General features: G+C 62.4%; 42 protein-coding genes and 1 pseudogene (1 of these 43 cut by a window edge). 17 read left to right on the forward strand and 26 right to left on the reverse strand.

Translation table 11 applies throughout. The features are described from left to right. From ctaD to AC1DF8_RS30260, 4 genes are all read right to left on the reverse strand, one after another. A protein-coding gene (gene ctaD / locus AC1DF8_RS30245) for a cytochrome c oxidase subunit I (RefSeq protein ID WP_112547577.1) crosses the window boundary here: on the reverse strand, positions 1 to 900 show its 5' portion. The gene continues 870 nt to the left of window position 1, outside the view; 900 of the gene's 1,770 nt are visible here — the first part of the coding sequence; its start codon is at positions 898 to 900; the stop codon falls past the left edge of the window. Positions 901 to 952: 52 nt separating this feature from the next. Further along, positions 953 to 1,771, reverse strand: coding sequence for a cytochrome c oxidase subunit II (locus tag AC1DF8_RS30250; RefSeq protein ID WP_112547578.1), 819 nt, complete (start codon positions 1,769 to 1,771; stop codon positions 953 to 955). Between the two features lie 143 nt (positions 1,772 to 1,914). Next, positions 1,915 to 2,304, reverse strand: a complete 390-nt coding sequence (locus AC1DF8_RS30255; protein ID WP_183846112.1) for a c-type cytochrome — start codon at positions 2,302 to 2,304, stop codon at positions 1,915 to 1,917. Positions 2,305 to 2,511: 207 nt separating this feature from the next. Next, entirely contained in the window at positions 2,512 to 2,766 is a 255-nt protein-coding gene (locus tag AC1DF8_RS30260; protein ID WP_478156243.1) for a DUF982 domain-containing protein, read from the reverse strand. 228 nt (positions 2,767 to 2,994) lie between these two features. Between AC1DF8_RS30260 and AC1DF8_RS30265 the strand changes: the two genes are divergently transcribed. Further along, positions 2,995 to 3,759: a Crp/Fnr family transcriptional regulator gene (locus AC1DF8_RS30265; RefSeq protein WP_113015681.1), complete on the forward strand. Its 765-nt coding sequence runs from the start codon at positions 2,995 to 2,997 to the stop codon at positions 3,757 to 3,759. Here AC1DF8_RS30265 and AC1DF8_RS30270 read toward each other — a convergent pair. Then, positions 3,753 to 4,247: a sigma-70 family RNA polymerase sigma factor gene (locus AC1DF8_RS30270; protein ID WP_112968355.1), complete on the reverse strand. Its 495-nt coding sequence runs from the start codon at positions 4,245 to 4,247 to the stop codon at positions 3,753 to 3,755. The two genes, AC1DF8_RS30265 and AC1DF8_RS30270, sit on opposite strands and share 7 nt — an antisense overlap. Positions 4,248 to 4,384: 137 nt before the next feature. Beyond that, positions 4,385 to 4,768, reverse strand: a complete 384-nt coding sequence (locus tag AC1DF8_RS30275) for a response regulator (protein ID WP_112968356.1) — start codon at positions 4,766 to 4,768, stop codon at positions 4,385 to 4,387. A 266-nt stretch (positions 4,769 to 5,034) separates the two neighbouring features. On the opposite strand from AC1DF8_RS30275, the gene AC1DF8_RS30280 reads away from it, so the two are divergent. After that, positions 5,035 to 5,988, forward strand: coding sequence for a cobaltochelatase CobT-related protein (locus tag AC1DF8_RS30280; RefSeq protein ID WP_478156244.1), 954 nt, complete (start codon positions 5,035 to 5,037; stop codon positions 5,986 to 5,988). Further along, positions 5,985 to 6,338: an ADP-ribosylation/crystallin J1 gene (locus AC1DF8_RS30285; RefSeq protein ID WP_478156246.1), complete on the forward strand. Its 354-nt coding sequence runs from the start codon at positions 5,985 to 5,987 to the stop codon at positions 6,336 to 6,338. Before AC1DF8_RS30280 ends, AC1DF8_RS30285 begins: the two co-directional genes overlap by 4 nt. Positions 6,339 to 6,345: 7 nt before the next feature. Here the strand turns inward: AC1DF8_RS30285 and AC1DF8_RS30290 are convergent, their stop codons facing one another. Beyond that, positions 6,346 to 7,704: an extensin-like domain-containing protein gene (locus tag AC1DF8_RS30290; RefSeq protein WP_478156248.1), complete on the reverse strand. Its 1,359-nt coding sequence runs from the start codon at positions 7,702 to 7,704 to the stop codon at positions 6,346 to 6,348. 268 nt (positions 7,705 to 7,972) lie between these two features. On the opposite strand from AC1DF8_RS30290, the gene AC1DF8_RS30295 reads away from it, so the two are divergent. Then, a complete protein-coding gene (locus tag AC1DF8_RS30295; RefSeq protein WP_478156250.1) occupies positions 7,973 to 8,404 on the forward strand; it encodes a nuclear transport factor 2 family protein in 432 nt (143 codons plus the stop codon). An 81-nt stretch (positions 8,405 to 8,485) separates the two neighbouring features. On the opposite strand, the gene AC1DF8_RS30300 is transcribed toward AC1DF8_RS30295, so the two are convergent. Next, positions 8,486 to 10,306 carry a methyl-accepting chemotaxis protein gene (locus AC1DF8_RS30300; protein WP_478156252.1) on the reverse strand — a complete coding sequence of 607 codons (1,821 nt, stop codon included), beginning with the start codon at positions 10,304 to 10,306 and terminating at the stop codon, positions 8,486 to 8,488. A 300-nt stretch (positions 10,307 to 10,606) separates the two neighbouring features. Between AC1DF8_RS30300 and AC1DF8_RS30305 the strand changes: the two genes are divergently transcribed. After that, positions 10,607 to 10,990, forward strand: a complete 384-nt coding sequence (locus AC1DF8_RS30305; protein ID WP_112547587.1) for an acyl-CoA thioesterase — start codon at positions 10,607 to 10,609, stop codon at positions 10,988 to 10,990. A 4-nt stretch (positions 10,991 to 10,994) separates the two neighbouring features. Further along, positions 10,995 to 11,579, forward strand: a complete 585-nt coding sequence (locus tag AC1DF8_RS30310) for a hypothetical protein (protein WP_112968400.1) — start codon at positions 10,995 to 10,997, stop codon at positions 11,577 to 11,579. A gap of 60 nt (positions 11,580 to 11,639) precedes the next feature. Here the strand turns inward: AC1DF8_RS30310 and AC1DF8_RS30315 are convergent, their stop codons facing one another. The 7 genes and pseudogenes from AC1DF8_RS30315 to AC1DF8_RS30345 form a co-directional block, all read right to left on the reverse strand. Then, complete coding sequence (locus tag AC1DF8_RS30315) at positions 11,640 to 12,812, reverse strand: DUF1501 domain-containing protein (protein ID WP_478156254.1); 1,173 nt, start codon at positions 12,810 to 12,812, stop codon at positions 11,640 to 11,642. A 9-nt stretch (positions 12,813 to 12,821) separates the two neighbouring features. After that, positions 12,822 to 14,351 carry a DUF1800 domain-containing protein gene (locus AC1DF8_RS30320; protein ID WP_478156256.1) on the reverse strand — a complete coding sequence of 510 codons (1,530 nt, stop codon included), beginning with the start codon at positions 14,349 to 14,351 and terminating at the stop codon, positions 12,822 to 12,824. A gap of 127 nt (positions 14,352 to 14,478) precedes the next feature. Next, positions 14,479 to 15,654 (reverse strand): GGDEF domain-containing protein, encoded by a 1,176-nt coding sequence (locus tag AC1DF8_RS30325; protein ID WP_478156258.1) that lies wholly within the window; start codon positions 15,652 to 15,654, stop codon positions 14,479 to 14,481. A gap of 191 nt (positions 15,655 to 15,845) precedes the next feature. Beyond that, positions 15,846 to 17,096: an MFS transporter gene (locus AC1DF8_RS30330; protein ID WP_478156260.1), complete on the reverse strand. Its 1,251-nt coding sequence runs from the start codon at positions 17,094 to 17,096 to the stop codon at positions 15,846 to 15,848. Between the two features lie 185 nt (positions 17,097 to 17,281). Next, a complete protein-coding gene (locus tag AC1DF8_RS30335; RefSeq protein ID WP_478156261.1) occupies positions 17,282 to 18,193 on the reverse strand; it encodes an ankyrin repeat domain-containing protein in 912 nt (303 codons plus the stop codon). Between the two features lie 224 nt (positions 18,194 to 18,417). Beyond that, the gene (locus AC1DF8_RS30340; RefSeq protein ID WP_113015672.1) at positions 18,418 to 18,702 is read right to left on the reverse strand and encodes a hypothetical protein; all 285 of its coding nucleotides are present in this window, start codon (positions 18,700 to 18,702) and stop codon (positions 18,418 to 18,420) included. Further along, positions 18,702 to 19,483 (reverse strand): annotated as a pseudogene (locus tag AC1DF8_RS30345) (DUF899 domain-containing protein). The gene AC1DF8_RS30340 and the pseudogene AC1DF8_RS30345 overlap by 1 nt, the downstream one beginning before the upstream one ends. Before the next feature lie 117 nt (positions 19,484 to 19,600). Between AC1DF8_RS30345 and AC1DF8_RS30350 the strand changes: the two are divergent. Together AC1DF8_RS30350 and AC1DF8_RS30355 are read left to right on the forward strand one after the other, a co-directional pair. After that, positions 19,601 to 20,821, forward strand: a complete 1,221-nt coding sequence (locus AC1DF8_RS30350) for a helix-turn-helix domain-containing protein (RefSeq protein WP_478156262.1) — start codon at positions 19,601 to 19,603, stop codon at positions 20,819 to 20,821. Positions 20,822 to 20,905: 84 nt separating this feature from the next. Further along, positions 20,906 to 21,538 (forward strand): Vgb family protein, encoded by a 633-nt coding sequence (locus AC1DF8_RS30355; protein ID WP_478156263.1) that lies wholly within the window; start codon positions 20,906 to 20,908, stop codon positions 21,536 to 21,538. A gap of 76 nt (positions 21,539 to 21,614) precedes the next feature. Here the strand turns inward: AC1DF8_RS30355 and AC1DF8_RS30360 are convergent, their stop codons facing one another. The 4 genes from AC1DF8_RS30360 to AC1DF8_RS30375 all read right to left on the reverse strand — a co-directional run bounded on the left by AC1DF8_RS30360 (position 21,615) and on the right by AC1DF8_RS30375 (position 24,696). Beyond that, positions 21,615 to 22,034, reverse strand: coding sequence for an organic hydroperoxide resistance protein (locus tag AC1DF8_RS30360; RefSeq protein ID WP_478156264.1), 420 nt, complete (start codon positions 22,032 to 22,034; stop codon positions 21,615 to 21,617). Between the two features lie 68 nt (positions 22,035 to 22,102). Then, positions 22,103 to 22,747 carry a cysteine hydrolase family protein gene (locus AC1DF8_RS30365; protein ID WP_478156265.1) on the reverse strand — a complete coding sequence of 215 codons (645 nt, stop codon included), beginning with the start codon at positions 22,745 to 22,747 and terminating at the stop codon, positions 22,103 to 22,105. Between the two features lie 16 nt (positions 22,748 to 22,763). Then, entirely contained in the window at positions 22,764 to 23,306 is a 543-nt protein-coding gene (locus AC1DF8_RS30370; RefSeq protein ID WP_478156267.1) for a hypothetical protein, read from the reverse strand. Between the two features lie 73 nt (positions 23,307 to 23,379). After that, positions 23,380 to 24,696: an epoxide hydrolase family protein gene (locus tag AC1DF8_RS30375; protein WP_478156269.1), complete on the reverse strand. Its 1,317-nt coding sequence runs from the start codon at positions 24,694 to 24,696 to the stop codon at positions 23,380 to 23,382. 279 nt (positions 24,697 to 24,975) lie between these two features. On the opposite strand from AC1DF8_RS30375, the gene AC1DF8_RS30380 reads away from it, so the two are divergent. The 3 genes from AC1DF8_RS30380 (at position 24,976) to AC1DF8_RS30390 (ending at position 29,074) form a co-directional block, all read left to right on the forward strand. Then, the gene (locus AC1DF8_RS30380) at positions 24,976 to 27,828 is read left to right on the forward strand and encodes an ATP-binding protein (protein WP_478156270.1); all 2,853 of its coding nucleotides are present in this window, start codon (positions 24,976 to 24,978) and stop codon (positions 27,826 to 27,828) included. Between the two features lie 115 nt (positions 27,829 to 27,943). Beyond that, on the forward strand, positions 27,944 to 28,633 hold the full coding sequence (locus AC1DF8_RS30385) for a type 1 glutamine amidotransferase domain-containing protein (RefSeq protein ID WP_478156272.1): 690 nt from the start codon (positions 27,944 to 27,946) through the stop codon (positions 28,631 to 28,633). Between the two features lie 153 nt (positions 28,634 to 28,786). After that, positions 28,787 to 29,074, forward strand: a complete 288-nt coding sequence (locus AC1DF8_RS30390; RefSeq protein WP_478156273.1) for a hypothetical protein — start codon at positions 28,787 to 28,789, stop codon at positions 29,072 to 29,074. A gap of 51 nt (positions 29,075 to 29,125) precedes the next feature. On the opposite strand, the gene AC1DF8_RS30395 is transcribed toward AC1DF8_RS30390, so the two are convergent. The 3 genes from AC1DF8_RS30395 to AC1DF8_RS30405 form a co-directional block, all read right to left on the reverse strand. Further along, positions 29,126 to 29,929: a class I SAM-dependent methyltransferase gene (locus tag AC1DF8_RS30395; RefSeq protein WP_478156275.1), complete on the reverse strand. Its 804-nt coding sequence runs from the start codon at positions 29,927 to 29,929 to the stop codon at positions 29,126 to 29,128. Positions 29,930 to 30,204: 275 nt separating this feature from the next. After that, a complete protein-coding gene (locus tag AC1DF8_RS30400; protein WP_478156277.1) occupies positions 30,205 to 31,062 on the reverse strand; it encodes a peptidoglycan recognition protein family protein in 858 nt (285 codons plus the stop codon). A 31-nt stretch (positions 31,063 to 31,093) separates the two neighbouring features. Next, the gene (locus AC1DF8_RS30405) at positions 31,094 to 31,999 is read right to left on the reverse strand and encodes a hypothetical protein (protein WP_478156279.1); all 906 of its coding nucleotides are present in this window, start codon (positions 31,997 to 31,999) and stop codon (positions 31,094 to 31,096) included. 173 nt (positions 32,000 to 32,172) lie between these two features. Between AC1DF8_RS30405 and AC1DF8_RS30410 the strand changes: the two genes are divergently transcribed. Continuing rightward, the gene (locus AC1DF8_RS30410) at positions 32,173 to 32,919 is read left to right on the forward strand and encodes a hypothetical protein (RefSeq protein WP_478156281.1); all 747 of its coding nucleotides are present in this window, start codon (positions 32,173 to 32,175) and stop codon (positions 32,917 to 32,919) included. A gap of 20 nt (positions 32,920 to 32,939) precedes the next feature. On the opposite strand, the gene AC1DF8_RS30415 is transcribed toward AC1DF8_RS30410, so the two are convergent. Further along, complete coding sequence (locus tag AC1DF8_RS30415; RefSeq protein ID WP_113015944.1) at positions 32,940 to 33,392, reverse strand: TspO/MBR family protein; 453 nt, start codon at positions 33,390 to 33,392, stop codon at positions 32,940 to 32,942. Between the two features lie 391 nt (positions 33,393 to 33,783). On the opposite strand from AC1DF8_RS30415, the gene AC1DF8_RS30420 reads away from it, so the two are divergent. Then, a complete protein-coding gene (locus AC1DF8_RS30420) occupies positions 33,784 to 36,657 on the forward strand; it encodes a hypothetical protein (protein ID WP_478156283.1) in 2,874 nt (957 codons plus the stop codon). Then, the gene (locus AC1DF8_RS30425) at positions 36,654 to 38,717 is read left to right on the forward strand and encodes a hypothetical protein (RefSeq protein WP_478156285.1); all 2,064 of its coding nucleotides are present in this window, start codon (positions 36,654 to 36,656) and stop codon (positions 38,715 to 38,717) included. The genes AC1DF8_RS30420 and AC1DF8_RS30425 overlap by 4 nt, the downstream gene beginning before the upstream one ends. Before the next feature lie 57 nt (positions 38,718 to 38,774). Here the strand turns inward: AC1DF8_RS30425 and AC1DF8_RS30430 are convergent, their stop codons facing one another. Next, entirely contained in the window at positions 38,775 to 39,677 is a 903-nt protein-coding gene (locus AC1DF8_RS30430; RefSeq protein WP_478156287.1) for an AraC family transcriptional regulator, read from the reverse strand. Between the two features lie 96 nt (positions 39,678 to 39,773). Here AC1DF8_RS30430 and AC1DF8_RS30435 point away from each other — a divergent pair, with 96 nt between their 5' ends. Then, the gene (locus tag AC1DF8_RS30435) at positions 39,774 to 40,511 is read left to right on the forward strand and encodes an SDR family oxidoreductase (protein WP_478156289.1); all 738 of its coding nucleotides are present in this window, start codon (positions 39,774 to 39,776) and stop codon (positions 40,509 to 40,511) included. A 61-nt stretch (positions 40,512 to 40,572) separates the two neighbouring features. On the opposite strand, the gene AC1DF8_RS30440 is transcribed toward AC1DF8_RS30435, so the two are convergent. Continuing rightward, a complete protein-coding gene (locus AC1DF8_RS30440) occupies positions 40,573 to 41,448 on the reverse strand; it encodes an NmrA/HSCARG family protein (protein WP_478156291.1) in 876 nt (291 codons plus the stop codon). 127 nt (positions 41,449 to 41,575) lie between these two features. Between AC1DF8_RS30440 and AC1DF8_RS30445 the strand changes: the two genes are divergently transcribed. Both AC1DF8_RS30445 and AC1DF8_RS30450 read left to right on the forward strand, forming a co-directional pair. After that, positions 41,576 to 42,490 carry a LysR family transcriptional regulator gene (locus AC1DF8_RS30445; RefSeq protein WP_478156293.1) on the forward strand — a complete coding sequence of 305 codons (915 nt, stop codon included), beginning with the start codon at positions 41,576 to 41,578 and terminating at the stop codon, positions 42,488 to 42,490. A gap of 72 nt (positions 42,491 to 42,562) precedes the next feature. Further along, positions 42,563 to 43,321, forward strand: coding sequence for an adenylate/guanylate cyclase domain-containing protein (locus tag AC1DF8_RS30450; RefSeq protein WP_112545986.1), 759 nt, complete (start codon positions 42,563 to 42,565; stop codon positions 43,319 to 43,321). Positions 43,322 to 43,418: 97 nt separating this feature from the next. Here the strand turns inward: AC1DF8_RS30450 and AC1DF8_RS30455 are convergent. Next, the coding region (locus tag AC1DF8_RS30455; RefSeq protein WP_478156296.1) for a sodium:solute symporter family protein at positions 43,419 to 44,621 on the reverse strand (1,203 nt) is incomplete at its 5' end.

A 44,621-nucleotide genomic window follows, 5' to 3' on the forward strand; every position in this document is an offset into this window, starting at 1 on the left:
CGCATGCGTGCTGATCAGGTCCGAAACGATGCCGAAGGCCGGCAGCGCGACGATATAGACCTCCGGATGCCCGAAGAACCAGAACAGGTGCTGGAACAGGATCGGGCTTCCGCCGCCATGTTTCAGCTGCTCGCCCATCTCGACGATGGCGGGCATGAAGAAGCTGGTGCCGAGCACGCGGTCGAACATCATCATCACGCAGGCGACGAAGAGGGCCGGAAAGGCCAGGAGCGCCATGACGGTCGCGGTGAAGATGCCCCAGACGGTGAGCGGCATGCGCATCAGCGTCATGCCGCGTGCCCGCCCCTGCAGCACCGTCACCACATAGTTCAGGCCGCCCATGGTGAAGCCGATGATGAAGACGATCAGCGAGCTGAGCATCAAGAGGATGCCCCAATCCTTGCCGCCGGGCGTGCCCGACAGGACGGATTGCGGCGGATAAAGCGTCCAGCCCGCCCCCGTCGGGCCGCCGGGCGCGAAGAAGCCGGCGACCAGGATCAGCACCGCAAGCAGATAGATCCAGTAGCTCAGCATGTTCGCGTATGGAAATACCATGTCGCGCGCGCCGACCATCAGCGGAATGAGGTAATTGCCGAAACCGCCGAGGAAGAGCGCGGTGAGCAGATAGATCACCATGATCATGCCGTGCATGGTGATGAACTGGTAATAATGATCGGCATCGATGAAAGAGAGAGCGCCGGGAAAGGCGAGCTGGATCCGCATCAGCCAGGAGAGCACCAGCGCCACCATGCCGATCGAGATGGCGGTGATCGAATATTGCACGGCGATGATCTTCGCATCCTGGCTGAACACATATTTCGTCCACCAGCTGTGCGGATGATAAAGCTCGACATCCTCGACTTCGGCGGATGGGATGCTGCCGGATGGAATCTCGACCATGATCTCTCTTCCCTTCCTTTCCCGATGCGGCCTCCGGCCGTCATCCGCCGCCTCAGTTTGATGGCGGCGGTTCTCCCGACGATGCGGTAAGCTGGGTGAACGTCTGCTGCTGACCAAGCCAGGTCTGGTAGTCCGCGTCACTGTCGACGATGACGGTTCCGCGCATCTGCGGATGGCCGACGCCGCAGAGTTCGGCACAGAGAATCTCGAAGGTTCCCGTGCGTGTCGGCGTGAGCCAGAAATAGGTGACCATGCCGGGGATCATGTCCATCTTGGCGCGGAATTCCGGCACATAGAAATCGTGGAGCACATCGACCGAGCGCAGCAATATGTGCACCGGCTTGCCGATGGGCAGGTGCAGCTCGCCGCCCTCGATGATGATGTCGTCGAGGCCGCTTGCATCGTTCTTGTCGAGGCCGAGCGGGTTTTCGGGGGTCACGTCACGCGTCTCGGCGCGCCCGAGTTTCCCGTCCGCGCCAGGCAGGCGGAAGCTCCACAGCCATTGCTGGCTGACCACTTCCACCGATGCGGCATCGGGCGGCACGGTGATGAACTGTTTCCAGACGATCAGGCCGGGCGCCAGCATGGCGGCGACCCCGACAGCCGTTCCCGAGGCAAGCAGCACTTCCAGCCTGCGGTTCTCGGGCTCGTAATGCGCCCGGTTGCCTGGCTTGTGCCGGAAGCGGAAGACGCAATAGGCCATGAAGGAAATCACCGCGACGAAGACGATGCCGGTGATCCAGAAGGTGATGACGAGCGTGCTGTCGATATAGCTCCAGTTGGACGCGATCGGCGTCCACCACCACGGGCTCAGCACATGGAACAGCACGGAGCCGACGACAACAAGGACAAGGATCAGCACAACAGCCATTTCCGCTCCTCCCTGAGCAGTCGACCGTGAAACCGTATTCCGCAAAAGTCCGTTTTTATTATCGCATAACTGGAAAATATCTGCAATTACGGCAATTTAGGCATGTGCCGTCAGCCACCACCCGGCATTTGGATTATGATCCGTCACTGGGAATATTGCTTGAGATAAGCGATGAGATTGGTGATCTCCTGGTCGTCCTTGACGCCGACGAAGGCCATTTTCGTGCCCTTCACCTTTGCTTTCGGATTGTGCAGGTAGTCGCGTAGGGTCGCCTCGTCCCAGACGAGACCGCCCTCACCGGCGGCCTTCATCGAAGGCGAATAGGCGAAATTGGGATGCGTTCCGGCCGGTCGGCCGAACAATTTGTTGAGCGACGGGCCGACCTTGTTCGTATCGGAATCGACGATATGACAGGTCGCGCATTTCTTGAAAACAACGGCACCCGCTGTCGCATCGCCCTCCTGCGCCCCGGCGCTGCCGGGCGAAAGGGCAATCACGGATGCACAGATCAGCAGAATAACACGGTAATCCACGGCAAACCTCATCCTCCTCAAGGTTGCCCCGCCACTCGCACCCTCCGCTGGCATTCGCGCGGATGGTGGTTGCGATGCCTCAAAGCTTAATCCTTCGCGGGAACAAGTCAATCGGCGCCGCAGTTCCGGCGCGGGCGACGGATGGACGCGGCGGACGGGAACCTGCTGCCGGCTCGGATGTTCGATAGCTGCCGGGGAAGGAAAGGTTCAGGCCTCGTGATAGCTCAGCCAGCCGACGCCAGCAGCATCCGCCGCGTCGACGAAGGCTTCCCGCGCCTCGTCGGGCAAGAGATGGCCTTCCGAGACCGCCGCGAAGGAGGCCAGCGCGTGCTCGAAGGCCGGGCCGTGGGTGACAGGCCATTTGTCGGCAAGAAGCGCTGCTGCATGCCCCGTCCCGCGAACGGTGATAAGGCTCTCCTGGTCCGGAAGCCGGATATAAAGGGGTGTGGTCCAGTCTGACATGTGAATAGCGGCGCTGCCCCGGATCGATCGTTCGCGCCCAACACGGGGACCCGAATAAAGTTCCCGCCCCGGCATTCCAGGAAAGATCACCATTTGGTGACAAGCCTGAAACATCGGTGCGCATAGGCTGCATGGAGCTCGACTGCCGACACAACTCCTGCGAAAATCGGCGCTAATCGGGAACTTCGGCCGTCGTATCGAGTCTGGTGCACGACGAAGGGGAAGATCATGGACAGGGCCATCTATGCAGCCGGCGATAATATATTGCGCGGAAGAATGGACGAGGAGGCGACACGGCATCTCACACCTTACCTGGAACCGCTTGCCCTGCCGCGTGGCTATGCGCTTTCGACCTCGGGCCATCAGCTGAAACATTGTTATTTCATCGAGGACGGCATCGCGTCGATCGTCGCGCGATCGGTGGCCGAACGATCAAGCGAGGTCGGCATCGTCGGGCGCGAAGGCATCGTGCCGCTGGCGCCGATCCTCGACAGCACGCACGCGACCTTCGACATTTTCGTGCAGGTGGAAGGCCATGGTTCGCGCATCGCCGTAGAGCCGCTGCAGGAGGCCCTGAGGGCCGTGCCATCTCTGCGCAGGCTCCTGAACCGTTATGTCCAGACATTCATAGTACAGGCGGCTTTCACTTCGCTTGCCAACGCCAATCACTCCATCGAGGCACGGCTGGCGCGCTGGATACTGATGTGCCACGACCGTATCGACGGCGACCACATCGGCCTGACGCACGAATTCCTGGCTCTCATGCTGTCCGTCAGGCGCGCCAGCATAACCACCGCCCTGCATGATCTGGAAGGCAGGCAGCTGATCTGGTCGGAGCGCAGCTTAGTCACCGTCCGCGACCGGGCAGGCCTCGAGGAATTCGCCGGCGATTCCTACGGTCGCGCCGAGCAGGAATATCGCCGGCTGATCGGCGAGCTCAGACAGCCGCAGGCTCTCGCGAAAGTCCAGGCCGGCGATAATCAGGCCTATTGATAATAGCCGATATCATGCGCAATGCGTCGGCGGGCGCGGTTCACCCGGCTCTTGATAGTGCCGATCGGGCAATGGAAATGGTCCGCGGCTTCTTCATAGGAGCGCCCATCCACGAAGACGAAGGCGAAGGCGGCGCGATAAGGCTCCGGCAGGTGTCCGCAGGCAGCCTCCAGTTCGTGGCCACGCAGGTGCCATTCCTGGTCGGCCGGCACGCTGCCTTGCGAGGAGGCGCATTCTTCCGAGCCCAGCGTCTCGCGCTGCCTGAGGCGAAAGCGCGTGCAGAAGGCGTTGCGCATGATCGTGAACAGCCAGGATTTCATCTTGGTGCCCTGTTTGAACTGGCCGATGCTGCCAAGCGCCCTGACGAGCGTTTCCTGTACGAGATCGTCGGCATCCCCGGACGATCGGTAAAAGGTGCGGGCAAATGCTCTCAGCGCCGGAATATGGGCGACCATCTCTTGTTGAAGCATTTCGTGGGAATCTTGCATGTCCTGGCTCCCTGGCCCCGGATGTGAACCCGCGGGCTCTTATTCTGGAGAAAGGGGGCAACCTGCTGTTCGTTCCGCCAGCGGGCCACTTTGTACGCTACCGCACAATGGGATGCCGCTGCGAGCCAGGCCGGATTTCAGCCGCCGTTTGCGCGCGGCGCAAAGAGAGCCTCGCCGATCTCGGCAAGTGCGGCGGGGCTCTCGTTGAGCCGGTAGCCGCCATATTCTGGTGCAATATCCGCATCGGCATGAAACATCGCGAAAACAAAAGATATTCTTGCGTCCTGCAGACGCTCGGCGAGCGGGAATGCGGTTTCGCCTTCGATGCGTATATCCAGGATGGCGCCATCGATCCTGACGATGTCGAGCAGCGCAAGGCCGATTTCGACGGAGGCGGCAGGCCCAACGATGACGACGCCGGCCTGCGTCAGCGCAAGCCGCACTTCGTCGGCGACCAGATCGCCGCTCTCGACAATGAGCAGATGCTTTCCCGCCATGAGCCCGAGATCGCCGATCTCCATCCTTCCCCGCAGTCGCCTCATCCCCCGGGATCAGGCCGAGTATTCCTAACTGCGAAGTGCCTTAATGGTTTCCGGCAGGATGCGAGGATATCCGGGGCCGGCCTGCGGGCGAGGCAGAAGTATGCGACATGCCGCTGTCACGACAGTAAGTTGTAGACTTCGGCAAATTCTCCATGCCATCTAGCGGTCGTACCGCCGCTCCAAAAGTTTTATCCATGTTTCGCGCTCTGCAACGCCTTAAATCCTGTTTTAAAAGCCAGACGAAAATGACCAGAGCCAGTTCCGTCGCGGCGCCCGAAGGGCACCCCGACGCGGACGCCTATCGCATCTACACCCAGCAATTCGATATCGTCATCGATGCAGACAAGCTGCATACGGTTCTCGGCAAATTGGAAGGCGCCGACCAGATCCAATATCTGGGTGCCTGCCGCACGTTCAATTATGCGCTGACGGACTGGCGAACCGGCGCGACCGTCAAGGCACTGGCGGCATCGGACCGCATTCGTGYGGCAAAGACCGCTGAGGAGTTGTCGGAGATGGCAATCACCCTTCTGGTCGATCAATCGGGTTCGATGAAGGGACAGAACATATTGCTCACGGCAGCAGCCTGCGACATTGCGCTGGATTTCCTCAAGAATCTGGGCATCGCTACTGAACTGCTCGGCTTTACGACCGTCCGGTGGAAGGGCGGCAAATCCCGCCAACTCTGGCGAAGCAGGGGCAGGCCGCGATTGCCTGGACGCCTGAACGATACTCTGCATATCATTTATAAATCCGCGGCCGCACCCCACTGGTCAGGCGGAGGTCGTGCATTGGAACCCATGCTTCGCCCGGACCTGCTCAAAGAGAATATCGACGGTGAAGCGCTCGAATGGGCGGTGGATCGGCTGGCAGCAATCAAGAAGAAGAGAAAGGCGCTGATCGTCCTCTCCGATGGTGCACCTGTCGATGATGCAACGTTCTTCCACAACGAGGACACCATTCTCGACCGTCACCTGCGCGAGGTAATCGGACGCGTAGAAGCCGCCGACGACATCAGGCTTTACGGGCTCGGCATCGGCCACGATACGACCGGTTACTATGAAAATGCACGGATCATCCAGTCGGTCAGCGATCTCGGCACCGTATTGATCTCGCCCCTCGAAAAGGCGATCTGCGACACCGCAGCATTGCCGGCAAAGACCTTGACCGAAGAGATGACCAACGAGGACAGGACATGAGCGACGCCATCGAAACAATCACCCTCTGGCGTCCGGTTGGTCCAGAGGAACTAGCGCTCATCCGCGATCTTGGCATGCGCGGATTTCCGCCCCGCCTGCCCGACCAGCCGATCTTCTATCCGGTGCTTTCTCAGGACTATGCCGTCAGGATCGCCCGTGACTGGAACGTCCCTCGTAGCGGCGCAGGATTCGTTACGAAATTCGAGGTCCGAAAGGACTATCTCGACGGGTACGCGGTACAGGAAGCCGGCGGTCGGGCACATCTCGAATACTGGATACCCGCCGAGGAAATGGACAGCTTCAACGCTGCCATCGTCGGCGCGATCGAGGTGACGCAGACCTTCCCGTGATATCGACCTACTTGCAGACGGCTCTTCCGCCCCTGCGCGACATGAGATCGAAGTGGAAATGGTTGTAGTGTTCGGGATTGTAGCCGGGGCCGAGCACCGTCGTGAAGTAATTGCAGCTGTCGGTGCGCACGGCTTTCAGGAGCCGCCCTTCGCGGAAGGAGAACAGGCCCTTCTTGCGCACGTCGATCTCATGACCGTTCTTCAGTACGAACTTGCCGACATCGATGGCGTTGCCCTTCGCATGTTCCGAAATCGGATTGTATCTCTGGCGGCTGTTGTTCATGCGCCGGCAGGAATAGCCGCCAAGCGGCACGATCGTCTGAATGCCGGTCCAGTAACGAAAGCGGGCCGAAGGCGCGAGTTCGTTCTTCACCCATTTGGCGAAGGCAAGCGTCACCTGGCAATTCAGGGTCACCGCCGGCTTGACGCCGATATTGCCCGAAAGGCCCTTCAGGGACACAGGATAAGGCACCTGGCAGGCCGGTCCGTTGGAGATCGGCGGGCGGTCATCGAAGATCACGCCCATGCGCTTCAATTCGCGCCGGCAGGAAAGCTCCGAGGCCGGCATGACGCCGGGATCGATCGGTGCGGCAGGTTCGCTCATCATCGGATTGTTCGGCCGCAGCATGGCGACCTCTTCCGGCTCATCCTCTTCCGGCACGCGCGTCGGCGCCAGCACCGGGCTGCCGTCGCTCCAGGTCTGGGCGCGATTGCCGGCAGCGCGCATCGGCGCGCGGCTCATCTGCGTGGCGGCAACCGGCTGCGGCAGGCGACCCTGGTTGAGCTGGGTCGGGTTATCGGTGCCGATACCGTCGACGACAGGTTCGGTGGCATTGCCCTCGGCGATCTGCTGCTGCTCGTCCTGCGCCAGCCCGACGACCTGCTCATTGCCCTGCCCGGCACCAAGTTCCGAATCCATGTTGACGCCACCCTGGGGGATGGCGAGCGGCTTCACGCCGCCCCAGTTGCCATTCGGCGCCTGTTGCGGCTGGCCCTGCTGCGCGAGCGCCTCGTCGCTATCGATCATGGGCAGGCGCCGCTGCCCCTGTTGCGGCGCGGCCATCGGGGCCGACTGTTGTCCGGGGGCGCGCATCTGTTGGCTCGTGCCGGCGAGGTTCGGCGTATCGAGATAATCGATTTGACCCTGCGTATTGCCGACCGGCGCGCTGGCTGAGGGATAAGGTTGCTGGCTCTGGACCGGCGCCATGCGCAAGGCCCCGCCCCGCGGCGGCGTGATGGAACTGACGCGCGTGCTGCTATCGACATTCTCGGGCGGCACCAGCCCGTCGCTGATCGAACAGGTCGTCAATGCCGCAGAAAGCAGGAGTGGCAAGGCGGTACGCTGGAGAAGGGAAAGAAACGCCATACTTATCGCTTCCGCATGCGGCCTGTGATCTGAAAACCTCGATTCAAATTTAGTTAAAAACGGTGAATGAAAGCTTTACGTGTGGAGATTGGCTGATCCCGAGCGCTTGCACTCGCTAGAGAGGTATCTCCGCACCGTGGGATCATGTGCTCCTGCACCAAGGGCGGGCCGACCCGGCAAATGCTGATCCTGCTTCGAGCCCTATTGGTATTCCCGGCCAGCACCATAGCTACTGCATCATGAGCCCGGTCCATCAGGAAACCAGCCTATGGAAGCAGCAGTAAGGAAACTGTTCGAGCGGTATGAACACCTGTTCCGCCAGGGGCTCGCGGGCAAAGCCGATATGGGTGAGGTCGCCTCCCTCTATGCCTCGGATGTCATCGCCGCCTCGCCTTCCGGAGTCATGTCCGGCAAGAATGACGATGAGCTCAAGCGGATGATGGCGAAGGGATATGAGCGTTATCGCACCATTGGCACCAAGGATATGATGCTTCGCCATGTCCGTCTCTCACCGATCGATGAGAGCCATTGCGTGGCGCATGTCGCCTGGAGGGCGACTTATGTCCGGGGGAGCCAACCGGACACGATAATCGACTTCGATGTCCACTATCTCGTGCAGGTTCTGGATGGAGAAGCGAAAGTCTTCGGCTGGGTTTCGGGCGACGAGCAGGCACTCCTGAAGCAGCACGGTATCGGCTGACGCCTTCCTCTGATCTGCCTTGGAATAAAAGAAAGGGCCGCGCAATGCCGCGGCCCTTTCTCGTCAGATCGTCACCCGCTATCAGGCAGCCCGGCCGTACCGCGCGCCCTGCCCGGCCAGGCCGCGCAGCTGGAATTTCGACAACAGCGACCGCAGCTGCTGGCTTTCCTCCGCCAGGGTCTGGCTGGCGGCCGTGGTTTCTTCGACCATCGCCGCATTCTGCTGGGTCATCTGGTCCATGTGGTTCACCGATGTGTTGATCTCCTGCAATCCGGTCGCCTGTTCGCGGGCGGCCGTCGCAATCGAGTCGACATGGGCGTTGACCCGGTTGACCAGCGCCTCGATCTCGACCAGCGCGTCACCGGTGGAGCGCACCAGCGCCACGCCGCCTTCGACTTCGGTTGCCGAGCTCGAGATCAGCGCCTTGATCTCCTTGGCCGCATTGGCCGAGCGCTGCGCCAGTTCGCGCACTTCCTGCGCCACGACGGCAAAGCCGCGGCCGGCTTCACCGGCACGCGCCGCTTCAACGCCGGCGTTCAGCGCCAGGAGGTTTGTCTGGAAGGCGATCTCGTCGATGACGCCGATGATCTGGTTGATGCGGCTAGAACTATCCTCGATGCGGCTCATGGCCGAGACGGCGTTGCGGACGATCTCGCCGGATTTGCCGGCGCTCGTCTTCGTTTCCGCCACCATGCTGCGTGCCTCGTTGGCGCGCTCGGAAGCCGTGCGGACCGTCGCGGTGATCTCGTCGAGCGCCGCTGCCGTTTCTTCCAGCGCCGCGGCCTGCTGCTCGGTGCGCTTGGAGAGGTTGTTGGTCGCGTCGCTGATATCGCGGGCGCTGTCATTGACGATGTGGCTCGATTCCGCGATCGCGTTGATGACGCTGTTCAGTGCGTCGACTGCCGCGTTGAAGTCGGAACGGAGCTTGGCATAATCCTGGCCGATATCGTCGATCGAAACCGTCAGGTCGCCGGCCGCAAGCCGCTCCAGCCCGGCGCCGAGCGCGCGCATCGCCGCCGTCTGGCGCTCGGAGGACGAGCGCAGGCTCGCCTCGTTGCCGCGCCGCTCGCCTTCGATCTCCCGCTGGCGCTCATCTTCGCGAACGCGCAGTTCGGCGCGCTCGGCAACGGAGTCGCGCAGCACGATCAGCGATTTCGCCATCTGGCCGATCTCGTCGCGACGATCGGCATCCGTGATGTCGACGCTCGCATTTTCATCGGCAATCGCGTTCATCGCCTCTTTCAGGCGGGCGACCGGGGCCGTCACGCTGCGCACGATCGCATAGGCGAAGGCAAGGGTAACGAGGGCGCCGATAAGGCCGACCACCGCCGTCCAGGTGGCGTTCTTGCGATAGAGCGCTGCAAGATCGTCCGCATAGACGCCGGTGCCGACGACCCAGCCCCAGGGCTGGAAGCCCGCCACATGCGAATATTTGAGGACCGGCTGATCGGCACCCGGCTTCGGCCAGTAGTAATCCACGAAGCCCTGCCCGCTTGCCTTCACCGTATTGACGAATTCGACGAACAGGAATTTGCCGTTCGGATCCTTGTTCTGCGTCAGATCCGTGCCGTTGAGCTCGGGCTTGACCGGATGCATCACCATGGTCGGATGCATGTCGTTGATCCAGAAATAGCCGGTGCCGCCGCCGTAGCGCATGGAAGCGATCACTTCCTTGGCGGCCGCCTGCGCCTGCTCGCGGGTCATCGTGCCGGCTTGCTCCAGCTTGTAATATTTGTCGAAGATGGCGAGCGCCGTAGCATCCATCTGTGCCAGGCCGGCTTTTCGCTCGGCTTCCAGCTGCCGATAGGAATAGTTGAGGAAGAAGATCATCGTCGCGGCAAGCACGACAAGCGCGAAGGCGACGAGGCCGTAAAGGCGGGTAGAAATCCTGATGTTGCGCATGGGGTTCCGGCAGCTCTCATGTGTGACAATCAGCAGATACTGATATGAGCCGCTTACCGGACGGTAAAACTTGATTAGATCTTGATGAAATAACGCTACGTGAGGCAAATGAGCGCGGCACGCATTTTAGCTTCAAGTATCTGAATCAAAAGGAAATTTTCGAAGGTCATGATTTTTCCGCGACGAGCCACCATTTTTTAGGGGGCATTGTCGAATCCGGCGTTTTTACGGGCTTCCGCACCACTTGGCCTTTGCATTAGGGTGATTCCAGATGAATCACCGGCGAGATGGGAGCCCTTGATGACCGATGCCAAGCCGACAGGCGAACTTACCTTGCGTACGCTTGCAATGCCCGGAGACGCCAATCCGGCCGGCGATATTTTCGGCGGCTGGGTCATGGCGCAGATGGATTTGGCGAGCGGCATCCGCGCCGCAGAGCGCGCCAGGGGGCGTGTGGTGACGGCCGCGGTCAAGGAAATGGCCTTCGAACTTCCGGTCAAGATCGGCGATACGCTGTCCATCTATACCCATGTGGAGCGCGTCGGGCGCACCTCCATCACGCTGCGGGTGGAAGCCTGGGCGCATCGCTCGCGTTATAACCAGCAGGAAAAGGTCACCGCCGGCACCTTCATCATGGTGGCGCTCGACGAGGACGGCAAACCCAAGGTCGTCCCCCAGGAGTGAGATGATGCAGGCAGCGGCGACACCGGAAGTCTACGTCTACATCCGCACCGTGATGTCGATGGTGATCGGCCTCTCGCTCGCCCGCCTGCTGACCGGCCTCGGCGGCATCGTGCAATCACCCGGCAAATTCCGGGTCTATTGGGTGCATCTCGGCTGGGTCGCCTCGATGTTCCTGTTCATCATCCATTTCTGGTGGTGGGAATATCGCCTGCAGTCGCTCGCCGTGATCTCCTTCGGCGTCTACCTCTTCCTTATCAGCTTCTGCTGCCTGTTCTTCTTCCTCTGCGTGCTGATCTTTCCGACGACGATCGAGGATTACGGCGGCTACGAGGAATATTTCATCTCGCGGCGGCGCTGGTTCTTCGGCATGCTGGCCGTGACCTATGTGGTGGATTTTCTGGATACGCTGCTCAAGGGCAAGGCGTATCTGGCAGCACTAGGCTGGGAATACCCGGCGAGGAATGCGGTGTTCATCGCACTGTGCATCGTGGCGGCCTGGACGGCGAACCGGCGGTTTCATGCTGTATTCGTAAGTGCGGGCCTGCTCTATCAGATCACCTGGATTTTCAGGCTGTATGATTTGATTTGAGGTCTCTCTTCCCGTCCTGCGACAAGCATGGGACTGATGGAGGTTGCGAAAATCCTCGCCTCAAGCCCGCAGGAACTGTGATCCCTTGTCGAAACTCAACCCCGGAAAAATCTTCCCCGTCAGATCGTCAGCCGACACATCGAACTGTCGGTAGAGCATCGCCGCCGCCAGCTCGCGCACGTCTGCCGTCGGCATCAGGTCGCGATCGTCGAGCAGCGCAGCGTCCCCAAGTCCCGGCCACTTGCCGAGTATGCGCCCGCCATCGATCGCCCCGCCCGCCAATACCGCGCAGCCTCCCGTACCGTGATCCGTTCCGCCGGAACCATTCTCACGCACCGTGCGGCCGAACTCGGTCATGGCGAGCACGACCGTCTTCGACCACAGATCCGGCCCCATCGTAGCTTTCAGCGTTGTGATCGCCTGCGCCAGATCCTGCACCGGCCGCTTGAACTGGTTAAGCTGACCGACATGCGTATCCCAGCCGGTAATCGAGAAGCTGGCGATGCGGTACTCGCCCTTCAGCATATTGCCGGCAAGAACAGCCACATCGGTGATCTTCTCGCCGCGCTGGGCTGATGGTTCCGCCATCATGGAAGCGCTGTTGGCGCGCATCGCTTCATCCATTGCTTTTGCGAAAGCCGGATCGCCGGCATAGAGCCGCATGAGGAACTGCATTTCGTCCCTGGCCGGCCCGAGATTGGAATCCGAGGCCCAGACATCGACATTGTTCGGCCCGGTCAGGATCAGCTCGGTCGAGGTATTGACGTCGATCGCCTTGCGCGCATCCGAACGCGGGATCACGGCAAGCGCCCGATTGAGCCAGCCGGTCTTTTCCTCGGCCACATGCTCGCCGCCGGATTCCAGCATGTCCTGTCCGTCGAAATGGCTGCGCTGGTCGCGATAGGGCGTGGAAACCGCATGCACGAAGGCAAGCTCCTTGCTCTTCCACAGCGGCATCAGGTCAGCCGCCGCCGGATTGAGCCCGAAATGACCGTCGAGATCGAGAAGCCCCTTGTCCGGCGTCAGCGACAGCGTTGGCCTGAGCGCCGCAAAGCCGGCATCGCCATAGGGCYGCACCAGATCGAGCCCGTCCATCGCCCCGCGCAACACGATCGTCACGAAGCGCTTGTCGCCCGGCATCGCCGCAAAGGTCACCGGCGTAAAAATGGGGGCTGCGGCAAGGCAACAAGCCGATGTCAGAAAACCACGGCGTGAAAGCATAAACTCTGTCATGACGGGCTCCTATCGACGGTTGAATTCGGGGGACGCGAGAACCAGCGTCAGTCCGCTCACTCTGTTCGGCGCCTGCGAGACGACGCGGATCGTCTCGTCGCGGGCGGCATCGGCAAGCGTTGCCTTCAGGAACTCGCGCGGATCGACATCCTTGCCGAACTGGGCACTGGTGCGCCGCGCCCAGGACAGACGCTCGGACAGCTGGCTCGCGGTGATCCAGGCGGAAAAACTCTCCTCGAAGCCGGCCGGGCTCGGTGGCAGCCATGTCGGCTGGCCCATGCGGCGCAGAGCGCCCTGCCCGAGCGCACGCGCCATGTGGAAGGCCTTGCGTCGCTTGATGAGCGCCTCATCCTCGGGGCTCGGCGGCGCCTGCATCATCGCCTGCCCGTCGGCAGCGGGCGCTGCATCCTTCTTCGGCATCGCCATCATCTCGTGATTGTAATCATCGTCCTGCTGATAGGCCTGCATGAAGGCCGCGACATCGCCCGCGCCAGAACCGCTGTTCAGCGCCCGCAAGCCGGTGACGATATAATCGAACGGCTGGCGCGCCTTGGCGCCTTCATCCCGCCACGCGGCCGGATGGTCGAGCATGGCGCGGTAGACGGCAGGCAGATCCCCATCCGTCTTCTTCCATGCTTCGCTCATGGCCTGGATCATCTCCTCCGGTGGCTGGTCGGAGATGAAATGCACTGCGAGCTTGCGGCTGATATGCGCGGCCGTCTTCGGATGGACCGCGAGATCGTCGAGCATGGCAAGGTAATCTTTGCGCGAGCGCTTGACCCCGCCATAGCTGACACCGAGCACCTGATGTTCGCCGGGCTCGGATATCTGCGGCCTGAAAGCCGTCTCCATCGCCTGCTGGTCGACAGTGAGCCCCGTCAGCACCATGGCTGCAGAGCGAACATCGGCCTGCGTATAACCGCTGCCGGCACCGAGCGTGTGCAGTTCCAGAAGCTCGCGGCCGAGATTTTCGTTCAGCCCCTTGTTGCGCCGCATGCCGCCCTTGGATTCCGGCCCCAGCGACTGCGCCTGATCGAGATAGATCAGCATCGAAGGATGCTCGGTGGCGCTACGCAACAGCGTCGAAAACCTGGCCCCCATATAGGGCCGGATCGCCTCGGCCTCGTAAAGCGGCACGATCAGGCGCATCGGCAGGCTCTTGGCGGCACTGGTGGAAAAATGATTGGTCCAGAACGTGGCCAGCCGCTCGTTGAAACCATCGGGGGAAAGGACGGCCTGCATCAACCGCGCATTGGCATCAATCTGGAACAGCACCTGCGCGCGGCGCTGCAAAAGCCGCCGCTGCTGCCGCGGGTCGAGATCGTCGCCATCGGCCTGCCGGATCTGTTTCAGCCTGTCCTGGAGGTCGAGGATCTGCGTATGCCGCGCCTCGATACCGCCGACGGGAAAACCCGGCACGCTGTTCGCGCCGCGCGTCACCTGCCCGATCAGATCATCCTTCGTCTGCGGCAGAGCCTCGCCCGGTCGTCGCCCGTAACCGAACCGGATCGCTGCCATCGTCGGAAAAGACAGGCTCATGACCATTCACCTCCTCATCACCAGATCGTGACAGGGTCTCAGCCAATTGCGACGGCAAGGTGTAGGAAATACGGCGATTTTCCGACATGGACGATTTGTAATCTATTGAAATCGTTGGAACAGTCGCTCAACAGCCCCTGTTGACCGACACCACTCGCGGGCTGGACATGTCGCGCGGCGGCTCGCCTTCGACCATCACCTTGTTGCGCCCGGCTTCCTTGGCGGCATAGAGCGCCTTGTCGGCGCGGGCGATCTGCTCGTAGAGGGAATGATCGGCGGCATCGGTGCCGGCGACACCGAAGCTGGCGGTGATCTTTCCGTCGAAGCCGCTCGCCTTGCGGTCGACGGCCGCAAAGGCAAGCCGCACCCGGTTGGCGAAATCGGCGCCTGCGGCCAGCGGCATTGCCGGCAGGAAGATCACGAATTCCTCCCCGCCGAACCGCGCCGCGAAACCGCCCTCCGGAATCCGCGCCAGCAGCATTTCGGCGAAAGCTCGGATTACCTCGTCGCCCGGTCCGTGGCCGAGCGTATCGTTGACCCATTTGAAATTGTCGATGTCGCAGATGATGACGGAGCCTTCGGCCCGGCCGCGCTCTGCCACCATGCGGTCGAAGCCGCGCCGGTTCAGCATGCCGGTCATCGGATCGCGCTCGGCGATATCGCGGTGCATTGCAATGGTGTCGACCGTGGTTGCAGCAAGGGCCGAAAGCGCAAACATCAGCGCCAGGATGGATGTCGACGCCTGCATCGCGAAAGCATATTGCGAAGAGATGAAATCCCCGTGGCCGCCATAGGATGGTGCGACGAAGACGAAGATGACATTGCGGATAATGGTATCGGCAATGACGAGGCTGGAGACGACAAGCAGCAGCTTGTCGGCCGTATGGCGCATGTGCCGCAGGCTGACGGTGACGGCAAAGCCGAGCAGCGCCGCACAGGCGAGATCGTTCAGCAGAAACTCCGCCGGAACATTGCCGGCCACCAGCCCCGCATAGAGCATGCCCGCGTAGGTCACACCGGCAAAGGCAAGGCGCGGCTGGAGATAGGAAGGCCGTTTGAATCGGGCGAGCATGGCGCCGGAATAGAAGACGAACGCGAGAAGGAACAAAGCATCGGCGATGGCGGAAGCCACGCGCTCCTGCAGCAGGCTGTCGAAAAGCGGAACGGAGAAGGCTGCCGACGCAAAAAGATAACCCGGCCCCCACAACTTCGCTTCCCGCGACCCGAACCGGCCGACGATCAGAAAGGTGCAGCCGAAAATCAGCATCATGACCGGCAGCAGGAAGGCGAAATTACTATCCATGAACCCTCGCGGCGGTACGCAATATAGAACCGGCGCAGGCAAAAGGTAGGACAATGATCTTAAAAAAGGAAAAACCGGGCGGGATCAGAAATACCTGGCAGAACTAGGCATCGCCTGGAGCACAGCCTGCCCGTGGCTCACAAGGAAAGGCCGGCAGCCCTGGCCGCCGGCCTTCACAGCCACAGGCAGCGCTAAACTCGCATCGCGCCATGCGGCTCCTCGGCCTCCTCCGTGCCGAAGCGGACATCCTTCTTCTCGTATCCCAGGCCCGAAAGCGCTGCGACGACGATGGCAACGATCACCGCCACTATGACCAACGCATAAGCGTAGTCGCCGTTCCAATGGGCGGCGAGGTCCGCCTGCATCGTGGCGTTGCCCGAGGCCAGCAGATTGCCGAGCTGGTAGGCGAAGCCGGGGAATGTGCCGCGTACCTCGTCTGGCGAAAGCTCGTTGAGATGTACAGGCACGATGCCCCAGGCGCCCTGGACGAAGAACTGCATCAGGAAGGCGCCGAGCGCGAGCAGCACCGGCCCCGGTGCATAGGCCCAGAGCGGCGCGACGGGCACGGCAATCAGTGCGGCGATGACGATCGCCCGCTTGCGGCCGATGCGCTGCGACAGCGCGCCGAAGAACAGCCCGCCAAGAATGGCGCCGATATTGTAGACGATGGCGATCGCGCCGACCGTATAGCTTGAATAGTTGCGCTGGCTTTCGAGGAAGGTCGGGTAGATATCCTGCGTGCCGTGGCTGAAGAAGTTGAAAGCGGTCATCAGCAGCACCGCCCAGATGAAGAGCGGAATGTTTTCGCGCAGCACGGTGAGAAACGGCCGGCGCCCCTGCTGTTGTCGCTTCACGAAAGCCGGGCTCTCCTGAACGTTGCGGCGGATATAGAGCACCAGCAGCGCCGGAGCCACGCCGACGAAAAACATGCCGCGCCAGCCGATGACGGGGAAAAGCAGGAAGAACAGCAGCGAAGCCAGCAGATAGCCGGAGGGATAACCTGCCTGCAGGATGCCCGACACGATGCCGCGGCTCTGCTCCGGCACTGTCTCCATGACGAGTGAGGCACCGACGCCCCACTCCCCGCCCATGGCGATGCCATAGAGGGCACGCAAAACCAGGAACATGGTGAGCCCTGTCGAAAAACCGGTGAGGAAGTCGAAGAGCGAATAGAGCATCACATCCACCATCAGCGTGATGCGCCGCCCGTAACGGTCTGCCGCAAGCCCGAAGATCAGAGCGCCGAGCGCCCGCATGGCAAGGGTCAGGAAGATCGCCACGGACACCGCGGGAACGTCTGTATGAAACTCCTCGGCGATATATTTGAGAACGAAAACGAGAATGAAGAAATCGAAAGCGTCAAGCATCCAGCCGAGATAGCTGGCGATCACGGTATTGCGCTGCTGCGGGGTGAGCGCGCGCAGGCTTGCCAATGCGGACATATGTATTTCCTCCGTCCGAAAGCGGCGGCGAGCGGGCAATTCCGGATGCCGTCGGAAGGGGTGTCAGGGTGGGCATGCTGCCGGGAGACAGCGAGGCGGAAACGTCAGGATAGCTGACCGTGTTCCATCACGTTGGCGCGATTGGAGAATTGAACGGGTTCGTCATAACGTGCCCTCGAAAGTGTTCAGGGCAGCGGAACGGGATTGTCGCTGAGTGTTCTCAGATAAGCGATGACGTTGACGCGATCGACTTCGTCGGGCGCGCCGCGAACGTCCATATTCACGCCTGGCGTCGTGAGAGAGGGCCCGGCGATGAAGATATTGAGGTCCTCGTAGGTCCATGGCCCTTCCCAGTCCGACAGGGTTCGCGAGTAGCCTGGGAATTTCGTCGAGGCCTTGTCCCGTCCCACCACGTTCCAAAGGTTCGGCCCCTTGTTGGGCACATCCTGCGGACGTTTGACATGGCAGCCGGCGCAATTGGATGCGAAGAATGTTGCACCCTTCGCCGGGTCGCCATTTGCCAGCTTTGCGGAAATCGGCTCGGGCTTCTTTATGATGACGCCGTGGGCCAGCAGGTAGTCGGCGATATCGGCATGACCGTCGTGCCTTGCAAGGTGATAGGCAGTGATGATGCTTGGCAGGCGCGCGGGGTCGCCACGGACCCATATGGCGTTGACGTCGGCACCGGCTTCAACCAGGAGCTTGACGCAGTCCAGACACCCGCTCGCGACTGCGAAATGCAGCATGCGCTCGCCCCGCGCTGCCGCATTGGCATCGGCACCGTGCGCCAACAGGATCCGGATCAGGTCGGGGGAACCCTTCAGGACGGCACCCGTAATAGGCAGGCCAATCGCCGACTCGTGGTTCACATTCGCCCCGCGCTCGATCAGTAATTCTGCTGCCTGCGGATGATCGCTGCGAACGGCTAGAAATAGCGGTGTGGCTCCCTTGTCCAGCTCCTCGATGTCAGCCCCTGCATCAAGGGCCGCCTTGATCGCAGCCAGGTCGCCCTTGCTGACCGCGTCGTGAAGCGGACCAGCATGGGAACTCGTAAGAACGATCAGATAGATGAACACGCTTGCCACGAGCCCGCGCATCTTGCTGTTCCTTGCCGCAAATTACGATCGACTAATATACACCCTGTCTCCTTGACCGAACAGCAGGAACAGGTTCGACCGCCTTGGCGGCGGTCAAGCCTTTGAAAAACGCCAATAAAAAACGAGACTGCAGCCACCGTCGCAGAGAACTCGATCAGGGAGATCCTGAGAGCGAGACGCCGTTATGTCCTGGTTTCCGTAAAGGAAACCGAATTCGTGCCGTCTCACGGGCGGCGGAAACTTCCCTCGCCGCCCATCCATCTGAGCCAGGGCCCGACATGAAACAGTCCCATCAGCAGATACATCGGCACCATGCCGCTGAAGAGCGGTGACCCATCCATCTGCATGCCAGCCATCGAGCAGATCATGTCGGCCGCCGGCTCGCTTGCCGAGAGTGCGGCCATGACGGCAAATGTCGGCGCCGCCGCAAAAGTTAGCCCGCGCGCAATGCCGGATAACAGGATGGAGCCGGCGGAATTGCCGGCTCCTGTGGAGATTGACGGGCGCATTACGCTGCCTCGTAGCGGTCGTGGTGGCGCCACCAGACGCTTTCCTCGTTGCGGCCCAGAGGCGCGCGATCGAGCCACTGGTACATGGCCCACACGCCATCCACCCCTCGGGCATAGGAGGAATAGGTGTGGTAGATATCGCCGCCCTGCATTACGAAGGCGCTGAGGCCCGGCCGCTCACGGGCGAAGGTGTTGATATCGGTGCCGGTCATCGAGGAGATGAGGTCGTCCGGGCTTTGCTCACCACCTGGCTTCTGTTGCTGCAGCACGGCCGGGATCGGCGGTTCGCGGCGGAAGTTATATTCGATGCCGCCGCTCTGCTGTTCCTCCGTGTAAACCAGACATTGAAGTCGCGATTGAAATCGCTTGTTGATGACGAGGCCCAGTCGAAGGTCCAGCCCATGCGCTTCTTGAACCCGAGAAGCTTGTCGAGCGGCGCGCGGGAAACGGCGCTGAAGGCGACATCGTGGTTTTCGAGGTGAACGGTGACGCCGTTGAAGCCATCGGCGATCGACGAGCAGGACGGGCAGCCGGCCGTGTAATCTGGGCCGAACATGAAGTGATAGACGAGCAGTTGCGAGCGGCCTTTGAAGAGGTCGGCAAGCGGCACGATGCCGGCTTCGGTCTCCAGCTTGTATTCCTTGTCGATCTTCACCCAGGGCAGTTCCTGGCGCTTTGCGGCGATCTCGTCACTGCGGCGCGTCAGTTCCTTTTCCTGTTCCAGGAGCGCAATTCGCGCCTGCAGCCATTCCGCCCGTGTTCCGGTCTTGTGCATCATCATGGGTCTTCTCCTCTCATTGCGTTGAAACGTATCCGACGGCGGGCCGTTGCCTGCCGATGGGGAATAAACTAGGTCTTGTTGCCGAGGGGTGGGAGTTACAAGTGTGACGGGATTCCGATGGACTCGCTGATTACAGCTGCCGCACAGGCGCTGGCGGTGGGCGATGCGCTGGGGGCGATGAAGCGCGTGGCGCTGCGCGACGACCCGCCGGCGCTCGCCCTTCGGGGCATCGCCATGGCCCAGCTCGGCGATCTCGCCCGCGCCAAGGCACTGCTGAAGAGCGCTGCCCATGCCTTCGGCCCGCGCGAGGCCGTAGCGCGCGCCCGCTGCATCGTGGCCGAAGCCGAAATCGCTCTGGTCTCGCGCGATCTCGCCTGGCCGGAAAAGGCGCTGGAAGGCGCGCGCCTCACGCTCGAAAGACGCGGCGACCGCGTCAACGCGGCCCACGCCCGCAACCTGCAGATCCGCCGCCTCCTTCTGATCGGCCATCTCGATGCTGCCGAAAAGCTGCTCGCCGATCTCGACCCCTCGCCGCTGCCGCCGGCTGCCCGCGCCGGCCATGAACTTGCCGTCGCCGGTGTCGCAATCCGCCGGCTACGCACGGAGCCCGCGCGCCAGGCGCTGGCCCAGGCGGCTGACGCGGCGCAAAAAGCCGGCATACCGGCACTTGTCGTCGAGGTGGGAGAAGTCGCAAAAGCCCTGGAGGCGCCGGCCGCCCGCCTGATCGATGGCGGCACGCAGCGCCTGTTGCAGCTACAGGAGGTCGAAGCGCTGCTTGCCTCCGATACGCTCGTCATCGATGCCTGCCGCAACGTGGTGCGCGCCGGCAGCGCGATCGTGCCGCTCGCAAGCCGCCCTGTGCTGTTTGCGCTCGCCCGCACGCTCGCCGAGGCCGCACCATCAGATGTCCTGCGCTCGGTTCTTCTCGCCCGCGCCTTCCGCGCCCGTCACGCCGATGAATCCCACCGGGCGCGGCTGCGCGTCGAGATCGGCCGGCTGCGCGCAGCACTTGCCGATCTTGCCGAGGTCAAGGCGACGAGCCACGGCTTCATGCTGCTGCCGCAGGACGGGCGCAAAGTCGTCGTGCTCGCCCCGCCGGTCGAGGAGGAGCACGCCTCGCTGCTGGCGCTTCTCGCCGATGGAGAATCCTGGTCGAGCACGGCTCTGGCAATTGCCCTGAGCTTGAGCCCACGCACGGTGCAGCGGGCCCTGGAAGCGCTCCAGGACGCCGGCAAGGTGCAGTATTTCGGCAATGGCAGGGCGCGGCGCTGGATGATGCCGCCGGTCGTCGGCTTCCCGACAACATTGTTACTCCCGGGTCCGCTGCCCAGCGACTAAAAGTAGTTCCGGCAAGAGTGGGCAGCGGTTTTGCGACCGGAATTGCACCAGGCAAAGAGCCGGTGAGAAAGGGGATGGAGCGCCATGAAGACATCACAGGCAGAGATCATCAGGGAATACGGACCCTTCGAGGGCACGCGCAACATCGGCGGCGTCACCTATGACGGCAGCAAGGTCTGGTTTGCGGCGGGAGAAAACCTGCGGGCGCTGGACCCTGAGAGCGGCGCCGAGCTGCGTGCGATCGATGTCGCCGCCCATGCCGGCACCGCCTTTGACGGGCGCTACATCTTCCAGATCGCCGAAGACAAGATCCGCAAGATCGATCCGGAGACCGGCGCGGTAGTCGCGACCATCCCTGCCCCCGGCAAAGGCGCCGATTCTGGCATGGCCTGGTGCGAAGGCAGCCTCTGGGTCGGCCAGTACCGGGAAAACTGCATCCACCAGATCGACCCGGAGACCGGCAAGATCCTGCGCACCATCGAATCCAAGCGCCATGTCACCGGCGTCACCTGGGTAGACGGCGAGCTTTGGCACGCCACCTGGCAGGACGACAAGAGCGACCTGCGCCGCATCGACCCCAAGACCGGCGACGTGCTGGAACGGCTGGACATGCCCGAGGGCACCGGTGTTTCCGGGCTGGAATCCGATGGGGCCGATGTCTTCTACGCAGGTGGCGGCGGCAGCGGCAAGGTGCGGGCGATCAGGCGGCCCCGGTAAGGTTTCGGATGGCAGGCGGCCTTGGTGTTGAACGGGGCGTGGCTGGCAAGACACCCTCCCTTCAGTCCTGCCCCAATCAAACCAGCCGGATCGTCACGTCGGTATTCCCTCGCGTCGCCTTCGAATAGGGGCAGATCTGATGCGCCTCCTCGATCAGCGACTGACCCACGTCGCGCTCCACACCTGGAATGCCGACATTGAGCCGTGCCGTCAGGAAATAGCCGGCATCGGAAAGGTTGAGATCGACTTCCGCATCGATCGTGACATCGCCTGACAATGCGATCTTCCTCTTCTGCACAATAATGCCGATTGCGCTTTCGAAGCAGGCCGACCAGCCGGCGGCGAAGAGCTGTTCCGGGTTGGTGCCGATCCGCGCCGAGCCGGGCACGGAGAGGCGCAGGTCGAGGCGGCCGTCGGAGCTGCGCGCAACGCCGTTTTCGCGCCCGCCACTCGTATGGGTCTTGGCCGTGTAGAGCACCTTCGAATGCTGGTCCATGGATTTTCTCCTTTGAAAGTTTGATAGAAACTCCGGCTGCCGAAAAGGGCGCAAGGCGCCCTGCCCGTTCACGCGGGCTCGCTGCTCTGCGCCGCCTTGATCGCCGCGACGACCTGTTGCGTCGTCACGATGGCGCTTGCATAGTTCGGCATGTTGATGACGAGTGCGGCATGCATCATCTCGTCGGAATAGTCGGCGATCGCGTCCTTCACGACTGTCACGTCGTAGCCGAGTTCGGCGGCGAAACGGACTGTCGCCTCGATGCAGGTATGGGCGATCAGGCCGATGACGATCAGCCGGTGAATGCCTCGCCGCTTGAGCTGGTTGTCGAGGTCGGTATTGGCAAAGCCGCTGGAGCACCAATGTTCCGAGGCCACGACTTCACCGGACGCCGGCACGAATTCGGCCTTGAACTCGCCACCCCAGGTGCCGAATTCGAATGTGCGGCGGTTCCAGGCGAGCTTCTGGATGGGGGCGATGTATTTCCAGTTTTCATAATCGCCCTCGCGATAGCGGTGGTGCATGGCGAAGAAAACCGGCAGCTTCGCCTCGCGTGCTGCCGTCAGCACCTCGAGCATATGCGGCACGCAGTTGTTGGCCTCGGCCACGGCCTGGATGCGCGGCCAGATCTTGCCGCCTTCGGAGATGAAGTCGTTATAGGGATCGACCACCAGAAGGCCGGTAATGTCGCGCTCATAGGAAAGGTCTATCATCCTGCTCTCCCTGGCCTCATGCCGCTTTGGATGGCTGGCTTCGCAGCGCGAAACGCTCGATGCTGGCAGCGAAGAGCGGTGTCTCGCCCTTGTTGTGGGCAATCGACATCGGCTGGCGCTGCGTGCGAAACACCTCGAAGGGAATGCCCTGCCGGCCGAGGAAGGCCATCATTTCGTCGGTCGCGAAGGACTGCACCCGGTTTGTGAACTCGCATCTGCCGCCGTCGATCGCCTTGACGCTGAGTTCCCAGGTTACATGGATGGTGAGGCGGCCGGTCGGGGTGAAGACGTCGGAGTCGGAATCGAGGATCAGGTGATCCTTCTCGGCAAGCGTTTCGACATAATGCTGCACCATCAGGCTGCCACCGATCGTCTCGACATTGATCGACATCCGCGTGCCGTCGGGCGCCGTCGTAAAGCCGGYGGCGATATGGGCGGGCGAGCAGGACTGGTATTCCTTCTCCGGCAGCGTGAAGCACCATCGAGGAATATCGATCTTCTCGATCGGCGCATTGATGATGGCACTAAAGCTGGAATCGACGATCTGGTTATCGCTCATGATCTCTATCCTTTGGGAAAACAGGGTTGGCTTTCAGGGAGAGCGGCGCCGGCTGCCGCGCCGCGGGCTCCCCTCAGATCTGGTCGCGCAGCGACTTGAAGGAGGCGCGCAGCTCGTCGGTAAACAGCTCCGGCTGTTCCCAGGCGGCGAAATGCCCGCCCTTGGCCGGCCTGTTGTAGTGGATGAGCTTCGGATAGGCCTTTTCGGCCCAGCTCTGCGGCGCCTGGTAGATCTCGTCCGGGAAGGCGCTGACGGCGACGGGCATCTTGATGCCGCGCGGATCGAAGAAGCCGCCGGAGGGGAAATGCGCATTGTCCCAATAGAGCCGCGCAGACGAGATCGCCGTGTTGGTCAGCCAGTAAAGCGTGACATTGTCGAGGACATCGTCAGGCGTCAGACCCTCCTTTTCTCCGTTGAAGGATCGGGCGATCATTCGGTAGCTCCGGATGTCGTGGTCGAGCATCCAGGAGGCGAGGCCAACAGGCGAATCCACGATGCCGTAAAGCGTCTGCGGCCGGTTATTCATCTCGATCGCGTAGCCGAGGCCGTTCTTGTAGAAATCGTCGAGCTGCTCATAGGCGCGTTTTTCATCGGCCGTGAGATCGGCCGGCGCCGGCGCCCCTGCTGACAGCAGCTTGGCGATGTCGGCAGGCACGGTGGCGGCCATGTTGGTATGGATGCCGATGAGGCCGGCGGGCTCCTGCACCGCCATGAGCTCGGTCACGGCATTGCCCCAGTCGCCGCCCTGGGCGACGTATTTGGTATAACCGAGGCGCTGCATCAGCACGGCCCAGGCCTTGGCGATGCGTGGCGGGTTCCAGCCCGCTTCCTTCGGCTTGCCCGAGAAGCCGTAGCCCGGCAGCGAGGGAATGACGACATGGAAGGCATCGGCCTCGGTGCCACCGAAGGCGGTAGGATCGGTCAGCGGCTTGATGATCTTCATCTGCTCGATGATCGAACCCGGCCAGCCATGCGTGATGATGATGGGCAAAGCCTTTTCATGCTTGGACTTCACATGGATGAAGTGAATGTCCAGCCCGTCGATCTCGGTCATGAACTGCGGGAAGGAGTTCAGCCGTGCCTCGACCTTGCGCCAGTCATGCGCCCGCCAGTATTTGGCGACTTTCTGGATCGTATCGAGCCGCACGCCCTGCGTATCGTCGGAGACTGTCTCACGATCCGGCCAGCGGGTTGCGGCAACGCGCCGGTGCAGATCCTTCAGCTGCTCGTCCTTGACCTTCACATGGAAGGGGCGGATGGCCTCGGGGTCGGCCGTAGCTGCCAGAGCTGACGGCATCAGCGCCATCGTACCGGCGGCGGCAAGTCCAAGCGTTGCAGCGCCCAGCAGCATGCGGCGGTCCTGATCGATCTCTTCGACATCGGTATGCATGGCGATCTCCTTGAATTCGGGAATGTTCCGGCTGCACTTTTGTGCTGGCAGGAACCTACGGGAGAAGGCGGCGCATAGCCCGTTAGGGCTTGTTAGAGGCTGTTAGCTCTTGCAAGCCGCACCCGAAGATCCGCTAAACGGGCACTCACTGCGCAAGCACTTATCAGAGGTCGCAAAGCTCGGGGTCGCGAGGGCGACACAAGGCGATTGCCGTATGGCGCAGGCCAGATACTTGCTCTAAAGTTCGCCCCGCACAGGGGCTGGCGGGGAAGAAACGCCGTGGCGAATGGGGTGGACGAGGATATCGGCGGATTTCGCTTCGGCCCGTTCCGGCTGGCCGTCAGCGAACGGCTGCTGACGAAAGACGGCGCTCCCGTAGAGCTCGGCGGACGCGCGCTCGACATCCTCATCGCACTCGTGACCGCCCCCAACGAGATCATCTCCAAGAAGGACCTGATGGCGCAGGTCTGGCCCGATGCCCTGGTCGAGGAAGGCAGCCTGCGCTTCCACATGACCGGCCTGCGCAAGGCGCTCGGCGACGGCCAGGCCGGAGCGCGCTACATCACGACGGTTCCCGGGCGCGGCTATTGCTTCGTCGCGCCCGTTTCGCTGGCGCCTGCAGAACGGAACGGCCCATCCGCTGCCACACCGCATTTTCCGCATGCCAATCTACCCCCGCGCCTTGGCCGGATGATCGGCCGCGACGTTGACGTGATGAAGCTCGCGGCACAGCTGACGGATTCCCGTTTCGTCACCATCGTCGGCCCCGGCGGCGTCGGCAAGACGACGGTCGCGATATCAGCCGCCCATCAGGTGGCGGAGGATTTCGCCGGCCATGTGCTCTTCGTCGATTTCAGCGTGATCACAGATCCCGGACTGGCGGCCACCACCATCGCTTCCATGCTGGGCTTGTCGGTGCAGGCCGAGGACCCGACGCCGGATCTGATCCGTTTCCTGAGAGACAAGCGCTTCCTGCTGGTGCTCGATACCTGCGAACACCTCGTCGAGGCGATCGCCGCCCTGGTCGAGACCATCCTGGAGGCCGCGCCCGAAGTGCACGTGCTCGCCACCAGCCGCGAGGCATTGCGCATCGAGGGCGAGCGTATCTACCGGCTGGACGCATTGGCCTATCCGCCGGAGACTCCCGGCTTTTCCGTCAGCGCGATCGAGCAGTTTCCGGCAACGCAACTCTTCATCGAGCGCGCCATGGCAAACGGCGCGCATCTCGATGTCAGCGATGCGGAAGCCGCCATTGTCAGCGATATCTGCCGCAAGCTCGATGGCGTGGCGCTCGCAATCGAGCTCGCCGCCCGCCGTGTCGAGGCCTATGGGCTGGAACAGACGGCAGCCCTTCTCGACCAGCGCCTGACGCTTCTTTGGCATGGCCTGCGGACGGCGCCGCCGCGCCAGCAGACGTTGCAGGCCACGCTCGACTGGAGCTACAGCCTGCTCTCGGATCTCGAGCGCGCGGTGCTGAGGCGGCTCGCCGTCTTCGTCGGCCATTTCACGCTGGATGCCGCCCTTGAAGTGGTCACGAACGACACGCTCGACCGCGCTGCCGTCTTTGCCGCAATCGACAGCCTGGTGGAAAAATCCATGGTGGCCGCCCGCCCGCTCGGCGCCATGATGCGTTACCGGCTGCTGGACACCACCCGCGCCTATGCGATCGACCTCTGCACCGATACGGCCGAATGGACGGAGCTCGCCGGCCGTCATGCCGCCTATTTCCGCCGCTGGCTGGAACAGAACGGCAGCGAATGGTCGACATTGTCGACCGCCAACGAGCGCGCCCCGCATTTTGCAGCGATCAACAATGTGCGCGCCGCTCTCGACTGGTGCTTCGGCGACACCGGCGACAGGCAGATCGGGATTGGCTTAGCGGCTGCGGCTGCGCCCGTCTCGCGCGCCATGGGGCTGCTGCCGGAATGCCACCGCTGGACCGAACGCGCGCTGCAGGCGCTGGACGAGACGACGCGTGGCGGCAGCGAGGAAATGCAGCTGCAGGCCTCGCTCGGCGTCTCCATGATGTTCACGCGCGGCCACCATGAATCGACCGTTGCCGCATTGAACAGAAGCTTCGAGATCGCGCAGATGCGCGGCGATTATCTCAATGCCGTGCGCCTCATCGGACCCATCTATTTCTATCACCTGCGCAGCGGCGAACAGAGGCAATGCCTGCTCCAGGCGAAACGCTGTGCCGAAATTGCAGCGACGCTTGGAGATCCGGCGGCAACCGCACTTTCCCACACGCTGATGGGCGTCTCGCTCTGCGTCATGGGAGGCTTGGCTGACGCGCGCACCGAGCTGGAAACCGTTCTCGAACCCGACAATCCACTTGCCAGCCGCCAGATCCACTACGGCTTCGACCATTACAGCTGGGCCGGCATCGGTTGGGTCACGGCCCTCTGGCTGCAGGGTCATACAGCACAGATGCGCGACGCGATCGACGAGGCCGTCGGGGAAGCGGAAGCCATGCGCCATCCCGTCGCTTTCGCAATCGTCATCAATGCAGTGGCAGCCCTTCTCTGGGTCGGCGATCTCGATCTCGCCGAAGAACATCTGGACTGGTTCGTCGCGCGTGCCGAAACCCATTCCACCGGCCCCTATCTCCATATGGGCAACGCCTTCAAGGCCGAGCTTTCGATACGCCGCGGCGATGTCGAAACCGGTGTCGCCACCTTGCAGCGTCACCTCGAGAAACTCCACGCCGCCCGCTTCGAGCTCTTCTCCATCCGCTTCAACATCGTCATCGCCACGGCGCTTGCCGAAAGCGGCGACTTTGCCGAAGCCTGGTCGCTTGCCGAGGAAACCAGCCAGGGGATCGAGGAGAAGGGCTATACTTCCTACCTGCCCGAACTCCTGCGCCTGCGCGGCGCCATCCTGCTGTCGGCTCCCGAACTCAGCAACATGTCGGCCGAGGACTATTTCACCCAATCGCTGCAACTCGCCCGCATACAGGGCGCCAGAGCCTGGGAAATCCGCACCGCCACGGACCTCGCCACCCACTGGGCCAGTCGCGAGCGGGCCGGAGATGCGAAGGCGCTGCTGCGGCCGGTCTACGAGAGTTTCACGGAAGGCAGAGACACACCGGATCTGAAGGCCGCAGCCGAGGTGCTGGCAAGGCTGGGCTGAATGCCGGCGCAGCCCTGAGAGGCCTGACATTGCGACGCGCCGGGGCTTGCCCCGGCATTCGAAATCCCCAGTTTTCAGCGCATGCCAATCAACCACGCCAACAGGGAGAAGCAGCATGAAAGTCCTCATGGTTTTGACTTCGCATGACCAGCTCGGCAACACCGGCAAGAAGACCGGCTTCTGGCTCGAAGAGCTTGCCGCACCCTTTTACGTCTTCAAGGAAGCCGGCGCCGAGATAACGCTCGCGTCTCCCAAGGGCGGCCAGCCGCCGCTCGATCCCAAGAGCGACGAGCCGATGTTCCAGACCGAACTGACGCGCCGCTTCAATGCCGACGAACCCGCCAAGGCGCAGCTCGCCAGGACGGTTCGCCTCGACAGTGTCAATCAGGCCGATTTCGACACGGTCTTCTATCCCGGCGGTCACGGGCCGATGTGGGATCTCGCCGAAGACCCGAATTCCGTCAGGCTGATCGAGAGCTTCATCGCCGCCGGCAAGACCATCGCCCTCGTCTGCCATGCGCCGGGCACCCTGCATCGCGTGAAGAAGCCCGACGGCACGCCGTTCGTCGCCGGCCGCACGGTCACCGGCTTCACCAACGGCGAAGAGGAAGCCGTGGGCCTCACCAAGGTCGTGCCCTTCCTCGTCGAGGACGAACTCCTGAACCTCGGCGCCACCTTCTCCAAGGTGAAGGACTGGGGTGTTCACACCGTTGTCGACGGCCAGCTGATCACCGGCCAGAATCCCGCCTCGTCAGGCCCGACGGCGAGCGTGCTGCTCGAAGCGCTTCGCAAGCAGGGCAAGTGACGAAAGCGGACTGAGGGAACGCGATCGGGCGCTTCCCTCTCTCTGCCCGGCCAGCCCGCAACAGCAACGAAACCTTAACCATAACCGGACCATTTCGGAACCGCTTCCCATGGCGGGAAGTTTCCCTGCCGTAAGCAAGCAGGTGGAAATGACATGGTTCAGTGGTTTCGGGAACGCTACGTTTCACGCGAGGAGCATCAGCAGGTCGTCGATTATTATCGCAAGCTGGTGGCGCAGCTCTACGGCAATGTGCGGGACCTGAGGGCGCTGGTCGAGGCCCAACGGGCAGACATTCCCCAGACAATGGAACAGCCCGCCGGAGCGGAACAGCCTGCCGAAGCCTCCACTGAGTCGGCCGAGATACCGCAGCAGAAAAGGGACCTTGGACCGAATGTGATCAGCATCGGCTTCTATCGCGATCGCCGAAGGTCCGGGATCTAAAGCGGCTCCGGCACAAGTGCATGGCGGTGTGGAAACAAAGGTTTGCCGCGGCTATCCCGGCACCCTGCCCCGGCACGCCCAGGCGACCGAGGCAAACGACCGCGGCCCGTCCGGCTCTCCGGCCTCGTAGGCATCCCTCACCGAGGCATCGACCCGCCTGCGCATCTCCGCATCCAGGCCAGCCACATATTTGCCGAGCGGACCTTCGCCCGAGGCGATCGGATCCCAAAAGTCGGCAAACGAGCCGTAATCCATGCGGATCGTCAGCGAGGTCTCCTCGACATCGACAAGACCATTGCCGACAAAGCTCGCCTTCATTTTTCCCGGCTGCGTCATCGGCTGGARGGAATAGCGATGGCGCATTGCCCGCGCATTTGCGTCGATCATCGCCACCGTATCCCACATCATGCGCATGCCGGACATGCCGCCATAATGATCCCAGACGGCGGCGGCAACGACACCGCCAGGACGTACGACGCGCCGCATCTCGGCCACAGCCTTGCCGGCCTCCGGCACGAAATGCAGCACGAGCAGCGATAGCGCCCGGTCGAAACTGTTATCCTCGAAGGGCAGCGCGCAGGCATCCGCCTCGCGAATAGCGATGCGCGGGTCCGTATTGCGCCGGCTTGCAGCCTCCACGAAGACCGGCGAAAAATCGATGGCCGAGATCGCCTTCAGGCGAGGATTTTTCGCCAGCGTGAAGGTGAGGCTTCCCGTGCCGCAGCCGACATCGAGAATGTTTTCCCCATCCGCAAGCCCGGCGAAATCGACGAGCCCGGGTGCGAGCTTCTTGCTCCAGCGCCCCATCAGCTGCTCATAACCATCGGCACTTTCGACATTGAAACTCGACGGCATCGCGCTTCTCCCTCAAAACGGGACAATGTCCGCTTCGACATTAGGACTGAGCGAGCTGCGCGGCAAGCAAATCGGCTCTTCCTGTTTCCACGCAATTGCGCCCACAAAACCGCGATGCCGTTTTGCCGGAACTGCTCCTCAGCTTCGAGCGCTCGCCTTTCCCTCTATATTCAACGGCTTACCGTCGATGCTTCCAGCAGCACCCGTAACGGAAGTCCCTACCCAAAAGGCACCAGCGACTTCGGTTTACGCCACGCCTAGTCGAGAGCGATATTCTAACTCACAGTGGCGAGAAGGCGTCCAAGTGCGGCGTCGAAATCCTCCAGGCTGAAATTCTGCGGGTCGTCATGCCCGTCGCTCAGGCCCTGGTCTATTGCCGCATGAAACGCCGGAACGAGGCCGGTTTGGGCGCGCATGCTCGCCATGAGGTAAAGGAGCGCGAGCCGGTCATACTGGGTTGTCGAGAAACCGGGCGTTGGCGCGTTACCATCAGGCTGGCTCGGGTGCTTCCGACGCGGCTGCACGTTCTCGATGTGCAGGAACATGCCGCGCGACAAAGTGCCGATCTGCTGTTCCAGCTTGGTTGCGCGCCAAGGCACGCCAAAATCATGGCCGACATAGATCTCGCCCCGGCGGTTGAGGAATATGTGCGCCTTGGCGTTCGACGGGCTCTTGAAACCGTCGAGCCGATTGACCTGGTTGCTGGTATCGATGTCAGCGGGAAATTGCGCCACGTTCCCGAAATTCGGCGAACTCGTATCGTGAATGACGAAGTAGCGCGCCATCGGTGCCTGCGGATTGTTCGTGTTGCCGCGGGACAAGGGCGCATCGAGACTGCCTCCGAGCCCGGCCTCGGTCAGTTCCTGGCCGGAAAGTGCCTGCCGCAGCTTCGTCTTGGAGATGGTGACGGGCTGGCCGATGAAGCCTGCGAGATTGGACGGCAGCTGCGCGGGTGTGGCGTCGACATTTCCCAGTATTTTCACCTTGCGCAGCAGACAGGATGCCTGTTCGCTCGGGCTTCCCGCAAAGGCCATGGTCTCTGTATTGAACTTGCATTTTCCAAAGGTCGCCGCGCTGAGCTCGCCGGTCGCGCCGGCAAGTATCAGAATGCTCAATGGCAAAAGGTAACGCATCGCAAACTCCTCTCCTGCTTGCGTGGAAACATCACGGGCACATTGCGCCGCCCGTCAGGTTGAGCTTCTCCTTGGCAAAGGCACACATTTTCGAGATGGCATTCTCCGGCTCCAGACCGGTGTCCCGGCTGCCTGGGTAGACGATGAAGATCACGTCATGGCCGAGACCGAAATTCTTGTAGGGATAAACGTGTCCCGGCCCGACGCAGGCCGTTTGATCGCTGTTCCACTTCTTGCAACGGCTTTCGCCGATTGCCTCGAAGACCCTGCTCGATCCCTCGCCGAGCCGCATGAAAGGACCACCATCCGCGATCAGAACCGGCGTCCACCGGTCCTTGTAGACGACGACGCCCATATCGCCGAGCCGAAGCCCGGTCTTCTCAGCGAACATGCGGCCCATTTCACCGCTCTTGTTGCCGGTTATCCTGGAAAGGCCGGCCGTCGGCATCACGATGAAGGGAATGCGGTCCGGATCGATTTGTGCGGATTGCGCGGAAGGATTGGAGGAGCCGGGCCACTTGTACGACGTCTCCTTCAGATCGGTAGCACCGGGCAGACCGTTCCATGCCGCCCAGGATCCGTCGACGTCGAGCGCCATCTTGCTGCGCCAGTAGATCGCGCCGTCCTTGAGGCGCAGCAACGCCTTCACATTGCTGGGGTCGCGACTGCACAGATAGTACTGTTTCGATTCCGCGACACCAGGAAGCCTCAGGTTGAAACCGAGAAACTTGTCCTTCCTGCTCGCTCCGGCCGCGCCGTCGCAACCGACGAACTCTCCCCGGTAGGACTCGTCGAGCGGCGTCGCCGCGGAGAATTCGACGGCTTTGAGGACGTTGGCCGAGCTTGCCGGCGGTTCGGCGGCGTAAGCGTGAAAGGCAAGCACTGCAATGCCAAGCGTGACTAAAACGCGGGATAGTTGAAGCATGTAGAGAGACATGGTCTGCGGCTCCTCTGCTCGGCTTCGGTGCAACGTGAACGACCCAAGTCACTATTTCATTTAATCTTGGATTGTGCAATATTAACGACAATAAAAACAACTTTGTCTCCCCAGGTTGAAAGTATTTCCTCCAAAGATCTCGCAAGGACGGTAAAATGCGGCGGCTGCTTCTTATGACCCTGAGAAACGTCGGGCTTGCCATTCTGCTCGCCGCGTGCGCCACGCGCGTCGCGCAGGCGGCAGAAACCAACCTGGCGTCGCTGACGACCGAAATGGAACACCGCTTCGAGACGCGCATCAGCGCCGGCCAGTATATGAGATCATCGTGCTCGCCGACGACGACGGACGACTGGCCGGGCGTCGAACTCCAGCGCTGCACCTACAGGGAACTGAACACCGAGGCGACGGTGACCCTCGCCTTGCCGAGCGCCGCCCAGCTGGCGCGCTGGACAGTCTCCGCCTGCCGCGACGCGGCAGCGACCGACATGAGGGCCTGCGCGCGTCATCTCGAGAAGCGTATCTGGTCGGCTTCGAATGCCCAGTTTCCGGTGCGCGGCTATGTGATCGAGCCGCAGTCCGTGATCGGTGGCCCGGCAGACAGGGCTTACTGTTTTCTGTTCCGCGACGGCGTCACGGTAAGGACGGCCGCGGTGACGTCACGCCCGCCGCAAGGCGGCAAATGCGCGCCGCAATCTGCCGAAAATGATCCGATCACCCGCGCCTTCACCTATGGCCGGATCGCGTCGACCACCCGGGCCGAACTGGCGCTCGCCCCTGGCGCCCCGAGCGAGTCCGCTCTGGCGGGCACGGCTTTTCCAGATGCGGTGCGCAAGGAATTCGTCGCCGCCTGGACCTCCGACCGCAACCGCCTGATCTCGGGTGCTGCTATCGCCGACAAGGCGAACGGCAAATTCCACTGACCGCGCTTTCGGTTTTCAATCTAGTTCATCGAGGCGATGGCGGCATTGAGCGCCGTCGCATAAGCCACCCAAACCGCATAGGGCATGAACAGGACCGACGATATCCGGTCCCGCTTCCACGACAGGCCGATGAAGGCAAGGATCAGCAGAAGCAGCGGGATGATGATCATCAGCCCCAGGCTCGGGGATTTGAGGCCGAAGAAAGCGGGCGACCAGGCGAAATTCAGGACGAGCTGGGCGATCCAGCAGGTCATGACGGGTGACCGCCTGCTACGCGCATAGGTGCGCGCGCCTGCAATGCCGATGAGGATATAGAGGATCGTCCAGGCCGGGCCGAACAGCCAGTCCGGCGGCGTGAACCAGGGCTTGGCGAGCGACTGGTACCATTCATCCGGCAGATTGATGAGACCGATGAGAAGCCCGCCGCCGAGCGTGAGCAGAATGAAGACGAGATAGTGATCGAACCGGTGCAACAGAACCCCCGCGTAAGTGACGGTTGAAGTGGCGCCCGGCGGCCCGGCGTCAAGAGCGTCTTGCTCGGCTGCCGGTTTCCCGCTCGCTGAGCGTCTCGATCAATAACGCTGGAGTGCGCACAGCAAACGCGCTTGACGCTCATCCCGAAGGCGCTTTCGCACTGACGGAGCAGAGTACCAGAGTCGCACACTACCGCAGGAATTTGTTCACCCTGATCGCGTTGGAGATGCCGGGAGCGCCTACGCAAGGCCGCTGAGTTACGCTACAATTCGCCAATCTGCTTCCAGATGCAATGTGAGCAACCCCGGCCAAAGATCGGGGCACGCAAAAATTTCTCGCCATATCTCGTGCCGATACCACTGCGAATTTCATTCACCAGCGGAGGCGAATATGCCGTCAAACAAGACTTTGCAGGAGCTCATCGACTACACGACCGTCCGACCCTATGCCAGCGAACTGTTCGGCATCTACCAGCCGCTGCTCGGCTGGAAGTCGAAGCGGCTGGAACACCGGTTCAACGACGGTTTCAAGCAGGACAAGCAGTCGCTGCTGAACCGGCTGAGAACCCAGTTCAATCCGCAGGTCAGCATCAACTATCGCGAAGGCTGCCAGGTCGGCATCGACATAAAGCCTGGGGCGCTGGAGCTCGGCGAGCCGCGCACTTTCGACAGCGTCGTGCTTGAAACCGTGGCCAAGAAACTGCCGCCTCACGAGCAGTACAAGCCGGACATCTGGCGCGACATCATCAGCCGCGACACCATCGAATCGATCTTCACGCAGGTGGTGATCCCGCAATACAGCCGGCTCTACACCGAGCATTGCCGCAGCAACACCACGCCGGTGCGTCTCGCAATGAAGGCCGACAGGGGTGATGTCGACAGTCAACGGGTGCTGTACCTCAAGGCGTTCGAGAGCCAGCTGCGCAACGAGTCCTCGCAAGCCGGCGCACTGCTCTACCTCACTGAGCATAATCACCATGCCCAGCTCGAACAGATCTTCTACAGCCTGAAGAACAATGCGCTGCAGGCCGCCAACCTCTCCGCCATCCTTGGCGCGCTCGAACTCGTCGACGGCTATCTGAGCATCGACAACCTGAACCCGCAGGACCAGGAGGACATCCGGCGCGTGGCGCTTTCGCCGATCAGCGTCGTGCATCTGTTCCGCCAGTATTTCTTCGAATTGGATTCCTTCCTCGGCTCGCCGGTCAGTCACGTCTGGATGAGCCCCGGTTCCACCGTCGAACTGATCGAGGTGCAGACGAGGCGCGTACTGGTCGAAAAGAGCCTGGAAACGTTCACCGAAACCGTCACCAAGACGGAAAGCGAAAAGACCGAGCAGGACGAGATCAGCGAGGCGGTCAAGGAGGACAACAAGCAGGACATCAAGTTCGGCGCGAGCGTGACTGCCTCATACGCCTCCGTCACGGCCACATCCAGCTTCGACTACTCCACCTCGCAGCAGACTGCGCGCGAGGAGTCGCACAAGCGCATGCGCCAGCAGACGGAGAAGCTCTCCACCGAGATACGCAAGAACTACAAGACCACCTTCCGCACCGTAACCGAGACGACCGACACATCCAGCAAGCGTTACCTGCTCACGAACTCGACGCAGGCGCTGATCAATTACGAGCTGCGCCGGAAGATGCGCCAGGTGGCCGTGCAGGTGCAGGACGTCGGCACCTATCTCTGCTGGCAGACCTACGTCGACCGGCCCGGTGAATCGCTCGGCGTTGCCGACCTCATGCACATTGCCAAGCCGGCGGAGCTGGACGGCCTGCACGCGCCGGACGAGATCCCGATGCTGCAGCCCTTCAGCGAGAACAAGATGGTGACGATCCCCTTCATCTCGGTCGAGGATACCGACGCGGACAATGAGGGCGAGGTCTATAAGGACGGCATCGAGGTCGACGATTCCGAGGCATTCGGCAACCTCGAAAAGATCCAGGCCGATTTCCCGATCGAATGCATCTGCCCCAAGGGCAATTACGCGCTGACCGGCGTCGAGTTCGACGGCCAGGGCAAGCCGGTGGCAGCCTCGCGCAAGGGCGATATCGTCAACAACGCCGACAAGGCGAAATTCACCCTCCATCTCGACAGTGCCGATTTCCAGGGCCAGAACAGCGTACAGGTGAAGCTCCTGCTGCACTGGACGCCGACCGACGGCGCCAATGACGAGGCGGTCAAGAAGAACAAGGAAAACGTCGAGGCTTTCAAGGCCAAGGAGCAGGCCGAGTATCAGAAGGCCTTCGTCCAGAACGCCAAGGACCGCATCAAGCTCACACACCAGATCAAGCCGCGGCCGAGCGAAGACCTGCGTGAGGAAGAGCGCATTGTCGTCTATCGCAAGCTCATCCAGGACATGCTGATGCACGGCATCACCATGCCCGACGACCGCACCCGGCATGTCGTGGCCGAACTGATCAACTCGATCTTCGACATCGACAAGATGCTGTACTTCGTCGCGCCCGAATGGTGGCGGCCGCGGCTGCGCGTTTACACCCAGCAGCTCGGCGAAACCAAGGCGGCGCCGAACAACTTTCTCGCCTCCTCCGCGTCCGTCTCCTCCGCCTTCAGCACGGTCACGAAGGCGGTCGCCAAGACCATGTATTCCTTCAACGCCAGCCAGCAGTCCGCCAAGCTTGCCCCCAGCACCATCGGTTGGGGCGGCATCGACGATCCGCTCCGCGACAACTACTACATAACCGAGGATTCCGAGCCCGCGCGGTTCGGCAGCTCGCTCGGCTGGCTGCTGCAGCTCGACGGCGACGACATGCGCAACGCCTTCCTCAACGCCCCCTGGGTCAAGGCGGTCATCCCGATCCGTCCGGGCAAGGAGGAAGCGGCAATCAACTGGCTGAAAGGCGTCGAAGGGTTCAACGGCATCGGCGACGCAGACATCTACCAGACCAACAATCCCGACGAGAAGGATATCAACGGCAATCCGCTCAACGGCCAGAAGGTGATCGACGTGATCCTCGACCTGGCGAAGAAGATCCGCCGCAAACACGCCGAGGGCGTCGAAAACGGCCAATACCCGAAGGAAAGCGAGATCGCCGATCCGACGCTGGTCGATGAGGATAATGTGGTGACCTCGACGCCGATCGATCGCGTCTACGAGCACGGCTTCTATCCGCTGAAGGATGGTTTCCGCGCCAACGTCACCGGCAATTATGAAGTGTTCGACCAGTGGCTGGAGATACTGCCGACCGACCAGGTTGTGCCGGTGGAGGTGAAATACGATCCCAAGACAGGACGGCAGGTGTGACGACCCGCTATGTCAATGCCAAGACGGGCAAGACCGGCGGCAAGTTCGACACGGCCTTGACCCCGGCGCGCAGCATCACGGCCGCCCTCAAGGTTGCCGTCGCCGGCGACACGATCGTGATCCAGGATGCCGAGAGCTACAAGGAAGGTGAGCTGGTGATCGACAAGCCGCTCACTCTCGTCAGCAGTTTTCTTCTGACCAATCCCTCGGCCGATCCGACCGCGGCCGGGTTCGATCCAAAGAAATTGCCTGAGCTGACGATCAAGTCGGGCACGCGTGCGCGCGTCCTGCGCATTACCGGCACGCCCGCGACGCGCGCGAGCGCCGGACCGGTCGTGATCAAGGGGTTGCGCATCCGCGGCGGCCGTTCCCTGCACACGAGCACCGAACCAGCGCAGGGCGCCGGCGGCGGCATCGCGGTGGTCGATATCGACAATGTCACGATCGAGCGTTGTGTCTTCACCGACAATCAGACCGAGACCGCGCCGATCGGCTCCTGGCCGGAAGCCGACCGCACGGCCTTTCGCGACGCGGTGGTCGATCTGGTGGGCGCGATCTTCACGCCGACGGTCGAGTCCTTCATCAACACGCTCATCGACACCGCCAACTTCGCCCTCGTCCTTGCCGGTTATCCGAAGCTTGCACATGTCAGCCGCGCCACGATCCTCACGGAAGTCGGCAAGGCTTTTGACGCAAAGCTCGGACCGGGCCGGCCGAACCACTGGCTCGCCGGACAGGCCTTTGGCGGGGGCGCGGCAACCGTCTGGGCAAGCCCCACCTTCCGCCGCTGCCTGTTTCGCGGCAACAGTGCCGAAGGCCGCGGCGCAGGCATTGCGGTGGTCGGCTATGGATGGCCGACGCTCGACGCCTGCCTGATCGACGGCAACCGGTCGGGAAATGTGGGGCGTCGCGATGGCGGCGGCGTCGGCTGCGAGGTCGCCCTGCCCGGCAAGCTGCCGCGCAACCTGTCGGAGATCGACATGGTGAAGTTCCTGACCTCGAAACTGGCGGCGGTGAAGGCGATCATCGGCTCGCCGCTGTCCTACATCAGCGTCTGGGACATCATCAACTATGCCAAATGGCTGGCCAATCCCGCAGCCCCGAGCCCGCCGGTGCGCGGCATCAAGGCCGTGATCCTCGACCTGATCAACGCACGCTGGTCCGAAGCGCTGGACCACCTCTTCTATTTCGCCTCCACCTCGGCGCTCAGCCTCAACAAGTGGGACGCGTGGAACGCAGATGAAATCAAGCGTGCGCAGACGACGGCGGTCAGCATTTCCGACAGCACGCTGTCAAAGAACTGGTGCGCGGACGACGGCGGCGGGCTCTATGCCTCGGTCCTGTCGCGGGTCGACATTTCCAAGAGCAAGGTGCTGCAGAACACCGCCGACAGCAGCGGCGGCGGGCTGCGCTTCTCCATGGGCTCGGCGGCAAATGTCAGCGGCTGCGAACTGCTCGGCAACACCGCCGAAGTCAATGACCCCTCGGGCAAGCTGGTTGCGGGCGGCGGCGGCATGTCGGCCCGCAACGTCGATCTGGTGATCAAGGACACCCGCCTCGGGCCGACTGCCGCGGCGATCGGCACGGATTCGAACGTATGCAGCGATCATGCAGGCGGCGGTTTCGCTTATCAGGCGGACACCGAAGGCATGCTCGCCGGCATCCCTGATCTGTGGACCGCCATCATGGTTGAAGTCTTCGGCGTTCGCGCCGTCAGCGTGATGATCAATTCGGGCTGCGCGATCGTCCACAACGGCGCCGGCTATACCGTACGCCGCGGCGCAATCGGCAGCGCGGTGAAATCCAAGGGCGGCGGTGTCTGGTTCGTCCAGGGCATATTCCCCGACGCCCCGAAGCTGACATTGAAGATCGATGCCGTGGCGACGGTCGTCAGCGGCAACATCGCGCAGACCAGGGGCTATCTGTCGAAGGTGCAGCCCGGCACGACGATCGCCACCGCCAACGAGGTCTGCATCCAGAACCTGATTGCCAGGCAGGAATGGACGGAAGTGAATTATGCTTCGCTGCTAAAGGCGGGAGCCTTGGATTTCAAGGCATGAGCTCCATTCGAAGCCCGGCCGTCCGCCTGCCCCCGGACGCGTCGCAGGTCTGCTCTGTCAGGCATCCCGCCAGTAGCGTTTCGGCGCGCGGCCGAAGACACGCTTGAAAGCATTGCCAAAGGCACTTTCGGAGGAATAGCCGAGATCGGCCGCAAGGCCCGCCACTGTCGCATGCCCGCGCCGAAGCGCTTCCCGGGCGCGATGCATCCGCCAGCGGGTGACGTAATCGAGTGGTGCGATGCCGACCTGTGCCCGGAAGCGTTCGGCAAAGGCGGAGCGCGACATGCCGATGCGGCTTGCAAGCTCGCCCACCGTCCAGCGATATCCCGGGTCGTTATGAACAAGGCTGATCGCCTTGCCGATCTGCGGGTTGCCGAGCGCGCCGATCCAGCCGGCATTTTCAGGCCCGACGCGGGAGACATGGGCGCGCAGCGCCTGCACCAGCAGGATATCGCCCATGCGCCGCGTCATCAGCGTCGAGCCCATGTCGCCGGCGCCGAGCTCCTCGTCAAGGGTTGCGAGCGTGGCGCGCAGAATGCCGGCCGCACGATCGTCGGCCGGGATATGGATGAAGGGCGGCAGCGCATCGATGAGCAGTTGCGCATTGCCGCCGGAGAGCGTGAAACTGCCGCCGATCAGCGCCGTCTCGTCGCCGCCGTGCCGGGCAATGTCGGAATGCTCCCAGTCGAAGAAGGCAATGCCATCCTCCGGCTCGCTCGCGAGGTCATTGGCGATGACATAGGCCGGCGCATTGGCGAGCAGGAATGTATCGCCGGCCCGAAGAACAAAAGGCCGCTCGCCCTGCAGGATGATCCAGCAGCCTCCCCTGAGGACGGCGACGAATTTCAATGCCGGCTTCGGCGGAAAGCGGAAGGCCCATTGCCCGCCCACTTCGAAGCGCGTGCAGCGGGCGCTCTCGATATCGACGAGCGAAAACATATCGGACAGTGGATCGATCATGATTTCTGGACGATCTCGACGAAATGACGGAGCCTTCAGCATAGATTCTCCGGCCTGACGCTGCAATCCTTGGCTAACAGACCAAGGAGAACGAATATGTCACCGATCAAGGACAAGATTATCGCCATCACCGGCGCCAGCAGCGGCATCGGCGAAGCGACGGCGTTGATATTGGCGCAGCGCGGCGCCAGCGTGGTGCTCGGTGCAAGGCGCAACGAAAAGCTGGAGGGGCTGGCCGAGCGCATCATCGCCGCCGGCGGCAAGGCCGTCCATCGTGTCACCGATGTCAGGAAGCGCACGGATCTCGAAGCTCTCGTGGCACTTGCCTGCGACACCCACGGGAAGCTCGACGTGCTGATCAACAATGCCGGCGTTGGACCGATCTCGCCGATGGACGAATTGCGCGTCGAGGACTGGGAGGAAATGATCGACGTCAATATCAGGGGGCCGCTCTATGGCATCGCCGCCGCCCTGCCCGTCTTCCGCCGCCAGGGTTTCGGCCATTTCGTCAACACGCTGTCGACGGCGGGCATCACCATCAAGCCGACCATGGCCGTCTATGCCGGCACGAAGAATGCGATGCGCACCATTGCCGAGGGCCTGCGCCAGGAGGCCGGCCCGAACCTGCGCGTCACCAATATCTCGCCGGGCTTCATCAGGACCAATTTCGCAGACTCCCTGACCAGCCCGGCCGTGAAAGCCGGTATCACCAAAAGCATGGAGGAGATGGCGATTTCGCCCGATGCGATCGGCCGCGCCATCGCCTTTGCCATCGAGCAGCCCGACGATGTCGATGTCGGCGAAATCGTCATACGCCCGACGGCGCAGGGGTGAACCGGTACGAAGCGGACCGGCTTCGCGCCGGTCCGCATCGCGGGGTATAGCCGCCTGCAGATCATTTCCCGTCGAGAACACTCCAGTCAAAGCCCTTCGCCCAGTCGGCATAGCTGTGCCAGCCGACCTCGGGGAAATCCCGGCGCAAGGCCGCGATATCGGCGGAATAGCCCGTGCGGTCGAACCATTCGAACATCAGCGCCGCATCTTCGCTCTGCTGGCGCATGGCCGCAATCGGCAGTTCCTGGAAGCGGATCGGCCGGCCGATCGCCTCGGTCAGAACCTTCGCCTGCTCCTCACCGGAGAGTTCGTCACCGGCAATATCGAACCGTTTTCCGAAGACCTGTTCGCGGCGTTCGGCAAGTGCGGCGACGAAATGACCGATATCGTCGATGGCGATCTGCTGCAGCTTGCGGGCCGGCGGCAGGGCTGCGGCATAGACGCCTTGTTTCAGTCCGCCGATCGACCAGGGCGCCACGGTGTTTTCCATGAAGGCGACAGGCGCACTGATCGTATAGGGAATGCCGAGCCCGGCCACATGCTGCTCGACCAGATATTTGCTGTCGAAATGCGGAATGCCGGTCTTCCTGTCGGCATCGCCGACGGAGCCGTAAATGAGATGGCCGATACCGGCTTGCCTCGCCGCATCGGCGGCAATGATACCCTGGCGCGTTTCCGCTTCGATGCCGGCCTCATAGCTGTTGCCCATCAGATACATCGTATCGACGCCCTTTGCCGCCTGCACGACCGAAGCCTTGTCATCGAGATTGCCGGCAACCACTTCGACGCCTGTCGCGGCCAGCCGCCGGGCGGCATCGCTGTCAGGCCTGCGGGTCAGGCCCTTGACGCGGTGGCCGCGTGCAGCGAGCGCGCGGGCGACGGCGCCGCCCTGTTGTCCGGTCGCACCCGATACGAGAATGGTTCTGATATTGCTCATCGCTTGCTCCTTGATCGAGGTGGGACCCGTGTTCCCACCTGTCGTTGCTGATGAAGCAAAGTTAGGCATTGTCGCATTGAGCCATAATGGCCTACAAATGCAAAACATCGTCCCATCACAGGCACCAATGATCGATCTCAACGACATAGCGATCTTTGCCCGCGTCATCGAGGCCGGCAGCTTCACGGCGGCCGCCCGGCTGCTTGGCATGCCGAAGACGACGGTGAGCCGCCGCATCGCCGCCCTGGAGCGCGAGCTTGGCGTGCGGCTTTTGCAGCGCACGACCCGCAGCCTCAACATGACCGATGCAGGGCGGCTCTATTACGCGGAAAGCAGCCAGGCGCTGCGGCGGATCGAGGATGCCAACCTGCGGCTGGCCGAAGCGCGCGCCGAGCCTGCGGGCACGATCCGCATATCGGCGCCGGTCGGCTTCAGCAGCCACTTCCTGCAGGAGGCGATCTTCGACTTTCTGGCGACCTATGCCAAGGCGAGCGTCGAGCTGCGCCTGACCGACGAGCGGCTGAACCTGATCGACAACGGCATCGACCTCGCCTTCCGCACCGGACAGCTCGAAGATTCCACGCTGATTGCGCGGCGGCTCGGCACCACCTACCGCCTGCTCTGCGCCAGCCCCGCCTATCTCGCCCGTTCAGGCATACCGGCGACGCCGGCCGATCTCGCTAGCCATGACTGCGTCATCGCCGGGCCATCGGCCAGCCATGTCCAATGGCTGCTGGAAGGACCGCACGGACAGGAAGCGGTTTCGGTATCGGGGCGCTTCGCCGCCAATGAAATGCAGGCTGTCAAGGAAGCCGCCGTCGCCGGCTACGGTATCGCGCAGCTGCCCTATGGCGTCGCCTTCGGTTGCATCGCCGACGGGCGTCTGCAGCGCGTGCTCGACGGCTATCGGACGGCGTCGGGCGGATTGCATGTCGTCTATCCCAGCAGCAAGCACCTCTCGCCGCTGGTCCGCGCCTTCATCGAACTCGCCGAAAAGCGACTGCATCAGGCCGACGCGCAGAATATTCTGCCGGTCTCCTAGCGCCCGGACACACGCTGTTGCCAAATGCGCCGGACTGGCGGAAGCTGCCACAACACGGGAGTAACGGCAGGCATGACGACAGCAACCATCACAGGACATCATGCAAAACCCGGCAGCGCCGGCATCTGCCGCGGCTGCTGGGACCAGATGCATATGCCGATCCCGATCGGTGGCCCGCTCTCGCTGCCGCTGCGCGCCTTCGGCATCACCAGAAGCAAGATGAATCCCGATATCTGCACGATCTGCGAGCGCTCCTTCCAATATGTGAAGAAGCAGCGCCACATCACTTCGGGCGCAACGATCCTGTTTGCCGATATCAGGGGCTATACCGGCCTGTCGGAACGCATTGGCGCGGTTGAACTCAGCCAGATCGTCAGCCTGTTCCAGACCCGAGCGGCCGAGGCGATCTGGGCAAACGACGGCATCGTCAACAAGCAGATGGGCGACGGGCTGATGGCGATCTTCAACTTTCCCATCAAGCGCGAAGACCATGCCGCAGCCGCAATCCGGGCCGGCAGGGATATCCAGCGCCTTTGCGGCGAAGCGCTGGCCGGCATCGAAGTGAGCGAGCCGCTCGGCATCGGTGTCGGCATCCATACGGGCGATGTCCAGATCGGCGAATTCTCAAGCTTCCACAGCGATTTCACCGCGATCGGCGGCGTGGTCAACCAGGCCGCAAGACTGGAATCGCAGGCACAGCCGGGCGAGATCGTGGTCTCGGCCGAAGCGGCCCGTCAGGCGCCGGCGCTCATGACCGGGAGCGAGGTACGGATGCTCTCGCTGAAGGGCTTCGAGCAGCCGGTGGAGGCGCGGATCTTACAGGCGGAGTGAGCGCGGCGGATGCCTCCCCCGTATCGGGACTGTCCAGCCGCCCTCAAGCGGGGCGGCCGGGCGTTGGCGGCGACCTCGCGGTCGCCACCGGTAAGGATCATTGCTGTGTCTGAGGCCGTGTGGATTTCGCGAGCGCCGCGCTCAGAACCGCCGCGACGACGATGTTTGCCGCAAGGGCCAGAAGCCCGGTATAGACGGTGAAGCTCGCGCCTCCGATGGTCACCGCATGCAGCGGCTTCCAGCCTGCGTCCCAGACGAGATAGGTGCCGCCGAAGAAGCCGACGAACCAGCCGGCGAGCAGGCCGGGTGCGCGGAACCAGCCGGTATAGAGGCCGAAGACCAGGGCCGGCAGCGTCTGCAGGATCCAGATGCCGCCAAGCAATTGAAGGTCGAGGGCAAACTGCGTCGGCAGGAAGAGGATCACGAGCAGCGCACCGATCTTGACGATGAGCGACGTGATCTTAGCGACCTTCGCCTCGCCCGCCGGAGACACGGCGGGATCGACGTAAGCCTTCCAGAAATTGCGGGTGAAGAGATTGGCCGCACCGATGCTCATGACCGCAGCCGGCACCAGCGCGCCGATGGCGATGGCCGCGAAGGAAAAGCCTGCAAACCAGCTGGAGAACAGGGTCTTGAACAGCGCGGGAACGACGTCGTTGGCGCTGTCCAGCTGCAGATGCGCGGCATGGCCCATGTAGCCGAGCAGCGCCAGCAGGCCGAGCAGCAGCGTATAGGCCGGCAGTAGCACCGCATTCTTGCGGATCGTGTTGYCGCTGTTGGAGGCGAAGATGCCGGTCAGCGTATGCGGATACATGAAGGCGGCAAGCGCCGAGCCAAGCGCCAGCGTCGCATAGGCGACATATTGGTTGGAGGCGAGCAGCAGGCTTCCCGAGCCCTTGGCCTGGAAGGCGGCATCGGCGGCATTGAAGACATTGGCGTAGCCGCCGAGCTTCGAGGGGATCAGTGCCACAGCGGCAATCACCACGATATAGATCATGATGTCCTTGACGAAGGCGATCAGCGCCGGTGCGCGCAGGCCCGCGGAATAGGTGTAGAGCGCCAGCACGATGAAGGCGATGGCGAGCGGCAGTTCGCCATGCAGGCCGAGCGCCTTGAGCACTGCCGTCATGCCGACGAGCTGCAGGGCGATATAGGGCATGGTGGCGATGACGCCGGTGGCGGCGACCGCCAGTTCCAGCCCGCGTGAACCGTACTGGCCGTGCACGACGTCGGCAGCGGTGACATAGCCGAACGCCTTCGCCCGCTTCCACAGCACCGGCATGACCATGAAGACGAAGGG

This window comes from Rhizobium sp. 05N49 (genome assembly GCF_056396805.1).

What these genes read in the sequence shown, in the direction of transcription:
- AC1DF8_RS30250 (WP_112547578.1), bottom strand. Translation starts at nt 1,771, where the DNA reads ATGGCTGTTGTGCTGATCCTTGTCCTTGTTGTCGTCGGCTCCGTGCTG.
- AC1DF8_RS30260 (WP_478156243.1), bottom strand. Translation starts at nt 2,766, where the DNA reads ATGTCAGACTGGACCACACCCCTTTATATCCGGCTTCCGGACCAGGAG.
- AC1DF8_RS30265 (WP_113015681.1), top strand. Translation starts at nt 2,995, where the DNA reads ATGGACAGGGCCATCTATGCAGCCGGCGATAATATATTGCGCGGAAGA.
- AC1DF8_RS30270 (WP_112968355.1), bottom strand. Translation starts at nt 4,247, where the DNA reads ATGCAAGATTCCCACGAAATGCTTCAACAAGAGATGGTCGCCCATATT.
- AC1DF8_RS30275 (WP_112968356.1), bottom strand. Translation starts at nt 4,768, where the DNA reads ATGGAGATCGGCGATCTCGGGCTCATGGCGGGAAAGCATCTGCTCATT.
- AC1DF8_RS30285 (WP_478156246.1), top strand. Translation starts at nt 5,985, where the DNA reads ATGAGCGACGCCATCGAAACAATCACCCTCTGGCGTCCGGTTGGTCCA.
- AC1DF8_RS30290 (WP_478156248.1), bottom strand. Translation starts at nt 7,704, where the DNA reads ATGGCGTTTCTTTCCCTTCTCCAGCGTACCGCCTTGCCACTCCTGCTT.
- AC1DF8_RS30295 (WP_478156250.1), top strand. Translation starts at nt 7,973, where the DNA reads ATGGAAGCAGCAGTAAGGAAACTGTTCGAGCGGTATGAACACCTGTTC.
- AC1DF8_RS30300 (WP_478156252.1), bottom strand. Translation starts at nt 10,306, where the DNA reads ATGCGCAACATCAGGATTTCTACCCGCCTTTACGGCCTCGTCGCCTTC.
- AC1DF8_RS30305 (WP_112547587.1), top strand. Translation starts at nt 10,607, where the DNA reads ATGACCGATGCCAAGCCGACAGGCGAACTTACCTTGCGTACGCTTGCA.
- AC1DF8_RS30310 (WP_112968400.1), top strand. Translation starts at nt 10,995, where the DNA reads ATGCAGGCAGCGGCGACACCGGAAGTCTACGTCTACATCCGCACCGTG.
- AC1DF8_RS30320 (WP_478156256.1), bottom strand. Translation starts at nt 14,351, where the DNA reads ATGAGCCTGTCTTTTCCGACGATGGCAGCGATCCGGTTCGGTTACGGG.
- AC1DF8_RS30325 (WP_478156258.1), bottom strand. Translation starts at nt 15,654, where the DNA reads ATGGATAGTAATTTCGCCTTCCTGCTGCCGGTCATGATGCTGATTTTC.
- AC1DF8_RS30330 (WP_478156260.1), bottom strand. Translation starts at nt 17,096, where the DNA reads ATGTCCGCATTGGCAAGCCTGCGCGCGCTCACCCCGCAGCAGCGCAAT.
- AC1DF8_RS30335 (WP_478156261.1), bottom strand. Translation starts at nt 18,193, where the DNA reads ATGCGCGGGCTCGTGGCAAGCGTGTTCATCTATCTGATCGTTCTTACG.
- AC1DF8_RS30340 (WP_113015672.1), bottom strand. Translation starts at nt 18,702, where the DNA reads ATGCGCCCGTCAATCTCCACAGGAGCCGGCAATTCCGCCGGCTCCATC.
- AC1DF8_RS30350 (WP_478156262.1), top strand. Translation starts at nt 19,601, where the DNA reads ATGGACTCGCTGATTACAGCTGCCGCACAGGCGCTGGCGGTGGGCGAT.
- AC1DF8_RS30355 (WP_478156263.1), top strand. Translation starts at nt 20,906, where the DNA reads ATGAAGACATCACAGGCAGAGATCATCAGGGAATACGGACCCTTCGAG.
- AC1DF8_RS30360 (WP_478156264.1), bottom strand. Translation starts at nt 22,034, where the DNA reads ATGGACCAGCATTCGAAGGTGCTCTACACGGCCAAGACCCATACGAGT.
- AC1DF8_RS30365 (WP_478156265.1), bottom strand. Translation starts at nt 22,747, where the DNA reads ATGATAGACCTTTCCTATGAGCGCGACATTACCGGCCTTCTGGTGGTC.
- AC1DF8_RS30375 (WP_478156269.1), bottom strand. Translation starts at nt 24,696, where the DNA reads ATGCATACCGATGTCGAAGAGATCGATCAGGACCGCCGCATGCTGCTG.
- AC1DF8_RS30385 (WP_478156272.1), top strand. Translation starts at nt 27,944, where the DNA reads ATGAAAGTCCTCATGGTTTTGACTTCGCATGACCAGCTCGGCAACACC.
- AC1DF8_RS30390 (WP_478156273.1), top strand. Translation starts at nt 28,787, where the DNA reads ATGGTTCAGTGGTTTCGGGAACGCTACGTTTCACGCGAGGAGCATCAG.
- AC1DF8_RS30400 (WP_478156277.1), bottom strand. Translation starts at nt 31,062, where the DNA reads ATGCGTTACCTTTTGCCATTGAGCATTCTGATACTTGCCGGCGCGACC.
- AC1DF8_RS30405 (WP_478156279.1), bottom strand. Translation starts at nt 31,999, where the DNA reads ATGTCTCTCTACATGCTTCAACTATCCCGCGTTTTAGTCACGCTTGGC.
- AC1DF8_RS30410 (WP_478156281.1), top strand. Translation starts at nt 32,173, where the DNA reads ATGACCCTGAGAAACGTCGGGCTTGCCATTCTGCTCGCCGCGTGCGCC.
- AC1DF8_RS30420 (WP_478156283.1), top strand. Translation starts at nt 33,784, where the DNA reads ATGCCGTCAAACAAGACTTTGCAGGAGCTCATCGACTACACGACCGTC.
- AC1DF8_RS30430 (WP_478156287.1), bottom strand. Translation starts at nt 39,677, where the DNA reads ATGATCGATCCACTGTCCGATATGTTTTCGCTCGTCGATATCGAGAGC.
- AC1DF8_RS30435 (WP_478156289.1), top strand. Translation starts at nt 39,774, where the DNA reads ATGTCACCGATCAAGGACAAGATTATCGCCATCACCGGCGCCAGCAGC.
- AC1DF8_RS30440 (WP_478156291.1), bottom strand. Translation starts at nt 41,448, where the DNA reads ATGAGCAATATCAGAACCATTCTCGTATCGGGTGCGACCGGACAACAG.
- AC1DF8_RS30445 (WP_478156293.1), top strand. Translation starts at nt 41,576, where the DNA reads ATGATCGATCTCAACGACATAGCGATCTTTGCCCGCGTCATCGAGGCC.
- AC1DF8_RS30450 (WP_112545986.1), top strand. Translation starts at nt 42,563, where the DNA reads ATGACGACAGCAACCATCACAGGACATCATGCAAAACCCGGCAGCGCC.